At 74.0% G+C, this 55,598-nt stretch carries 54 protein-coding genes and 1 riboswitch; of the genes, 21 read left to right on the forward strand and 33 right to left on the reverse strand.

Annotation, left to right across the window (positions count from 1 at the left end; all coding sequences use genetic code 11):
* Positions 1-85: 85 nt before the first annotated feature.
* The 5 genes from DEI81_RS00480 to DEI81_RS00500 all read right to left on the reverse strand — a co-directional run bounded on the left by DEI81_RS00480 (position 86) and on the right by DEI81_RS00500 (position 6,398).
* Positions 86-340, reverse strand: coding sequence for a hypothetical protein (locus DEI81_RS00480; RefSeq protein WP_111008555.1), 255 nt, complete (start codon positions 338-340; stop codon positions 86-88).
* A 19-nt stretch (positions 341-359) separates the two neighbouring features.
* Entirely contained in the window at positions 360-1,328 is a 969-nt protein-coding gene (locus tag DEI81_RS00485; protein WP_111008556.1) for an NAD(P)-dependent oxidoreductase, read from the reverse strand.
* Positions 1,325-4,294: an alpha/beta fold hydrolase gene (locus DEI81_RS00490; RefSeq protein ID WP_258368384.1), complete on the reverse strand. Its 2,970-nt coding sequence runs from the start codon at positions 4,292-4,294 to the stop codon at positions 1,325-1,327. The genes DEI81_RS00485 and DEI81_RS00490 overlap by 4 nt, the downstream gene beginning before the upstream one ends.
* Positions 4,291-5,280 carry a 3-oxoacyl-ACP synthase III gene (locus tag DEI81_RS00495; RefSeq protein WP_258368452.1) on the reverse strand — a complete coding sequence of 330 codons (990 nt, stop codon included), beginning with the start codon at positions 5,278-5,280 and terminating at the stop codon, positions 4,291-4,293. Before DEI81_RS00495 ends, DEI81_RS00490 begins: the two co-directional genes overlap by 4 nt.
* Before the next feature lie 149 nt (positions 5,281-5,429).
* A complete protein-coding gene (locus tag DEI81_RS00500; RefSeq protein WP_111008557.1) occupies positions 5,430-6,398 on the reverse strand; it encodes a TIGR03557 family F420-dependent LLM class oxidoreductase in 969 nt (322 codons plus the stop codon).
* Positions 6,399-6,576: 178 nt separating this feature from the next.
* Between DEI81_RS00500 and DEI81_RS00505 the strand changes: the two genes are divergently transcribed.
* The 3 genes from DEI81_RS00505 (at position 6,577) to DEI81_RS00515 (ending at position 10,400) form a co-directional block, all read left to right on the forward strand.
* A complete protein-coding gene (locus DEI81_RS00505) occupies positions 6,577-9,114 on the forward strand; it encodes a carboxylate--amine ligase/circularly permuted type 2 ATP-grasp protein (RefSeq protein WP_111008558.1) in 2,538 nt (845 codons plus the stop codon).
* A 1-nt stretch (position 9,115) separates the two neighbouring features.
* Positions 9,116-9,304, forward strand: coding sequence for a hypothetical protein (locus tag DEI81_RS00510; RefSeq protein WP_111008559.1), 189 nt, complete (start codon positions 9,116-9,118; stop codon positions 9,302-9,304).
* Between the two features lie 112 nt (positions 9,305-9,416).
* Positions 9,417-10,400 (forward strand): XdhC family protein, encoded by a 984-nt coding sequence (locus DEI81_RS00515; RefSeq protein ID WP_258368386.1) that lies wholly within the window; start codon positions 9,417-9,419, stop codon positions 10,398-10,400.
* An 11-nt stretch (positions 10,401-10,411) separates the two neighbouring features.
* Here DEI81_RS00515 and DEI81_RS00520 read toward each other — a convergent pair whose 3' ends face one another.
* From DEI81_RS00520 to DEI81_RS00530, 3 genes are read right to left on the reverse strand one after another with little or no spacing between them, the layout of a single operon-like run.
* Positions 10,412-12,505, reverse strand: coding sequence for a xanthine dehydrogenase family protein molybdopterin-binding subunit (locus DEI81_RS00520; protein WP_111008560.1), 2,094 nt, complete (start codon positions 12,503-12,505; stop codon positions 10,412-10,414).
* The gene (locus DEI81_RS00525) at positions 12,502-13,542 is read right to left on the reverse strand and encodes a xanthine dehydrogenase family protein subunit M (protein WP_111008561.1); all 1,041 of its coding nucleotides are present in this window, start codon (positions 13,540-13,542) and stop codon (positions 12,502-12,504) included. The genes DEI81_RS00520 and DEI81_RS00525 overlap by 4 nt, the downstream gene beginning before the upstream one ends.
* On the reverse strand, positions 13,539-14,153 hold the full coding sequence (locus DEI81_RS00530; RefSeq protein ID WP_111008562.1) for a 2Fe-2S iron-sulfur cluster-binding protein: 615 nt from the start codon (positions 14,151-14,153) through the stop codon (positions 13,539-13,541). Before DEI81_RS00530 ends, DEI81_RS00525 begins: the two co-directional genes overlap by 4 nt.
* A gap of 92 nt (positions 14,154-14,245) precedes the next feature.
* On the opposite strand from DEI81_RS00530, the gene DEI81_RS00535 reads away from it, so the two are divergent.
* The 3 genes from DEI81_RS00535 (at position 14,246) to DEI81_RS00545 (ending at position 16,561) form a co-directional block, all read left to right on the forward strand.
* Positions 14,246-15,382: an acyl-CoA dehydrogenase family protein gene (locus tag DEI81_RS00535; protein ID WP_111008563.1), complete on the forward strand. Its 1,137-nt coding sequence runs from the start codon at positions 14,246-14,248 to the stop codon at positions 15,380-15,382.
* Between the two features lie 143 nt (positions 15,383-15,525).
* A complete protein-coding gene (locus DEI81_RS00540) occupies positions 15,526-15,954 on the forward strand; it encodes a hypothetical protein (protein ID WP_111008564.1) in 429 nt (142 codons plus the stop codon).
* Between the two features lie 94 nt (positions 15,955-16,048).
* Positions 16,049-16,561, forward strand: coding sequence for a DUF427 domain-containing protein (locus DEI81_RS00545; RefSeq protein ID WP_111008565.1), 513 nt, complete (start codon positions 16,049-16,051; stop codon positions 16,559-16,561).
* 10 nt (positions 16,562-16,571) lie between these two features.
* Here DEI81_RS00545 and DEI81_RS00550 read toward each other — a convergent pair whose 3' ends face one another.
* Positions 16,572-17,180, reverse strand: a complete 609-nt coding sequence (locus DEI81_RS00550) for a hypothetical protein (protein ID WP_146243973.1) — start codon at positions 17,178-17,180, stop codon at positions 16,572-16,574.
* Between the two features lie 388 nt (positions 17,181-17,568).
* Here DEI81_RS00550 and DEI81_RS00555 point away from each other — a divergent pair, with 388 nt between their 5' ends.
* The 4 genes from DEI81_RS00555 (at position 17,569) to DEI81_RS00570 (ending at position 22,751) form a co-directional block, all read left to right on the forward strand.
* Complete coding sequence (locus DEI81_RS00555) at positions 17,569-18,507, forward strand: ADP-ribosylglycohydrolase family protein (RefSeq protein ID WP_111008567.1); 939 nt, start codon at positions 17,569-17,571, stop codon at positions 18,505-18,507.
* Between the two features lie 293 nt (positions 18,508-18,800).
* Complete coding sequence (locus DEI81_RS00560) at positions 18,801-21,611, forward strand: non-ribosomal peptide synthetase (protein ID WP_181435282.1); 2,811 nt, start codon at positions 18,801-18,803, stop codon at positions 21,609-21,611.
* Positions 21,612-21,653: 42 nt separating this feature from the next.
* On the forward strand, positions 21,654-22,073 hold the full coding sequence (locus tag DEI81_RS00565) for a DUF6892 domain-containing protein (RefSeq protein WP_111008569.1): 420 nt from the start codon (positions 21,654-21,656) through the stop codon (positions 22,071-22,073).
* Positions 22,074-22,109: 36 nt separating this feature from the next.
* Entirely contained in the window at positions 22,110-22,751 is a 642-nt protein-coding gene (locus tag DEI81_RS00570; protein ID WP_111008570.1) for a hypothetical protein, read from the forward strand.
* A gap of 11 nt (positions 22,752-22,762) precedes the next feature.
* On the opposite strand, the gene DEI81_RS00575 is transcribed toward DEI81_RS00570, so the two are convergent.
* Complete coding sequence (locus tag DEI81_RS00575) at positions 22,763-23,401, reverse strand: uracil-DNA glycosylase (RefSeq protein ID WP_111008571.1); 639 nt, start codon at positions 23,399-23,401, stop codon at positions 22,763-22,765.
* 150 nt (positions 23,402-23,551) lie between these two features.
* Here DEI81_RS00575 and DEI81_RS00580 point away from each other — a divergent pair, with 150 nt between their 5' ends.
* Complete coding sequence (locus tag DEI81_RS00580) at positions 23,552-24,043, forward strand: SRPBCC domain-containing protein (protein ID WP_111008572.1); 492 nt, start codon at positions 23,552-23,554, stop codon at positions 24,041-24,043.
* A 16-nt stretch (positions 24,044-24,059) separates the two neighbouring features.
* On the opposite strand, the gene DEI81_RS00585 is transcribed toward DEI81_RS00580, so the two are convergent.
* Together DEI81_RS00585 and DEI81_RS00590 are read right to left on the reverse strand one after the other, a co-directional pair.
* Positions 24,060-25,091, reverse strand: a complete 1,032-nt coding sequence (locus DEI81_RS00585; RefSeq protein WP_309146657.1) for a DUF1524 domain-containing protein — start codon at positions 25,089-25,091, stop codon at positions 24,060-24,062.
* A gap of 5 nt (positions 25,092-25,096) precedes the next feature.
* A complete protein-coding gene (locus DEI81_RS00590) occupies positions 25,097-26,338 on the reverse strand; it encodes a glycosyltransferase (RefSeq protein ID WP_258368388.1) in 1,242 nt (413 codons plus the stop codon).
* A gap of 189 nt (positions 26,339-26,527) precedes the next feature.
* On the opposite strand from DEI81_RS00590, the gene DEI81_RS00595 reads away from it, so the two are divergent.
* Positions 26,528-27,157: a G5 domain-containing protein gene (locus DEI81_RS00595; protein WP_258368389.1), complete on the forward strand. Its 630-nt coding sequence runs from the start codon at positions 26,528-26,530 to the stop codon at positions 27,155-27,157.
* Between the two features lie 194 nt (positions 27,158-27,351).
* Here the strand turns inward: DEI81_RS00595 and DEI81_RS00600 are convergent, their stop codons facing one another.
* Both DEI81_RS00600 and DEI81_RS00605 read right to left on the reverse strand, forming a co-directional pair.
* On the reverse strand, positions 27,352-28,056 hold the full coding sequence (locus DEI81_RS00600; RefSeq protein WP_111008574.1) for a hypothetical protein: 705 nt from the start codon (positions 28,054-28,056) through the stop codon (positions 27,352-27,354).
* Positions 28,053-28,232, reverse strand: a complete 180-nt coding sequence (locus DEI81_RS00605) for a CopG family transcriptional regulator (protein ID WP_111008575.1) — start codon at positions 28,230-28,232, stop codon at positions 28,053-28,055. The genes DEI81_RS00600 and DEI81_RS00605 overlap by 4 nt, the downstream gene beginning before the upstream one ends.
* Positions 28,233-28,425: 193 nt before the next feature.
* On the opposite strand from DEI81_RS00605, the gene ligD reads away from it, so the two are divergent.
* The gene (ligD, locus tag DEI81_RS00610; RefSeq protein WP_111008576.1) at positions 28,426-29,451 is read left to right on the forward strand and encodes a non-homologous end-joining DNA ligase; all 1,026 of its coding nucleotides are present in this window, start codon (positions 28,426-28,428) and stop codon (positions 29,449-29,451) included.
* 119 nt (positions 29,452-29,570) lie between these two features.
* On the opposite strand, the gene DEI81_RS16110 is transcribed toward ligD, so the two are convergent.
* From DEI81_RS16110 to DEI81_RS00630, 6 genes are all read right to left on the reverse strand, one after another.
* Positions 29,571-29,720 (reverse strand): hypothetical protein, encoded by a 150-nt coding sequence (locus DEI81_RS16110; RefSeq protein WP_181435283.1) that lies wholly within the window; start codon positions 29,718-29,720, stop codon positions 29,571-29,573.
* Entirely contained in the window at positions 29,717-29,983 is a 267-nt protein-coding gene (locus DEI81_RS00615; RefSeq protein WP_111008577.1) for a hypothetical protein, read from the reverse strand. Before DEI81_RS00615 ends, DEI81_RS16110 begins: the two co-directional genes overlap by 4 nt.
* Complete coding sequence (locus DEI81_RS16115) at positions 29,980-30,147, reverse strand: hypothetical protein (RefSeq protein WP_181434666.1); 168 nt, start codon at positions 30,145-30,147, stop codon at positions 29,980-29,982. Before DEI81_RS16115 ends, DEI81_RS00615 begins: the two co-directional genes overlap by 4 nt.
* Before the next feature lie 275 nt (positions 30,148-30,422).
* On the reverse strand, positions 30,423-31,661 hold the full coding sequence (locus DEI81_RS00620) for a hypothetical protein (protein WP_111008578.1): 1,239 nt from the start codon (positions 31,659-31,661) through the stop codon (positions 30,423-30,425).
* A gap of 4 nt (positions 31,662-31,665) precedes the next feature.
* Positions 31,666-32,721: an ATP-dependent DNA ligase gene (locus DEI81_RS00625; protein WP_111008579.1), complete on the reverse strand. Its 1,056-nt coding sequence runs from the start codon at positions 32,719-32,721 to the stop codon at positions 31,666-31,668.
* A gap of 101 nt (positions 32,722-32,822) precedes the next feature.
* Entirely contained in the window at positions 32,823-34,508 is a 1,686-nt protein-coding gene (locus DEI81_RS00630) for an AMP-binding protein (protein WP_111008580.1), read from the reverse strand.
* Positions 34,509-34,661: 153 nt separating this feature from the next.
* Positions 34,662-34,759: riboswitch (TPP riboswitch) on the forward strand.
* Here DEI81_RS00630 and thiM point away from each other — a divergent pair.
* The 4 genes from thiM to DEI81_RS00650 all read left to right on the forward strand — a co-directional run bounded on the left by thiM (position 34,751) and on the right by DEI81_RS00650 (position 37,657).
* Positions 34,751-35,560: a hydroxyethylthiazole kinase gene (gene thiM / locus DEI81_RS00635; RefSeq protein WP_111008581.1), complete on the forward strand. Its 810-nt coding sequence runs from the start codon at positions 34,751-34,753 to the stop codon at positions 35,558-35,560. Its footprint overlaps the riboswitch before it by 9 nt.
* Complete coding sequence (gene thiE / locus DEI81_RS00640) at positions 35,557-36,207, forward strand: thiamine phosphate synthase (protein ID WP_111008582.1); 651 nt, start codon at positions 35,557-35,559, stop codon at positions 36,205-36,207. The genes thiM and thiE overlap by 4 nt, the downstream gene beginning before the upstream one ends.
* On the forward strand, positions 36,204-37,013 hold the full coding sequence (thiD, locus tag DEI81_RS00645; RefSeq protein ID WP_111008583.1) for a bifunctional hydroxymethylpyrimidine kinase/phosphomethylpyrimidine kinase: 810 nt from the start codon (positions 36,204-36,206) through the stop codon (positions 37,011-37,013). The genes thiE and thiD overlap by 4 nt, the downstream gene beginning before the upstream one ends.
* The gene (locus DEI81_RS00650; RefSeq protein ID WP_111008584.1) at positions 37,010-37,657 is read left to right on the forward strand and encodes a TenA family protein; all 648 of its coding nucleotides are present in this window, start codon (positions 37,010-37,012) and stop codon (positions 37,655-37,657) included. Before thiD ends, DEI81_RS00650 begins: the two co-directional genes overlap by 4 nt.
* A gap of 81 nt (positions 37,658-37,738) precedes the next feature.
* On the opposite strand, the gene DEI81_RS00655 is transcribed toward DEI81_RS00650, so the two are convergent.
* The 4 genes from DEI81_RS00655 to DEI81_RS00670 are packed head-to-tail and all read right to left on the reverse strand — an operon-like array spanning position 37,739 to position 41,413.
* Positions 37,739-38,809: a phosphotransferase family protein gene (locus DEI81_RS00655; RefSeq protein ID WP_111008585.1), complete on the reverse strand. Its 1,071-nt coding sequence runs from the start codon at positions 38,807-38,809 to the stop codon at positions 37,739-37,741.
* Positions 38,806-39,753 (reverse strand): hypothetical protein, encoded by a 948-nt coding sequence (locus DEI81_RS00660; protein ID WP_111008586.1) that lies wholly within the window; start codon positions 39,751-39,753, stop codon positions 38,806-38,808. The genes DEI81_RS00655 and DEI81_RS00660 overlap by 4 nt, the downstream gene beginning before the upstream one ends.
* Positions 39,750-40,610 (reverse strand): enoyl-CoA hydratase/isomerase family protein, encoded by an 861-nt coding sequence (locus DEI81_RS00665; protein WP_111008587.1) that lies wholly within the window; start codon positions 40,608-40,610, stop codon positions 39,750-39,752. Before DEI81_RS00665 ends, DEI81_RS00660 begins: the two co-directional genes overlap by 4 nt.
* On the reverse strand, positions 40,607-41,413 hold the full coding sequence (locus DEI81_RS00670; protein WP_111008588.1) for an enoyl-CoA hydratase/isomerase family protein: 807 nt from the start codon (positions 41,411-41,413) through the stop codon (positions 40,607-40,609). Before DEI81_RS00670 ends, DEI81_RS00665 begins: the two co-directional genes overlap by 4 nt.
* A 77-nt stretch (positions 41,414-41,490) precedes the next feature.
* On the opposite strand from DEI81_RS00670, the gene DEI81_RS00675 reads away from it, so the two are divergent.
* Positions 41,491-42,153 (forward strand): hypothetical protein, encoded by a 663-nt coding sequence (locus DEI81_RS00675; protein WP_111008589.1) that lies wholly within the window; start codon positions 41,491-41,493, stop codon positions 42,151-42,153.
* Positions 42,154-42,195: 42 nt separating this feature from the next.
* Here the strand turns inward: DEI81_RS00675 and DEI81_RS00680 are convergent, their stop codons facing one another.
* Genes DEI81_RS00680 through DEI81_RS00690 form a run of 3 tightly spaced genes read right to left on the reverse strand, consistent with a single transcriptional unit; the run spans position 42,196 to position 44,574 of the window.
* Positions 42,196-43,218: an MBL fold metallo-hydrolase gene (locus tag DEI81_RS00680; RefSeq protein ID WP_111008590.1), complete on the reverse strand. Its 1,023-nt coding sequence runs from the start codon at positions 43,216-43,218 to the stop codon at positions 42,196-42,198.
* Positions 43,219-43,259: 41 nt separating this feature from the next.
* The gene (locus DEI81_RS00685) at positions 43,260-43,901 is read right to left on the reverse strand and encodes an FMN-dependent NADH-azoreductase (protein ID WP_111008919.1); all 642 of its coding nucleotides are present in this window, start codon (positions 43,899-43,901) and stop codon (positions 43,260-43,262) included.
* Between the two features lie 10 nt (positions 43,902-43,911).
* On the reverse strand, positions 43,912-44,574 hold the full coding sequence (locus tag DEI81_RS00690) for a QsdR family transcriptional regulator (RefSeq protein ID WP_181435303.1): 663 nt from the start codon (positions 44,572-44,574) through the stop codon (positions 43,912-43,914).
* 63 nt (positions 44,575-44,637) lie between these two features.
* Between DEI81_RS00690 and DEI81_RS00695 the strand changes: the two genes are divergently transcribed.
* Positions 44,638-45,867, forward strand: coding sequence for an acyl-CoA dehydrogenase family protein (locus tag DEI81_RS00695; protein ID WP_111008921.1), 1,230 nt, complete (start codon positions 44,638-44,640; stop codon positions 45,865-45,867).
* A gap of 19 nt (positions 45,868-45,886) precedes the next feature.
* On the opposite strand, the gene DEI81_RS00700 is transcribed toward DEI81_RS00695, so the two are convergent.
* On the reverse strand, positions 45,887-48,016 hold the full coding sequence (locus DEI81_RS00700; RefSeq protein ID WP_111008591.1) for a prolyl oligopeptidase family serine peptidase: 2,130 nt from the start codon (positions 48,014-48,016) through the stop codon (positions 45,887-45,889).
* 75 nt (positions 48,017-48,091) lie between these two features.
* Positions 48,092-48,973 (reverse strand): patatin-like phospholipase family protein, encoded by an 882-nt coding sequence (locus tag DEI81_RS00705; RefSeq protein WP_258368393.1) that lies wholly within the window; start codon positions 48,971-48,973, stop codon positions 48,092-48,094.
* 130 nt (positions 48,974-49,103) lie between these two features.
* On the opposite strand from DEI81_RS00705, the gene DEI81_RS00710 reads away from it, so the two are divergent.
* Complete coding sequence (locus DEI81_RS00710) at positions 49,104-49,694, forward strand: DoxX family protein (protein ID WP_111008592.1); 591 nt, start codon at positions 49,104-49,106, stop codon at positions 49,692-49,694.
* 12 nt (positions 49,695-49,706) lie between these two features.
* Here the strand turns inward: DEI81_RS00710 and DEI81_RS00715 are convergent, their stop codons facing one another.
* The 3 genes from DEI81_RS00715 to DEI81_RS00725 form a co-directional block, all read right to left on the reverse strand.
* The gene (locus tag DEI81_RS00715; RefSeq protein WP_111008593.1) at positions 49,707-50,735 is read right to left on the reverse strand and encodes an NADPH:quinone reductase; all 1,029 of its coding nucleotides are present in this window, start codon (positions 50,733-50,735) and stop codon (positions 49,707-49,709) included.
* A gap of 56 nt (positions 50,736-50,791) precedes the next feature.
* A complete protein-coding gene (locus DEI81_RS00720) occupies positions 50,792-51,172 on the reverse strand; it encodes a helix-turn-helix domain-containing protein (protein ID WP_111008594.1) in 381 nt (126 codons plus the stop codon).
* 141 nt (positions 51,173-51,313) lie between these two features.
* Positions 51,314-52,645 carry an MFS transporter gene (locus DEI81_RS00725; protein WP_111008595.1) on the reverse strand — a complete coding sequence of 444 codons (1,332 nt, stop codon included), beginning with the start codon at positions 52,643-52,645 and terminating at the stop codon, positions 51,314-51,316.
* Between the two features lie 138 nt (positions 52,646-52,783).
* Between DEI81_RS00725 and DEI81_RS00730 the strand changes: the two genes are divergently transcribed.
* Positions 52,784-53,641: a LysR family transcriptional regulator gene (locus DEI81_RS00730; RefSeq protein ID WP_111008596.1), complete on the forward strand. Its 858-nt coding sequence runs from the start codon at positions 52,784-52,786 to the stop codon at positions 53,639-53,641.
* A 36-nt stretch (positions 53,642-53,677) separates the two neighbouring features.
* Here DEI81_RS00730 and DEI81_RS15905 read toward each other — a convergent pair whose 3' ends face one another.
* Positions 53,678-54,871, reverse strand: coding sequence for a hypothetical protein (locus DEI81_RS15905; protein WP_146243974.1), 1,194 nt, complete (start codon positions 54,869-54,871; stop codon positions 53,678-53,680).
* Positions 54,872-55,598: the final 727 nt, after the last annotated feature.

Raw genomic sequence — 55,598 nt, forward strand, 5'->3', positions numbered from 1 at the left:
TCCATCGCGGGCGTTGAGCCGCAGTACGGACGACGAGCCGCGCCGATGCGCGGCGGGATGTCCGGAACCCGGTTCGGTCGCGGCGTCAGCGCCGCCGGAGCGCCCGCACCGCTGCGACGACGAGGCAGACCACCGCCGCGAGGACGAGCAGGAGCGCCAGGGTCGCCAGCGCGTTGTCGACCTGGACCGCATCGACGAGGGGCGGGCGGCTGGTGTACCGGACGGCACCGCCCTCGCGCGACGCATGGACGCGCAGGACGAGGACCGCGGTGCCCGCGAGGACCAGGAGCACCGCCGCCGCCGCGAGGAGACGGGCCAGCGGGCGTCGACGTCGGGACACCCGACGAGTCAACCAGAGGTCAACGCCCGGGCACGGCCGCGAGCCGCCGGAACCCCTCGTCGAGCGACACCGCGGGCGTCCACCCGAGGTCGGCCCGGGTCCGCCGCTGGTCGAACCAGTGCGAGGTCGACAGCTGCTCGGCCAGGAACCGCGTCATCGGCGGCTCGTCGCGCCCGGGCCGGACGCGCCACAGCGCCTCGACGGCGGACCCCGCGACCCGGGCGAGCCCCGCCGGCACGTGCAGCGTCGGGGCCGGCACGCCCGACGCCCGACAGATCCCCGCCAGGAGTTCCGCCACCGGGCGTGGCTCGCCGTTCGTGACGACGTACGCGTTGCCGTGGACGTCCTCGGCCCGGTCGAGTGCGGCCACCATGGCGCTCGCCGCGTTGTCGACGTACGTCGTGTCGATCAGGGCCGCCCCGGCGTCGAGCAGCGGCAGCCGCCCCGTCCGGGCGCGCTCGACGATCCGGCCGACGAGCTGGGTGTCGCCCGGACCCCACACCAGGTGCGGGCGCACCGCGACGACGGCGAACCCGGGAGCGTCGGCCGCCAGCGCAGCGAGCTCGGCCTGCGCCTTCGTGCGGGCGTAGTCCCCACGTGCGCGGAACGGATCGGCGGGCGCGGCGTCGTCCCCGACGATCGAGGCGCCGGCGTGCGCCACCGAGGGCGAGGACACGAACACGAACCGGGACGCCCCCGCCGAGCGGGCCGCGGCGAGCACCGTCCGCGTCCCCTCGACGTTGACGCGCGCGAAGTCCGCGGGGTCGCCCGCGAGCGACACCTTCGCCGCGAGGTGCACGACCGCGTCGGTGTCGGCGACGGCCGCCTCGACGTCGGCGGCCGACGTCAGGGAGCCGAGCCGGTCCTCCAGGCCGAGGACGCCGGACGGGCGCCGCTGGAAGGTGTGCACCGTGTGACCGGCGTCGCGGACCGCGGCGGCCACGGCGCGGCCGAGGAACCCGCTCGCGCCCGTCACGAGCACCCTCACGGTCGCACCATCCGGCCCCCCGCGAGCACGCCGGTGGCCCAGCGCGCCACGCGCGTGCGGTCGATCTTCGAGTTGTGTCGGATGTCGGTCGGGAGGCGCGGCACGACCAGCACCGCCGCCACCGGCACGCCGACGGTCGCCCGGACCCGCTCCGCGAGCGCGGGGTCGGCCAGGTGCGGCCGTCGCGCCGCCGGGGTGGTCTCGACGACGGCCACGACCTGCTGCGTCCCGGCGGGGCCGACGCCGACGACGGCCGCGCGGTCGACCTCCGGCACGGACTCGATGCGCTGCTCCGGTCCGACGGGGGTGACGACGCCCGACGCGGTGGCGACGACGTGGGGGAGCCGCCCCTCGACCCAGAGGCGTCCGTCGGCGTCGAGGTGTCCGACGTCGCCGGTGCGGTGCCAGCGACGGTCCGTGCTCACCTGTCGCCGCGCCGCGAGGTCGGTCAGCCACAGCCGGTCGTAGTGGTCCTTGCCGTGCGGCGCAGCGAGGACGATCTCGCCGGTGACCTCCGGTGTGGTGCCGAGGGGACCCGCCGCCGCGCCGAGGTCGTCGAGGGGTGCGATGCGCACGGCGACACCCGCGGCGGGCCTCCCGACGCACACGCCCCCGCCGGTCCCGGCCCCGGCCCCGGTCCCCCTTCCGCGAGATCGCAGTCCTTGCCGTTCTGACCCCTGCGACACCGGCGACAACTGCGATCTCGCCGGGGTGTGGGCGGGGCCCACCGCGGCGGCTCGGATGCCCGCGAGGTCGATGTCCGTCATGAGCAGCCCCTCGGTCATGCCGTACGGCGTGTGGGCGCTCGCGGCGGGCATGAGTCGAGCGGCCTCGGCGAGGAGCGGTTCGGGCACGGGAGCGCCCGCGGACAGGAACAGCCGCACGCGTCCGAGTGCGGCGTGGTCCTCGGCGGTCAGCGCATCGGCGGTGGCGACGACGTTGGCGAGCGCGGCGGGCGACAGGAACACGACGACGCCCTCGCCGCTGGGCTCGGTCCGGCCGGTCCCTTCGGTCCCCCCGGTTCCTTCCGCCGAGATCGCAGTCGTTGCCGCTCCCGACCCGGTCTGAGCGGCAACGACTGCGATCTCGCGGAGGGGAGAGCCGGCGGCGGCGGCGGCGGCGGCAGCCGCAGCGGCGACCGCGCGAGCCGTCAGGGTCCGGGGCGCCGTGACGTCCATGTCGGGCGTCACCGAACGGGCGCCGAGCGCGGGTCCGAGCAGGGCGAACGGCGCGAACCCCGCCACGAGCCCGGTGCCGACGCCGACGCCGTACTGCGTCGCGAGGGCGTCCCGGACGGCGGCGAGCTGCGCGTGCGTGTAGACGACGCCCTTCGCGGGTCCGGTCGATCCCGAGGTGAACAGCACCGCGGCCGTGTCCGTCGGCACGGGTGCCGCGGGCAGCGCGACACCGGCACGGAGCCGCGCCGCGCCGCGCCTGGCGAGCTCCCCCAGGGTGTGCTCCACGCCGAGGGCGACACGGGCCGCCGGGGGGACCGAGGGCGTGGCGATGCGTCGACCCGGCCAGCCGAGCGCGCGGGCGGCGGTGAGCCCGGGGAGCGCGCCGACGAGCCAGTCGGGTCGGGCGCCACGCACGGCCCGCGTGAGCCCGCGGACTCCGAGGCCGGCGTCGGCGACGACGACGACCGCCCCGATGCGGACGCAGGCGTAGAGCACGGCGGTCAGGTCGGCGCCCGGCGTCACGAGGAGCGACACGCGGTCGCCGCGCTGCACCCCGGCGTCGGCCAGGCCGGCGGCGATCTCGCGGACGCGACGGCTCAGGAGCCGCCAGCTGACGGAGCGCGGGGGACGGCCGCCGCCGGGCGCCATCTCGACGAGGGCGACGTCGTCGGCGTCGGCGAGTTCGTCGAGGGCCGCCCACACCGGTCGGCTCGCGTCGGCGTCGGCGTCGGCGTCGGTGTCGGCATCGGGCGGGAGGCCCCCACCCGCCCCGGCGGCCTCCTGCCCGTCCGGCAGACGGTCGCCGAGCCACGCGAGGACGGCCCCGGCGACGTCGACGTCCTCCGGCAGCAGGTGTCCGGCGCCCTCGAAGCGGTGCACGTCGGCGCGCGGCATCCGCGTCGCCAGGTCGTCGAGGTAGCGCTCGAGGAACACCGGGTCGCGCGGGCCCCACAGCACGAGGGCGGGGACGCCGAGCGCGCGGACGCCCTCGGCGATGCGGTCGAGTTCGACGGCGCTCGGGTGGCGGTCGTCGACGGGGATGTCCGCCACGAACCCGCCGATGCCGCCCCGTCGGTCGGCGCCGCGGTACGGCGAACGGTAGGCGTCGCGCACGGGAGCGGGGAGCGGCGGGTGGGCGATCGCGAGCGTCGTCTCGAGGAACCCGGGTGTCAGGACCGTCGCGCGCCCGAGCACGGACGGCCGCAGGGCGAGCCGGAGCGGCGCGGGGATCGGGGCGTCGGCGGGCTGGTGCACGGCGGTGTTGCACACGACGACGCCGGCGAGCAGCTCCGGGTGGTCCACGGCCCAGCCGAGGGACACGACGCCGCCCCAGTCGTGCCCGAGGGTGACGACGGGACCGGTGAGGCCGAGTTCGTCGGTGAGGGCGCCGAGGTCCGCGACGCGCTGCGCGAGTCCGCGGGGCACACCGCTCCGCTCCGAGTACCCCATGTCGAGCTGGTCGACGGCGACCACGCGCCAGGCCGGACCGCCGGCCCGGGCGGTCTCGGTCGCGGCGGTGAGCACGCTGCGCCAGAGGTACGACCAGGTCGGGTTCCCGTGGACGCAGAGGACGGTGCCGACGGGCTCGACCCTGAGCTCGGCGAGCTGTCCCGCGTTGTCGAGCAGGTGCCAGGTGCGCGTGGCGGGCGACGGGCCTCCCGCCGCGTGCTCGGGCCCGACCGCGGCGGTCGCGACGAGGCGCGACCAGGCGGGGTCGAGTCCGGGGAGGTGCGGGGGGAGCGCGGCGGGCGCGGTCGCCGCGGCGGCGCGCGGCAGGCCGGACCTCACCAGTCGATCTCCATCATGGCGGTGTTGAGGCCGGAGCCGACGCCGCCGAGCAGGACGCGGTCGCCGCGCCGCACGTTGCCGGCCTGGACCTCTTCGGCCAAGGTGATCGGGATCGAGGCCGGACCGACGTTGCCGTACCGCGAGTAGGTCACGGGGACGCGGTCGCGGTCGATGTCGATGGCCTCGACGATCGCCTTCATGTGGATGTCCGACACCTGGTGGAAGATGTAGCGGTCCATGCCGCCCCAACTCCAGTCGCGCTTGGCCTCGTTCCAGGCGGACACGACGAGCTCGACGCCGCCGCGGAGCAGGGCCTTGGCGTCGGTGAACATGCCGTCCACGCTGCCGACGCAGAGGTCGTACCACTGGGTCGCGGCTCGGGTGACGCCGCCGTGGATGCGGTGCCCCTCCGGGTGGACGTCCATCGGGCCGAGCACGGCGGCCGCGGCACCGGAACCGAGGGTGAGGCTCGCGAACTCGCTCATGAAGTCCTTGCGGTTCCGACCGCCCTCGCTCAGGCGCGCGATCGTGTTGAGCTGGACCTGGTCGGCGTCCTCGCCGTCGATGACGACCGCGTACTGGATCTGACCGGAGTCGATCATGCCCGCGGCGACGCTCATCGCGTTGACGAACCCGAGGCACGCGTTCGCGATGTCGAAGTTGATCGCCGACGTCGGCAGCCCGAGCCCGTGGTGCAGGCGGACCGCGACGCTCGGCTCGAGGTGCGGGCGGGTCACCGACGTGTTGATGAGCAGCCCGACCTGGTCCGGACGGATCCCGGCCTCGGCGAGCGCCCGGCGGGCGGCGTCGATCGCGGCCTCGTCGAAGCTCTGCTCGGGGCCCCAGTTCCGACGCTCCTTGACGCCCGCGACCCGCTCGAGCAGGCCCTTCGGGAGGCGGAGGCGTCGGAGCACGGGGTGGAGGCGCTCCTCGATGTCCGCGGACGTCGTGACGCGATCGGCGATCGTGGTCGCGACGGCGAGCAGACCGACGTTCTCGTGACGGGTGGTGGCGTTGCCGGGGGCGGGGAGGTCGGCCCGGCGCGTCTCTGGGGTGGCTGCGGGGCGGTCTGTGACGGTTGACACCTCATCAATGATGCACCCCTCCCGCTGGGCGGTGTGCGCGTCGACGGTCGTCACAGCGCGCGGAGCTTCTCCAGGAGGGGACCGGCGGCCTCGTCGAGGAACCGGTCCTGACCCTCGTCGCCGACCTGGACGATCGCGATGTCGGTGAAACCGGCGTCGAGGAACGGCCGCACGCTCTCGGCGAGTCGGTCGAGGTCGGGGCCGCACGCGATCGACTCCGCGACGTCCTCGGGACGCACGAACTGGCTGGCGCTGTCGAACGACGCGGGGGTGGGCAGGTCCGCGTTGACGTGCCAGCCGCCGGCGAACCAGCGGAACAGGTCGTGTGCCCGCACGACCGCGGCGTCCTCGTCGGGGTCCCAGCAGATCGGGATCTGGCCGATCTTGCGTGACGGGGCGCCCTGGTGGTGCTCGTCCCACCCCTGCACGAGCTCGGGCACGGGATCGGTGGTGATCATGTGGTCGCCGAGGGGTGCGAACCGCTCGATGCCCTTCGCGCCGGACACCGCGACGCCGATCGGGACCCCGCCGTCCGGGACGTCCCAGAGCTTCGCCTGGTCGACGCGGAAGTGCGTGCCCTCCCACGTCACGACGTCACCGGACTCGAGCGCGCGGATGATGTGGATGGCCTCCTCGAGCATGTCCTGTCGTTCGCCGACCGCGGGCCAGCGTTCCCCGACGATGTGCTCGTTGAGGTTCTCGCCGGCACCGAGCCCGAGCGTGAACCGGCCCTCGGACAGGATCTGGAGCGTCGCGGCCTTCTGTGCGACCACGGCCGGGTGGTACCGGATCGTCGGGCAGGTCACGTAGGTCATGAGCTCGACCGTGCTCGTCACCTGCGCCACGGCGCCGAGGACGGTCCAGGCGTAGGGGGCGTGCCCCATGCTCTCGAGCCAGGGGAAGGCGTGGTCGCTCGACACCTCGAAGTCGTATCCGACGTCCTCGGCCTTCTGCGCGTACCGGACGAGCTCGCGGGGGCCGCTCTGCTCGGTCATCAGGGTGTAGCCGAAGTTCGTCATCAGGGTGCTCCTCGTCAACGGTGTCCGGATTCCTCGTCTACGCCTCGACGGCCACGAGCGCGCATCCTGCCGCCCCGGATCGGGTGCCACGGGTGCTCCGCGGCGGCCCGGGATCGGGGAAACACCGCCGACACGGCCCGGACACCCCGCCGACACGCCGCCCGCGTAGCGTGCAGGGATGAGTGCAGAGCTGACGCTGGGCGCCGAGGAAGAGCTCCACCTCATCGACCTGCGGACAGGGCGGTTGTCCGCCAAGGCCCCCCAGCTCCTCCCGGGCCTGCCGCCCGACCGGTACGGCGCCGAGCTGCAGCGGACGACGATCGAGACGAACGTGCCGGTGGTGCGGGACCTCGCGGACCTCCGGACCGAGATCGTCCGCCTCCGGACGGACCTGACGGCGGCGATCGCCCCGCACGGGCTCGCGATCGGGAGCGTCGGGACGGCGCCGCGCTCGGAGTTCGCCGACTTCGAGCTGACGTCGACCGGCCGATACGGGCGCATGCAGGAGCAGTACCGGATGCTCGTCGACGAGCAGCTCATCTGCGGGCTGCAGATCCACGTCGGCGTGAGCGACCGCGACCTGGCGGTGCAGATCGCCCAGCGGGTCGCCCCCGCGCTGCCGGTGCTGCTCGCCCTGAGCGCGAGCAGCCCGTACTGGAACGGCCAGGACACCGGGTACGCGAGCATCCGCAGCATCATCTGGCAGCGCTGGCCCACCGCGGGTTCGTTCGGCCGGATGACGAGCGCGGCCGAGTACGACCGGATGCTGCAGGACCTCATCGCGAGCGGGGTGATCGCCGACTCCAAGATGGCGTACTTCGACGTCCGGCCGTCCTCGCACGCCCCGACGCTCGAGCTGCGGGTGTGCGACGCGACGCCGATCGTCGACGATGCCGTGCTCATCGCGGGCCTGTTCCGCGCCGCGGTCCGCCGCGCGGAGCAGGACATCGAGCGCGGTGACGAGTGGCGCCCCCGCCGGGAGCCCCTGCACCGGGCGGCGATGTGGCAGGCGGCCCGTGGCGGCCTCTCGGGCGAGCTCGTCGGGCTCGGCGAACACCCCGAGCGGCTCCCGGCCCACGTGGCGGTGCGGCAGCTCGTCGACCGCCTCCGTCCGCAGCTCGAGGAGCTCGGGGACTGGGGCATGGTCGGGGCGCTCGTCGAGGAGACGCTGGCCCGCGGCAACTCGGCGGACCGGCAGCGCACGGCGTACGCCGAGCGGGGGGAGCTCGACGACGTCGTCGACCTGGTGGTCCGCGAGTCCCGGAGCGATCCCGACGTCGGCGCCGACGAGCGCGCGGTCGCCATCCCCGGGTACCACGTGCGCGCGGGCGACGAGGCGGTCGGGCCGGGTGCCTCCCCGCGCCCGGTCTTCCGTGACCTCGCCGGGTACCTCCGTGGGTGGGACGGCGACGAGGCGCTCGCCCGGTGCGCCGCCCGCGACGCGTGGACGGAGCGGGAGCAGCTCGGGTTCGTCATCGGTGGTGCCCGTCAGCCGTTCCACTGCGACCTCGTCCCGCGCATCGTCAACCCGTACGAGTGGGGCCAGCTGCAGCGCGGGCTGACGCAACGGGCACGCGCGATCGAGGCGTTCCTCCAGGACGCGTACGGCGATCGGCGGATCGTCGCCGACGGTGTGCTGCGTGAGTCCGACGTCGTCGGCGCGGCCGGGTGGCGCGATGAGGCCACGCGGCTGCCGGCGGGCACGGTCCGGGCCGCGGTGCAGGGGTTCGACGTCGTCCGCAACGAGTTCGGCGGATGGCGGGTCCTCGAGGACAACGTCCGCTCACCGAGCGGCGTGGCGTACGCGCTCGCGGTGCGGCGGCTCATCGACGACGTCCTGCCGGACGCGCCTCGCCCGACGGGGCTCCGGGACCCGCGGAGCGTCCTGCCGCTGTTGCGCGCGACCCTGGCCGCCCCGGCACGCGCCCGCGGCGTCGCGGAGCCGACGCTCGCGGTGCTGACGAGCGGTCCGTCGAGCGAGGCCTGGTACGAGCACCACACCTTGGCGGACGAGGCGGGCATGCTGCTGCTCACCCCCGACGACGTCGCCGTCCGGGAGGCCCGGGTCGTCGAGCGATCGACCGGTCGCGTCGTCGACGCCCTTCTGATCCGCATCGACGGCGAGGTGGTCGACATGGCGAACGACGCCGACCCGGACCTCGGCGAGCACGTCCTCGCGGTCGCCGCCGCGGGGGACGTGTTCCTCGCGAACGGCCCGGGCAACGGTCTGGCCGACGACAAGTCGATGTACGTCTCGGTGCAGGACCTCATCTGGTACTACCTCGACGAGCGACCGTTGCTCGAGTCCGTGCCGACGTACCGGACGCGGGACGAGTCGGAGCGTCTCACCGTCCTCGAGCGCGTCGGCGAGCTCGTGACGAAGCCCGTCGACGGCGAGGGCGGCCGCGGTGTGCTCATCGGACCGAGCGCCACCGCGGAGGAGGTCGCCGACCGGCGGACCGCCATCGCCGCCGCTCCCGAGGCGTGGGTGGCGCAGGAGGTCGTCCAGCTGTCCTCGCACCCGACGCTCACGCCCGCCGGGCTCGAACCCCGGCACGTCGACCTCCGCGCGTTCGTGTACCTCACGGGGACCGGAGCGGACGAGGCGCGACTCGCCGACGTCGCGCTGACCCGGGTCGCGCCCGAGGGCAGCATGGTCGTCAACTCGTCCCGGGGCGGCGGAGCGAAGGACACGTGGATCGTGGGAGGGGACTGACATGTGCGGACTCGCGGGGGAGCTCCGCTCCGACGGCCGTCCCGCCGAGGTCGGCGTGCCGATGCGTGTCACTCACGCGGGACCGCATCCGGTTCGCGTCCACGCTGCCGGCGCGGACACCGACACGTCGCGACGGACGCTCGTGGCGACGATGGTCCGGTTCCTGGCCGACGTGCTCGGCGCCGGCTGACGCTGTGGCCGACCGCCGCCACCGGTGGTTGGCTGTGAGGGTCGGGTCGGGAGGCCCGGACCGCCGCACCCGGAGCGGGTGCGGCCGACACGACGACCGGGAGGACCAGCACGTGTTCGAGATCGCCGACCGGATCCTCGCCCGACTCGACGCAGGCGAGGCCGTCGCCGTCGCGACGGCCGTGGGCGTGGACGGGAGCGCGCCCCGCGGCGCCGGGACCTCGATGGCCGTCACCGTCGACGGCACCGTGATCGGGAGCATCTCCGGGGGCTGTGTCGAGGGCGCCGTCTACGAGATGTGCGAGCGGGTCCTCGCGTCCGGCGTCGCGGAACTCGAGTCCTTCGGCCACGACGACCACCCGTTCGCGGTCGGCCTGGCCTGCGGTGGACGGGTCGAGGTCCTCGCGACCCGCCTCACGCGCGACGACCTGGTCGCCGTCGACGCCCTGCGCCGAGCCGCGGCCGGGCGTCCTGCCCGCGTGACGCGGGTCCTCGAGGGTCCCCGGCTCGGAGCGATCGTGGCCCGGCCGGACGAGTGCTCGGACGTCCGGAGCGCCACCGAGCGCAACGAGCCGGCACCGCGCATGGTCGTCGTCGGCGCGGTCGAGTTCGCGGTCGCACTCACCAACGCGGCGTCGACCCTCGGCTACCGGGTGACGGTCTGCGACCCCCGCCCGGTGTTCGCGACCCCGGAACGGTTCCCCGCCGCGGCCGAGGTGGTGGTCGCCTGGCCGCCGACGTGGCTCGCGTGCGCCGGGCTGGACGCCGACACCGCGGTCGTGGTCGTGAGCCACGACGACCGGTTCGACGCCGAGGTCGTCGCGCTCGCCCTCGAGCGGGGCGCCGGGTACGTCGGGGCCATGGGATCGCGGCGCACGCACGAGCGGCGGATGCAGGAACTCGCCGGGCTGGGCGTGACGGACGTCGCACGACTGCGGTCGCCGATCGGCCTGGACCTCGGTGCGGAGACCCCGGAGGAGGTCGCCGTGTCGATCCTCGCCGAGGTGCTCGCAACGAGGAACGCCACCAGTGCGCGGCCGCTCCGGGAGCGCTCAGGGAACATCCACCCGGCGCGGGCGGCGTCCACCGCGTCCTGACCCGGTCGGCGTCAGGCCCGCGAGGGCAGCGCCCCGACGAGCTTGTCCGGCTGCACGGGCAGCGAGCGGATGCGGACACCGGTCGCGTGCCACACGGCGTTGGTGACGGCGGCTGCGGCCCCGACGATCCCGATCTCGCCGATCCCCTTGCCGCCCATCGGCGCGAGGTGGTCGTCGCGTTCGTCGAGCCACTCGACGTGCAGGTCCTCGACGTCGGCGTTCGCCGCCACGTGGTAGGTCGCCAGGTCGTGGTTGCCGTAGTCCCCGAGCACGGGATCGAGCAGGCCGTGCTCGTGCAGGGCCATCGACAGGCCCATGGTCATGCCGCCGACGAACTGCGATCGAGCGGTGCGGGGGTTCATGATCCGTCCCGCCGCGAACACCCCGACCATGCGGGGGACCACGACCTCACCCGAGTCCAGGTCGACCCGCGCCTCGACGAACTGCGCGCCGAACGCCTGACGGACGTACGGGCCCATGGCGGCGACGTCCTCGGTGGTGTCGACCACCACCTCCAGGCCCTCGGGCGGCACCGGCTGACCCTCGTCGAGCAGCGCGGTGAGGTGGCGGCACGCCTTCGTGACGGCCCACCCCCAGGACGCCGTGCCGGACGAGCCGCCCGCGACGGACGCGACGGGCAGGTCGCTGTCCGCGATGCTGATGTCGATCGCCTCGACGGGGACGTCCAGCGCGTCGGCGGCGATCTGCGCCATCACCGTGCGCGCGCCGGTGCCGATGTCCGTCGCGTTGACACCGATCGCGTAGCGTCCGCCGGGCAGCGCCGTCGCCCGGGCACCGCTCTGCTGGGCCATCGCGGGGTACGACGACGCAGCCACACCGGTGCCGACGAGCCATCGGCCTTCGCGTCGAACGCCGGGCCGTGGGTCGCGGCCGTCCCACCCGAACAGCTCGGCGCCCCGGCGCAGGCAGGCGACGAGGTTCCGGCTGCTGAAGGGCTGCCCGGACTCCGGGTCGACCTCCGGGTCGTTGCGCACGCGGAGCTCGACGGGGTCGATCCCCGCGGCGATCGCGAGTTCGTCCATCGCGGACTCGAGTGCGTACATGCCGGGGCACTCGCCCGGGGCCCGCATCCACCGCGGCGTCGGGACGTCGAGGCCTGCGAGGCGGTGCGTGACGAGCATGTTCGGAGCCCCGTACATGTGCCGGGTGACCTCGCCGGTCTGCTCCGCGAACTCCTGGATGCTCGACGTGTGCGAGTACGCCTGGTGCGACACCGCCGTCAGGTGGCCGTCGGTGTCGAGCCCGAGCCGCATGCGCGAGATCGTCGGCGTGCGGTAGCCCGCGATCGCGAACATCATCTGCCGCGTGTAGGCGATCTTGACGGGTCGACCCGTGGCCATCGTCGCCATCACGGCGAGCGGGACGTTCGGCCGTGGGGATCCCTTCGACCCGAACCCGCCGCCGACGTGTTCGGCCCGGACGCGTACGGACGAGGGGTCGAGCCCGAACAGCGAGACGATCGTCGACTGGTCGGGGCTCGTGCCCTGCGACGCGTCGACCACGTCCAACCGGCCGTCGTGCCAGTGCGCGGTGGTCGCGTGGGGTTCCATCGGGTTGTTGAAGAGCGCGGGCGTCCGGTACGTCGCGTCGATGCTCGTGGCCGCCGTGGCGAGGGCGGCGTCGACGTCCCCCTCGCTCGAGTCGGTGGCGAACCCCGCGTTCACCTGCTCGGGCGCGTAGAGCTTCGGGTGGTCCTCGGTGAGGACGACGTCCATGCCCTCCTCGGCGTACTCGGGCACGAACCGGGCTGCCGCCTCGCGGGCGGTCTCGAGGGTCTCGGCCACGACGAGGGCGACCACCTGGCCCCGGTACGCGATCCGGTCGGACTGCAGCACGAGCAACTCGGCGTCGTCCGACTCCTGCAGGCGCGGCGCGTCCTCGTGGGTGAGCACCGTGACCACGCCGGGCATGGCGCGGACCTCGTCGGCGTTCGTGGCGACGATCCGACCCGTCACGACGGAGGCCTGCACCGGCCAGGCGTAGAGGACGTCGTCCTCCGGCCCCTGCTCGAAGGCGTACCGCGCGATGCCGGTGGTCTTCTCCCGCCCCTCGAGGCGGGCGAGGGGAGCCCCGATCGCGGTCACGCCGCGGCCGCGCCGGTGTCCGCGGCGCGACCATTCGTCGGGCCGGCGGCGTCGTCGACGCCCGTGAGTTCGGCGAGGACGCCGACGACGAGCCGCCGCAGCAGCGGGACCTTGAACGCGTTCTGGTCGGTCGGGGTCGCGGCGGCCAGCTCGGCGTCGGCAGCCGCGGCGAACGCCGACAGGGTCACGGGGCCGCCCCGCAACGCGTCCTCGGCGGCGGAGGCGCGCCACGGCTTGTGCGACGCGGCACCGAACGCGATCCGGACGTCGCGGACGACGTCGCCGTCGACGTCGATCGCGGCCGCGACGGAGGCGAGTGCGAAGGCGTAGGACCGGCGGTCGCGGGCCTTGCGGTACGTCGAGTGGGCGGCGAACGGCAGCGCGGGGATCGTCACGGCGGTGATGACCGCGCCGACCGGCAGGTTCGTGTCACGCTCCGGCTCGTCGCCGGGGAGCCGGTAGAAGTCGCCGATCCGGAGCGAGGACGGCCCCTCCGTGGTCGTGAAGTGCACGGTCGCGTCGAGTGCGGTGAGCGCCACGGCCATGTCGCCGGGGTGCGTCGCGATGCACGAGTGGGACGTGCCGAGCACGGCGAGTTCGCGCGACAGGCCCTCGATCGCCGGACAGCCGGTCCCGGGCTCCCGCTTGTTGCACGGCTTGCTCACGTCGTTGAAGTACACGCACCGGGTCCGCTGGAGGAGGTTGCCGGCGGTGGTCGCCCGGTTCCGGAGCTGTCCGGACGCCCCGGCGAGGAGTGCGCGGCTCAACACCGGGAAGCGCGTACGGACGGCCGGATGCGCGGCGAGGTCGGCGTTGAGCACGCCCGCGCCGATGGTGAGCGAGCCGTCGGGCTCCTCCACGACGTCCGTCAGACCGAGGTGGGACACGTCGACCAGGCGATCGGGCCGCTCGACGCCGAGCTTCATGAGGTCGACCAGGTTCGTGCCGCCGGCGAGGGGCTTGGCCGTCGGCTCCGCCGCGAGTCGCCGGACCGCGTCGTCGACGTCCGTCGCGCGCTCGTACTCGAACGTCTTCATCGTGCAGCCCCTGTCGTCTCGTCACGCCGCTGCGTGCCGTCGGTGTCGTCGGTCTCGGTGTGCACGTGGACCGCGTCGGCGGCGTCGGCGTCGTGGACCGCGGCCACGATGTTGACGTACGCACCGCAGCGGCAGATGTTGCCGCTCATCCGTTCCCTGATCTCGGCGTCATCGAGGACGATCTCGTCGGCCGCGAGGTCGGTGGTGACGTGGCTCGGCATCCCCGCACGAGCCTCGCGGAGCGCGCCGATGGTCGAGCAGATCTGGCCCGGCGTGCAGTACCCGCACTGGTACGCGTCGCGCTCGAGGAAGGCCACCTGCACCGGATGGAGATCGTCACCGTCCGCGAGTCCCTCGATGGTCGTCACGGCGCTGCCCTCCGCCGCGACCGCGAGCACGAGACAGCTGTTCACGCGGCGGCCGTCGAGGAGCACCGTGCACGCGCCGCACTGGCCGTGGTCGCAGCCCTTCTTCGAGCCGATGAGGTCGAGCCGCTCGCGGAGCACGTCGAGCAACGACGTACGGTTGTCCACCACCAGCGGGCGGTCCTCGCCGTTGATCCGCAGCGTCACCGCCGTCGTGGGTACTGCATCCCGCACCGAAGCGTCCATGGGTGGAACGTACCCATGGTCGGCTGGTGTGTCCGGAGGCAGGAGCGTTCCTGTGGACGGAGTACCGTCGGCTCGTCCCTGAGGAGGAGTCCATGCGCCTGACCGAGCAGCAGCGGTCGTACCTCGACGCAGTGCGTGCCGCGTGCGCCGAGCTCGTCCCGGACGAGGAGGCCCGCCGCCGCCTGTCCCGCGACGACACCGCGCTCAACGCACCCGAGGCCTTCGCGCTGTTCGCCGACCGGGGTCTGCTCGGGGTGTCGCTGCCCGTGGCCGACGGTGGCGGCGGACGGACGTTCACCGAGGAGTGCCTGCTCCTGGAGGAGACGGCGCGCGCGGGCGTGCCGCTCACGGCCTACTCGACGGCGTTGACCGCCGCGCAGAGCTACCTCAAGTGGGGCGACGCCGACCAGCGCCGGACCATCGTGACCTCGATCGTCTCCGGGCATGCCGAGTCGGTCACGTTCACCGAGCCCGAGGCGGGGTCGGACCTGGCCGCGGCGACGACCCGCGCCTCCCGGGACGGCGACGACTGGGTGCTCGACGGCCGCAAGACGTGGATCTCGTTCGCGCACCTGGCGCGCCACCTGCTCGTGCTCGCCCGGACGGACGACAGCGGTGTCCGGCACGACGGGCTGACGCTGTTCATGGTCCCCGCCGACGCCCCGGGTGTGACGGTGCGCCCGATCGAGACGATGGGCGCCCACATGGTGAACGACGTGTTCCTGTCGGGCGTGCGCGTGCCGTCGTCCGCGGTGGTGGGGACACGCGGTGAGGCGTGGCGACACATCGGCCGCGGCCTGGCGGTCGAGCGCGTCATCATCGCCGCCATGAGCGTCGGGGCGGCCCAGCGGGCGCTCGACCAGCTCATCGCGCACGTCACGACGCGCGAGCAGTTCGGGGCGCCGCTGTCGCGGAAGCAGGCGGTGCGGCACCGCATCGCCGACCTCGCGTCCGACGTCGCGGTGTGTCGCGCGTACGCGTACGAGATCGCCGACCGTGTCGACGCGGGCGAGGAGGACCGGCTCAACACCGAGGCGTCGATGGCGAAGCTGCGCGCCACCGAGACGTACAAGCACACGACGCTCGAGGCCGTGCAGCTCATGGGTGGATCCGGGTACGGCTCGGCCGCGGGCATGGAGCAGCAGCTGCGGACCGCGGTCGCCACGACGATCTACGGCGGCGCGAACGAGGTGCAGCGCGAGATCATCGGGCGCGGGCTTGGGCTCTGACCCGCGTCTCCGCGGCCGGCACGGGCCCTTGACCCGGGATCGGCGCTCGTCCTCGCCGTCCACAGGGCGGGCCTCGGTCGCGCGGTCCACAGGCCCGACCGGGAGGCCCGGAGCGGCTCCGCCACACGGCCAGGCTCGGTCCCATGACCGATCAGAACGCACTCGAAACGCTCCGTGACCGCCCCGTCCAGACCGACGCGGACGTGCTCGCCCTCGTCCGGGCGCTGCTCCTGCCCGTCGTCCGCCGACAGTGCTGGCTGTTGTTCCTGGGCGAGGACGCCGTGCCGGTGCAGGTGCTCGTGCCCATCGACGACCTCCCCGCCGCTCCCGAGCCCGACGGCGTGGCGCAGTTCGCGCAGGCCATGGGCGAGATCGTGCCCGACGTCGGCGCCACCCAGGTGATCGTGGCGTGGGAACGGCCCGGCTCATCCGCACCCCGCGATCGCGACCGGGCGTGGGCCGAGGCCGTCACGGTCGCCTTCGCTCGAGCCGCGGTGCCGCTGCGCGCGCAGGTGCTCGTGTCCGACGACGGCGTGGCGCTCCTCCCGGCACTCGGCGCGGTCGCGGCATGACACCCCCGGTGGCGGCAGGATCCCTGCGGCTGCAGGCTGCAGGCTGCCGGGTGGCGGGAGGCGCCTCCCGGGCGGCGCGAGTAGACGGGGGCACATGGCCAGCACCCGCCCGAAGGGCCTGGTCCCGGTGGTCCCGGGACCCGGTCAGGAGTCCGTCTGGGACTACCCGCGCCCACCGCGGGTCGAGTCGACCGCCGAACACGTCGTGGTCCGGCTCGGCGGCGTCGTCGTCGCCGACACGCGGGATGCCGTCCGCGTGCTCGAGACGAGCCATCCACCCGTGTACTACCTCCCGCTGTCCGGGTTCGCCCCCGGCGCCCTCACCCCGGCGGAGGGCGTGAGCATGTGTGAGTTCAAGGGCCGGGCCGGATACCTCGACCTGCACGGGGGCGGCCGGACGGTGCCACGCGCGGCCTGGCGCTACCCGAGTCCCTGGGCCGGGTACGAGGTCCTCGCCGACCGGGTCGCCGTCTACCCGGGGGCCGTGGACGACTGCGAGGTCGACGGGGAACGGGTGGAGCCACAGCCGGGCGACTTCTACGGCGGCTGGGTGACGTCCCGCGTGGTGGGCCCGTTCAAGGGGGCCCCGGGCACGCTCGGGTGGTGACCGCCGTGGGCTACTGCGGCGCGACCTCGGGGACGTCCTCGCCGGTCAGGCGTTCGACGATCTGCACGGCCCCGGGCCAGTACCGGGCGTAGTGGTCCGGGTCGGCGTTCACCTGCACGGCGTGTGCGGCCTGGGTCGGGGTCATCGTCTTCCAGCCCGGGATGCTCACGAGCTTCCGGAAGAACATCGTCGCTGCCGTGTACGGGTCCATGCGCTGGGCGTACGTCCCCCACGCGCCGTTGTCCCGCTGCTGGAACAGGCCCCTGCTGTCCGGACCGGCCGCGTCCCCGTGGTCGAGGTCCACGAGCCCGGACTCGCCCATCGCCGTCATCACCCCGACGGCCTGGGTGTGCGGGCCGATGCCGAGCGACTGAGCGGCCTCGATGACGTACGCGGCGTTGACGAGGCGGTCCTGACAGTAGCCCGCGACCGGACCCCGGGGGACCACCATGCCGCCGACGGTCTTCGCGGGGACCGCGGGGCACGTGATCGCCGTCGCCGTGGTCCCGGCACCGACGAGCCCGTGCAGGGAGTTCACCGCGATGACGACGAGCACCACGACCCCGATCGCCGCCGCGACGACGCCGGCGCCGAAGACCGAGACGACCCCGACGGCCACGCGACGTCCGAACCGGCCCGGGGCAGCGCTGGTGCGCCGCGGTCGTCGGCGCGCCCGGGTCGAGCGGCCCGTGGTCCGGCGACCGCCGGTCGCACCGGCGCGAGCCGTGCTGCCCTGTCCCGTGCTGCGCTGTCCCGTGCTGCGCTGTCCCGTGCTGCGCTGTCCTGTGCGGTCGAGCACGGCGTCGCGGACGGGGCTGGGCGCGGTCGGGATCACGGGGCGTGCGGACCTTCCGGGAGCGGACGCGACGGGGTTCGGTCGCGGGCGGACGGGCATGACAGTAAGTGATCCTCCCGTGCGTCACCCGAAGCGACATGCCCCCGTCCGGGGCGACGTCACGATCGACGGCGGGGCCCACGCGCCCGGTAGCGTTGCCCCGGGAGGCTCGATGGACGACGACGTGCGTGATCGCGCGCTGGGGTCGGTGCTCGCCGCCGCATGCGGTGACGCCCTCGGCGCCGGCTACGAGTTCGGACCGCCGCTCGCCCAGGACGCGCCCGTGCGCATGCGGGGTGGCGGACCCACGGGTACCGCGCCGGGGGAATGGACCGACGACACCGCGATGGGGATCCCCGTGCTCGAGGCCCTCGCGCGCGGCGATCGCCTCGACGACGCCCGGACGCTCGGACGCATCGTGGCGGAGTGGGCCGACTGGGCGCAGGACGCCCCCGACGCCGGTGTCCAGACCCGCGCGGTGTTCGCCGAGCTCGACGCCAACACCGAGGCCGCTGCCCGCGCCGCCGCACTCGCGGTGCACCAGGCGAACGGCCGGTCCGCTGGCAACGGGTCGCTCATGCGGACCGGGCCCGTCGCGCTCGCGTACCTCGGAGACGGCACGAAGCGGGGACTCGCCGCGGCGGCCCGACGGGTCTCGGAACTGACGCACCACGAGGACGACGCCGGTGACGCCTGCGTGCTCTGGACGGCCGCGATCCGCCGCGCGGTCCGGAAGGGCCACGTCGACGTCCGGACGGGGATCCCGCTCCTGCCGCGGGCACGCCGCGCCCGGTGGCTCGCGCTCCTCGATGAGGCCGAGCAGTCGAACCCGGCGGACTTCGCCGACCGGAACGGCTGGGTCGTGGCGGCGCTCCAGGGGGCCGTCTCCGCCGTCACCCGCGGCAGCGACCTCGTCGACGTCCTCGAGCGCGCGGTCCGGGGCGGGAACGACACCGACACCGTCGCGGCGATCGCGGGCAGCCTCGCCGGCGCCCGGTACGGGGCGGGCGCCCTGCCCGATGAGTGGCTCGCGGTGGTGCACGGCTGGCCCGGCAAGCGCATCGACTGGCTCCGGACCCTGACCGCGCGGGCGCTCGCGACCACGCACTGACCGGCTCCCGGGGGACTCGGTGGACCGGTTCCGGTCGTCGTCCGGTGCCCGCTGCCGGGCCCTGCGACGGTGCCGGCGCGCGGGGTACGGGTCTCGTCCGCCGATCGTCCGACCACTGCCGGAACCCCACGCGCTATGGACGAGCTGTGAGCGGCAGGGTAGGGTCGCACCACCCGAACACGACCCCCGACCCGAAACGGGAGGTTCTGCCCATGCACGACGCCCACCCAGGCGCCGCGATGGTTCCGGACCGCGCTGCCCCGACGCGCACCGGAACCGACGAGGACACCACCATGTCCGAGCGCAGAGCGACCACGCTGTCCTCGACGACCGCCGGCGGCGCGCCTCGATCGTCCGTCGGTGCCGCGCCCGACGACCGACACCCCGCCGTCGCGATCGCGCCGCCGGCCGAGTCCTCGCGGCAGGGCGAGCTCATGCCCGAGCATTCCCTGCTCGAACGCTGGGCCCGCACCGCAGCCAGGTGGCCGGACGAGATCGCGCTGTCCGACGAGCACACGACGGTGACCTACCGGCAGGCCGACGAGATCAGCCGCGCCCTCGGCGCACTCCTCGACGAGCGCCTCCGGCCGGACGACCACAGCGCGGCCGGCGTCGGCCCCGAGCCCGGTGACGGGCCGGTGCCGGTCGGGATCATGGCCAGCCAGACGAGCGGCGGTGTGCTCGGCGTCCTCGGTCTCGCGTTCGCCGGCCGGCTGCTCGTCGTCCTCGACGCCCATCTGCCAGAGGCACGGATCCGGCACGTCATCGCGCTCGCGGGCATCACCGAGATCGTCGCGGACGAGGCGCACCGCGCGCTCGCGGCGACGCTCGTGGCGGGTCCGGCCGCGGTCCTCCCGCTCGACCCGATGCTCGACGAGGCCCAGTCGATCGCCGCAGCGGGCGGGCCGATCCGGGTCGTGCCCGCCGCCCTCGAGCGCGGCGGCACGGACGGCTTCAACATCGTGTTCACGTCGGGCTCGACGGGCGCGCCGAAGGGCGTCGTGACGAGCCACCGAGCGATGCTCGCGGACGTCACCGGCTACCGCGAGCGCCTCGGGCTCGCTCCCGGCGAGCGCTCCGCCGTCGTGCTGCCCGTCGGCTTCGCCGCGGGGTTCGCCATGGCGTTCGGCACGATCCACTCGGGTGCCGAGGCGCACCTGCTCGACGCGCGTGACGCCGGGGTGCTCGGACTCGTCGACCGCATCGCGGAGCGCGGCATCACCGTGTTGCAGACCACCCCGCACCTCGCCCGGACGATCGCCGACGCGCTCGGACCCGACGACGACCGGCTCCGCGGGCTCCGGGTGTTCGCCACCGTCGGTGAGGCCGTGACGGGGACCGACGTCGCGGCGGTGCGACCGCTGTTCGGCCCGACGACGTCGTTCTTCAACTTCACCGGGTCGAGCGAGACCGCGTCGCTCGCCTTCAACGAGATCGCGCCGGGCGATCCGGTGCCCGAGGGGAGCATCCCGGCGGGCGAGCCGGCGTTCGACAAGGAGATCCGGATCCTCCGCGAGGACGGCACCACCGCGGCGGTCGGCGAGACCGGCCAGTTGCTGTGCGTGTCCGACGCGGTGACCCCGGGCTACTGGGGCGCGTACGAGCAGACGGCGCTCCGTGCCGGGATCGCCGAGGACGGCCGGGCCACCTGGAAGCAGGGCGACCTCGCGCGGATCGACGAGGACGGCAAACTCACGCTCCTCGGTCGGGCCGACGACGCGGTCAAGGTCCGCGGGTACCTCGTCGAGCCGAGCGAGATCGAGGCCGCCATCCGCCGCATCGACACGGTCCAGGAGGCCGTGGTCACCGCGATCGTGCAACCCGGGGCATCCACGCGCCTCGTCGCCTACGTCGTCGGTCGAGCCGGGCGGCGCACGGCGTCGCCCGCTGCGATCCGACGTGCCCTGCGTGCCGAACTCCCCGCCTACATGGTGCCCGGGACGATCGTGCCGATGGTGGCGCTGCCGCGGAACGAGCGCGGCAAGGTCGACCGCGCCGAGCTCCCGCCGCCCCCGGCCGCCGGGACCGGAGACGACGCCGGTGGGGGCGACGGCGCGGTCGCCACGATGGACGAGACCACCCACGACCAGTGGGAACTCGCCGTCGGGCAGATCTGGGCCGAGGTCCTCGGGCTGCCCGCCGTCGCGCCGGAGGACGACTTCGCGTCGCTCGGCGGGGACTCCCTGGCCGCGGAGGAGATGCTCGCCGCCGTGTCCGACCGGATCGGAGTCGAGGTGCGGTCCGCCGAGATCCTCGAGCATCCGACCCTGGCGGACTTCGCGCGGCGGGTCCGTGCCGGGACCCGAGCCGTGCCGAGCCACCCCGACGTCGTCAAGCTGACGAGTGGCGGCGGCGCGCCCGTGTTCTGCTTCCCCGGTGCCGGCGCCCTCGGCCTGACGTTCGTGCCCCTGGCCCGGCACCTGGCCGACCACGACGTGTACGTGTTCCAGCAGCACGGCCTCGAGCGGCGCAGTCTGCCGGACTGGAGCGTCCCCGCGGCGGCGCGTCGGTTCATCGAACTCATGCGCGTGGTCCAGCCGCACGGCCCGTACCGGCTCATCGGGCACTCGCTCGGCGGCCTGATCGCCCTCGAGATCGCGACGACCCTCGCCGAGAACGGGGAGACCGTCGAGCACGTCGTGCTCCTGGACACCTACCTGCCGCGGAGCACGGCGGAGCAGGGCGCGCTCGAGTTCGCCCGACTGCCGGAGCGCGAGCACGGGTCGCGGGTGCTCAACGCGGTGCGCCGCGGCGCGGAACAACAGCTCCGCAGGGTCCTGCCGGGTGGACTCCCGCAGGTCAAGCGGGTGTCCCGCCGGCTCCGCGCCTACACGGCGGGGGTCGTCCGGTACCGGGGACAGGACCACTTCGACGCGTTCTTCGACCAGGCCTCGGTGATGGTCCGCCGGCACCGGGTGCGCCCGTACGACGGCACGGTCACGTTCGTGTTCGCCGACGGCAACCCGGACGGGCCGGACTCGTGGCGCCCCTACCTGCGCGGCGAGATGCGGTTCCCCCGGCTCGCGAGCGAACACAGTTCCCTGCTCCGCGAACCCCACGTGACCGAACTCGCGGCGATGCTCCACGACGTCACGGGGATCTGACCGCACGGCCACGGCACCGACGGCGGGGATACGATCCCGGGCATGGAAACGCCCGAGGAGCCGTACGACTTCGCCGACCAGAACGCCAAGCTCATCGTCCTCGAGGCGCTGTGCTACGACCTCGACGTCCTCGAACCGTACGCGGGTGCGGCGCACGAGGACGCCGAGGACGAGGACGAGGTCGTCGAGGGCTCCGGGCAGCTCGCCCGCGAGTACTACGAGGACCTCGAGGTCCTGCCCTCGCAGCTCGCGCTGGTGACGCAGCTGACCGTCGACGGGGACCTCCAGATCTACGGCGACGTCGATCCCGACTGGAGCGGGGACGACGACCGGCACGACCCGCTGACGTGGAGCGACATCGTGGAGTTGCCGGCGCTCGAGACCGTGTGGACGTCCGCGCCGTTGCCCGCGCACGTCGACGCCGAGCTCCGTGCCAAGGGCGTGACGATCGAGACCACGTAGGGCGGCGGTGTCGGGGGTGTCCGGCAGGGTGTCGGCATGAGCGGCATCGACACGTGGATCCAGGTCGTCGGGACCGTCGTCGCGCTGCTCGGCGTGGTCGTGTCGTGGGTGTACACCGCGCGGCAGCAGCAGCGTGACGCCCGGACCGCCGAGCGCGCCCGTCGAGCTGCCGAGCAGGACCGGCTCGCCGCCGCCGCGAGCGCCGAACGGGCCGAGCGCACCTCGGCGCTGTCCATCGACACCCTCGAGCGCATCGCCGGCGCGCTCGAACGCCTGGCACGACCAGGCGGGGGTCCGCCGTCCACGCCCGCTCCGTCGGACGCCGGCCGGGAGGCCCGTGCCGCGTCGGTCCCTCCGGCTCCGTCCGTCTCGTGGCGGATCGCGTCGGCGCCGGACGGCGCTGCCGTCCTCCGGAACACCGGCACGGCGAGCGCGTTCGACGTGCGTCTGACGGCGGACCCGACCATGCCGGTCGTCGTGTCCGAGCCGCCGGCGGACCTCGCCGCGGGGGAGTCCCTCGCGTTCCGGGCCGTCCCCGACGCCGCGACGCGGGACCGGACCCTGACGGTGACGTGGCGGGCGACACCGGACGGGCCGACGTCCCGATGGCGGTACCCGTTCCTCCCGGCCGACGGTGCGAGCGGAGGCGACGTGTCCGCGAGCCGTCCCGCGCCCTGATCCGCGCCGGCTCAGCGGACGGCTGCGGAGAACGCGGCGAGCTGGTCCGTGAACTGTCGTGCGCCGCCCTGGGCGGGGTGGCGGACGGCGACCGCGTCGATGCCGGCGGTGGCGAGCGCTCCCTGGGCCTTCCGCCCCACGGCGACGACGTGCTCGATGCGCAGCGCCTCGAGCAGCGCGAGCGTCGCGGGAGCGCCGGCTCGGACCTCGGCCGGTCGGGGCGTCCGGTTCGTGCGTCGGTCGGGCGCGGTGAACGGGTGGTGCGGGTACACCGGCCACGCGACGGGCAGCGGCCCCGCCCAGTCCCGGAGCGCGGCCCAGACCACCCGCGAGGATGCCTCCCACGGCGCGGTCGGCGCCGGCGGTCGCGCGAAGCCGTCACCCTCGGCGGCCCCGGTCACGATCCCCGGGCGCGCGTCGAGTTCCCGCACGCTGACGAACGGCAGGCCCGTGTTCGTCATGCCCCGCCAGCCGGGGGCCTCGGCGACGAGCAGCACGGTCGATCCGGCGTCGGCGAGCAGCCGCAGGTACCGGTCGAGGTTGCCGCGTCGGAGCGTGCCCTCCGCCGACGCGTCGTACAACGCCTCGGCGTCGTCGGGCACCGGGACCGCGTCGAGCGCCGACCAGAACGCGGCGAGGTCGAGGGGCATGTCCCCATCCTGCCGCTCGCACCATCGGCCGAGCACGACCGTCGCGGTCCTTGACGTCCGACCGCGAGCCCGAATACGGTGCTGCCGCGCGCTGACACGAGCACGACGAACCCGGCCGCACCGCCGCGGCCGAATCCGGAAGGACCCCCGATGCCTCAGGACGACCCCCGCGGCCCGGCCGAGACGGAGCACACCCGCGTCGGCGACCAGAGCGTTCGGCACCGTCGTGAGTTCGACGCTCCAGCGAGCGCCGTGCAACGCGCCCACACCGATCCCGAGCGCTTCGTCCGGTGGATGGGGCCCCACGGCACCACCGTCCGGCTCGACCGGTTCGACGCGGTGACCGGCGGTGCGTTCCGCTACGTCGTCGAGGCGGCGAACGGCGACGGCTGGGCCTTCCGTGGCTCGTACCACGAGGTCGTACCGGGTCGCATCGTCCACACGTGGGAGTACGAGGGCGAGAGCGGGGTGACGCTCGAGACCCTGCGGTTCGTGGACCTCGAGGGCGGGCGATCCGCGCTCGAGATCACCTCGACCCACGCCTCGAAGGAGGCCTGCGACGCCGTCCTCGCGAGCGGGATCGACGCCGGGATGGACGAGGACTTCGAGCGGATCGACGAGCTCCTCGCCGGTCAGGGGTAGCACGGGCCGTCCGCGGTCAGTCCTCGCAGGCCGCGCCGTCGCCGTCGCGGTCGAGCTGGCGCGAGTACCCCGGGTCGCCGACGTGGAGCGGTGCCGCACCGGCTGCCCGGACCGCCGCACAGTTCGCGAAGCTCGGTGCCGGGGTCGGACCGGCAGGTGTCGCAGCCGGCGCTCCGGGAGCCGCAGGAGTCGCCGGAGCCGGGACGACGGCGGCGCCGCCCGACCCGCTTCCGGCGGCCGTGCCTCCCGGTCGGGCCGAGAACGCCGTGCGGACCGCGGGCTGCATCGGGCAGGTCGCCAGGATCCGGGCGACCGCGTCGTGTTCGGCTGGGGTGACCCAGAGTCCGTACGCGGCCTTCACCGCGACCTGCCGGGCCACGTAGGAGCACCGGAACGCGACGACGTGCGGCAGCCATGTGGCGGCATCACCGGACCCCTTCTGCTCGTTCGACGGCCCGTCGACCGCCAGGAGGTTGCCCGGGTCGTTCGCCAGGTCCTCCCGAGCCTCCTGGTCGAGCTGCTGCGCCCCCGTCTGCCAGGCGTCCTCGAGCGCCACGACGTGGTCGATCTGCACGGCGGCCGAGGTCGTCGCGCCGCGCGTGAACCGGATCGCCGCTCCCGTGTAGGGCGACACGAGGGTGCCGGACAGCACCCGGCAGCCTCCCGGGCGCTCGACGTCCGTGAGATCGCGCGCCAGGACGTCGTCGCGGGTGTCACATCCGTCGTGGTCGCGGTCGAGCCAGGCGGTGCCGAAGTCGCCGACGCGGTCGTACCCGGTCGCCGCGGCGCGACCCTTGACGGGCAGCGTCGCCAGCAGGGCGACGGCGGTGCCCGTCGCCGTGGAGGGGGTGTCGGCGGCACCCGGAGCGGTCCCCGCGCTCGCGGCAGCGCTCACGCTCACCGCGCCGGGGCCGGCAGCAGCGGTGCCCGCCCCGCCGATGCCGCCGGTGCCGGAGCCGGGAGGCACGCTGCCGCTCACCGCCGAGCACCCGGTCAGCAGGCACAGGGTCCCGGTGACGAGCGCCGCCCGGACGACTCGCCGGAGCACGCCGCTCACGCGGACGCGGAGCGCCGGCGCTCCTCGACGCGCGCGATCACCGACCGGTAGGTCTCGACGAGTCCCTCGGCGGACCGCTCCCAGCTGAGCCGCTCCGCGCGCTCCCGCCCCGCCGCGGCGAGCTGGTCCGCGAGCGCCGGATCGGTCAGGACGGTCGCGATGACGCCCGCCCAGACGTCCGGGTCGCGCGACTCCACGACGACGCCGGTCTCACCGTCCACGACCGCCTCGCGCAGGCCACCCGCGGCGGCGGCGACCACCGGCACGCCGGACGCGGAGCCCTCGAGCGCGACGAGACCGTACGTCTCGGAGTGCGACGGCACGAGCACGAGTCCCGCGTTGCGGAACAGCATCGCCAGGTCCGGGCGCGACTGCGGACCGACGAACCGGACCCGGTCCCCGATGCCGAGTCGATCCGCGAGCCCGCGGAGCTCCTCGACGTATCCGGTCGCCTCGCTCGACGCATCGCCCGCGATCACCAGGTCCGGCCGAACGGCCTCGGGAACGGCGGCGACCGCGGCGATCGCCAGGTCGAGGCCCTTGAGGGGCTGTACGCGCGCGGCCGCGACGACGTAGCGGGGGCGGTCGTGGGCGGCGGCGCGGGTCGCGGCGCTCGCCGGACGGAACACCGAGCCGTCGACACCGGGTGGCACGATGACCACCCGCTTCGCTGCGGCGCCGAGCCGGGAGCGGACGGTGTCGGCCTCGGCCTCGCTGATCGCGACGACGGCGTCCGACTCGCGCGCCAGGAACGCCTCGCCCTCCATCCGGCCCGCCGACTCGGGGCGCTCGCCCTCGGACAGCGGAGTCGCTGCGTCGGCGGCGATCGAGTGGAAGGACTGCACGTGGGGGACCCCGCGCTCCCGAGCCACCGGCAGCGCGGCCATGCCCGAGAACCAGTGGTGGGCGTGGAACACGTCGTACGGACCGAGCTCCGCCAGTCCCGCCCGGAACGGCTCGATGAAGGCGTCGTGTTCGCCCTTCGGGACCGGCTGTGCGGGCCCGGCCGACAGGAATCGGAGGCACACGCCCGCGACGATCTCGACGGAGTCCGGCTGCGTCGGTGACGACCGGCGGGTGACGATCTCGACCCGATGCCCGAGGTCCGCGAGCGCCTCGGCCTGGTGTCGCACGACGACGTTCATCCCACCGACCTCGCCGGAACCGGGCTCGTCCCCGGGGGAGGTGTGCAGCGACACGAGCGCGATCCGGAGCGGGGTGGCGGGGGTGTCGGTCACCGAGTCAGCCTACTGGCGAGCGGGTCGCGCCCGGCCCCGCTTCCCATCTCATCGAGATCGCAGTCGTTGCCGCTTCGATCCCCATTAAAGCGACACCGGCTGCGATCTCGTGACCCTCGTACGGGGGGTGGTTGTCCCCCTTTCGTGGGACGACACTTGTCCCGCGCGATGACGAGCATGGGGGTGGCGATGTCCTGGAAGACGATGTCCCGACGGGTGAGGGCGACCGTCGCGACGGCCGGAGCAGCGGTCCTGCTGGTGGTCGGTGCGGGGTGTGCTGCAGCGACGTCCGAGCCGCACGCCGTCGCATCCTCGACAGCGTCCACCGTGCAGCACGAGCACGAGCACGAGCACGAGCGCGAACACCGGGTCGCTTCCTCGAGCCCGACGCCGACTCCGATCGTCACGACGAAGCTCGTCACCACGACCGCGGCGATCCCGTTCGCTTCGACGACGCTCGACGACGCGACTCGGGCCAAGGGCACCTCGGTGATCACGACCACGGGCGTCAACGGAGTCCGGACCACGACCTACCGCGTCACGTACACGGACGGCGTCGAGACCGGGCGCGCAGCGGTCAGCCAGGTCGTGACGACACCGCCCGTGACGCAGGTGACCTCCGTGGGCACGTACGTCGCACCGGCACCGGCACCGGCACCGGCGCCCGCCCCGGCGCAGAGCGCGGTCATCACTCCGGGTGCCTACTGCTCGTCGAGTCAGGTCGGTCAGGTCGCTCAGTCGGCCTCCGGGACGTCGTACCGGTGCGGCGGCCACGGTGCGGACGCTCGAGGTGACTACCACTGGAACACCATCCCCTGACGCCGCCCAGTCAACGGGGCCGGACTGCCAGACAGGCGGTCGGGCCGCTCCGGAGCCACCCGCCTCCGGAGCCCACGGAGGTCGCGGTCGTTGCCGCTTCGACCGGACCCGGAGCGACACCTTCTGCGATCTCGCGGGAGGACCGAGCGGACGCGGGGCAGGGCGAGCGGGCCGCGGTCGGCCTGGGGCTGGGCTCAGTCCTGACGCGAGTACCCGTGGAGGTCCTCCTGGGCTCCGTTGACCCACAGTCGCCAGCCGTCGGGCGTGGTCACGAGGACGGTCCGGTTGTACGCCTCGTCGACCACGTCCGCCTCGTACCCGCCGGCGCGGAGACGTGCGGCGAGTGCGTCGAGGTCGCCGTGGTGCTCGAACGACAGCTCGGTGCGGCCGTCCTCCCCGAGGTGCAGGGCCGCGAGGCCGCCGTCGTCCGCGGTGAAGTCCGCCCATCCGCCGCCGTCGGCCGCGATCCGGGGTCGGAGGCCCACCGCACGGAACACGCGTGCGGCGTCCGCGACCGACGACGCGTACCGGATGGGCATGACGCTGCTCGCACCGCCGGCGGCTGCACGGTCCGCGGTGGTGATGGTGACGGGAGCACCGGCGACGTCGACGGCGAGCATCTCGCCGCCGTCGGCGAGCGTGGTGGTCCGGACCGCGACTCCGGTGCCCTCGAGCGAGCGCCGCACTGCCGGGAGGTCCGCCACCAGCACCTGCAGATCGACCCGTCCGTCGTCGACCGCTCCGGCATCGACGCCGCGGATGGCGAGGACCCCGTCGCCGTCGAACTCCGTCCAGTCGTCGTCGGCAGGGGCATCGTGCCGTCGGAGCCCGAGCGCCGTCGCGAGGTCGTGCCACGCGGCGGGGTGGGCGGTGTCCAGGATGCTGCGGATGGTGGTCATGGCCGTTCCCCCTCCGTCGGGGCGGCCTCAGCACCCGACAGGTACGTGGACATCACGTGTTCGACGAGCGACGAGAGCGAGACCCCCTCGTCGATGGCGCGGTGCTTGAGCTCGCGGACGAGTTCGGCCGGCAGGTACACGTTGAACTGCACCTTGCTGCCGTTACTGGCTACCATGCTAGCAATCTAGACCGAGACGACCCGGGTGTCCATGGTGGTGTCCATGGTGCCGGTCGGGCGACGGCGACCGAGGCCCGCCGGGCGCCGGCCCCCCCGACTCGATGGAAGCGGTCTGGACGGGCGGGACCGGACCGACGCCGGTGTGCGGGGCGGTGCCGCGCCTCCCGGTCGGCCGGCGTAGGTTGCACGGATGGCGAGCAACGCGACGATGCTGACGGTGCCCGGACCGGACGGCGACCGCGAGGTCCGGATCTCGAGCCCCGACCGCGTGCTGTGGCCGCAGCTCGGGCTGACGAAGCTCGACCTCGCGCACTATCTCGTCGCCGTGGGGGACGCGTTCGTGCGCGCGAACGGGGACCGGCCGGTGTCGCTCCAGCGGTTCCCCGAGGGCGTCGACGGCGAGCAGTTCTTCTCGAAGAACCCGCCGAAGGGCGCGCCCGACTACGTGCGCGCCGTGACCGTGACCTACCCGAGCGCCCGCGCACACCCGCAGATGATCATCGACGAGCCCGCCGCGGCGGTGTGGGCGGCGCAGATGAACACCGTCGTGTTCCACCCCTGGGCGTCACGGGCCGAGCGGAGCGACCACCCGGACCAGCTGCGGATCGACCTCGACCCGCAACCGGGCACCGACTTCCACGACGCCGTCCCCGCCGCGCTCGAGCTGCGGAAGGTCCTCGACGAAGCGGGGTTGACCGCGTGGATCAAGACCTCGGGGAACCGCGGCCTGCACGTGTACGCGCCGATCGAGCCCGAATGGGAGTTCCTCGACGTGCGGCACGCGGTGATCGCCGCCGCCCGCGAACTCGAACGTCGGATGCCGGAGCAGGTGACGACCGCGTGGTGGAAGGAAGAGCGCGGCGAGCGGATCTTCGTCGACTTCAACCAGGCGAACCGGGATCGGACGATCGCCGGTGCCTACAGCCCCCGAGCACTCCCGCACGCGTCCGTCTCGACCCCGCTCCGATGGGAGGAACTGTCGGAGACCGACCCGCGGACACACACGGTGCGTACGATCCCGGAGCGACTCCGCGCCGTCGGTGACCCGTGGGAGGACATGCACGCGCAGCCCGCCCGCATCGACGCGTTGCTGGCATGGTGGGAGCGGGACCTCGCTGCCGGTCTGGGCGAGATGCCGTTCCCGCCCGACTACCCGAAGATGCCGGGGGAGCCGCCCCGCGTCCAGCCGTCGCGGGCGCGCAAGCAGCAGGCCTGACGCGCCCCGGCCGAGATCGCAGAACGCGCCGCGTCTCCGCGCCGAGAATGCAGAACGCGCCGCTGCACCCGGAGGTGAGCGGCGCGATGTGCGATCTGGGCTGCGGTGCCGATCGGTTCCTACAGGCCGAGCGTTGCCTCGTCGCGGGCGGTGCGCCCGTCCTCGGTGCGCTTGGTCTGCGTCGGGAGGCCCGCGCTCGCCGTGTGGAGGCGGGTCAAGCGCGACCACGTCCCGCGGTGCGCGTCGCTGATGCCGTCGATGCCGTTCATGCTGCCATTCCTTCCGTGCCGAAGAGCGTGGTCATGTGCTCGATGAGGTGCTGCTTCGCGAGGTCGAGCGTCGAGAAGTCCCCGACGTAGCGCCCGAAGGTGTCCATCGCGTAGTGGTGCGCGCCGTGCTGGTCGATGGTGCCGCCGAAGTACCCGGCGTGCGTCGCGACCCAGAGACCCTCGTCCGCGAGGGCCCAGGTGGTCGTCGGTGCCGGAGCGGCGGCGCGCTCGATGAGCGGCGTGACGATGGCGGGGGCGTTCACGCGCCGAGCCCGAGGGTGACGAGCGCGAGGCTCGCGACGGTGACGCTGACGATGCCGGTCACGGTCGCGCTGGCGACGAGTGCGCGCTGGTGCCGCGCCTCCCGGATCTCCGTGAACGGGCTGCGCTGCGCCGTGTGACGGACGGGGAGGAGATGCGTGCTCATGGTGGTCCTGTTCTCGAAGGGCAGTGCCCAGGAACTCGTTCGGTTCGGAGACTATCTCCGACCTGGAACAACTGTGGCACGGAGTTACTAGTTCGCCTAACTATGGAGGAGAACTGTGCGGAATTCGGACAGTCGGTTTGTTTCCCCGGCGCCGGGCGACACGGAAGGCACTGATCGGCGTCCTCGACCCGCTGATCGTCGCATCGCTGGGTGAACCGTGCCCCTCCTCGGGGGGACGGCCGCGTGAACGGGACAGTCCGATCGGGAACCGCGGGTCAGGGTGGCCAGGCGACCCAGAGCGCCCAGATCGCGATCGGCTGGAACGCGATGCCGACGACCAACGTCGCCGTCGCGCGACGCGGTGAGGCGGACAGCGCAGGGGTCCCGAGCACCGGGGACAGCGGCAGCAACATGCGGAAGGTGCTCTGCTGCGGCAGGAACACCGCGACGAGGTACGCGACGTACGCGACGACGAACGCCCCGATCCCGACGCCGAGTGCACGACTCCGGAACGCCAGACACCAGCCGACGGCGACGAGGAGCAGTGCGACGATCGGCACGCCCCAGCCGCCGACGAGCCGTTCCGCGAACAGGAACCACGGCGTCAGCGGGCGGAACACCGCGGCGGCGTCCCCGATGTAGTCCCGCCACCAGGCGGTCTCCGTGGCCACGTAGCCGTCGCCGCGGCCGGTGACGAGCGTCACGACGACCGGCCACGCGAGTCCTGCCGCCGCGGTCACGAGACCGGACGCGACCACCGCGAGGTGCGTCCGGAGCGGCAGCGGCCGTCGACGCACGAGTGACGCCACCCACACCGCCGCGAGGGCGGCCGGCACCGCGAGGGCACCGGGGTGCGTGAACGCCGCGGCCACCCCGAACGGCATCGCCACGAGCGGCCGGCCCCGGAGCACCGCCAGGAGTGCGGCGAACACGAGCGCGAGGAACAGGGACTCGGCGTACGCGACCTGGAACAGGAACCCGAGCGGTCCGAACGCGAAGAACAGCGCGCCCCACATCGCCGGACGGCTGCCGAACCGCTCCGCGAGCAGCCGGTGCAGGACGACCGTGGCCGCGCCGCCCGCCACCACCGACACGGTCACCGCGGCCGGTGCGTATCCGAGCGAGGTCATCGACATGAGCGCGCGCACCACGGCCGGGTACGCCGGGAGGAACGCCCACACGCTCTTCTGCACCGCACCGCCCGTCACGGGCAGGTCCGACGGGTAGCCGTGCAGGGCGATCCGCCGGTACCAGGCGCCGTCCCAGGCCGTGAGGAACCCGCCGAACCCGCCTGGAGCCCGGAGGGTCGCGTGTGCGTCGTGGACGCCGCCGCTCACGATCCAGGCGGTGAGCAGCAGGCCGGTCGCGAGCACCCGCGACACCGCGTAGCCGCCGAGCACGACGAGGGTCGCCGCGCCCGGACGCGGGATCGTGAGCCGTCCGGGCGCGCGGTCGGACCAGAGGCCGTCGCGGCCACGCGGTCGTCCCCGCTCGACGAGGTCCCAGGCACCCACGGGATCAGCGCAGCACGCTGCTGAGGTCGTAGGCGATCGGCTGCTCGAGCTGCTCGAAGGTGCAGGAGCGCGCGTTCCGGTCGGGCCGCCACCGGTCGAACTGCACCGTGTGGCGGAACCGGTCGCCCTCCATCTGGTCGTACCGCACCTCGACGACGCGCTCCGGCTCGAGCTCGACGAACGAGGTGTCGCGACCCGAGGCGAACCGGCTGCGTTCGGTGGCGCCGGTGACGGGCCTCCCGTCCGCGTCCCGCCGGACCAGTGGGTCCAGCTCGGTGACGAGTTCCCGCCGTCGGGCGTCCGAGAAGGCGGAGACGCCGCCGACCATGCGCAGCTCGCCGCCCGCGTCGTACAGGCCGAGCAGCAGGGACCCCACGCCCTCGCCCGACTTGTGGACGCGGTAGCCGACCACGACGACGTCGGCGGTGCGGTGGTGCTTCGCCTTGAGCATCGTGCGCTTGTTCGGCGCGTACGGCCCGGCGAGGGGCTTCGCGACGACACCGTCGAGTCCCGCCCCCTCGAACTCGACCAGCCAGCGGCGGGCTTCCTCGATGTCGAGCGTGCGCTGGGACACGAACAGCGGGTCCTCGAACGCGCGACCGAGCTCCTCGAGTGCGACGCGGCGCTCGGCGAACGGCAGGTCCCGCAGGTCCCGGTCCTCGAACGCGAGCAGGTCGAACGCCACGAAGGCAGCGGGGGTCTCGACCGAGAGCTTCCGGATCCGGGACGCGGCGGGGTGGATCCGCTGCGTCAGGGCGTCCCAGTCCAGCCGCTCCGCGCCCGGTTCGCCGGTCCGCACGACGATCTCGCCGTCGAGCACGCACGGCCCCGGCAGCTGGTCGCGGAACACCGCCACGAGCTCCGGGAAGTACCGGGTGAGCGTCTTCGACCCGCGGCTGCCGATCTCGACGTCCGTGCCGTCGTGGTAGACGATCCCGCGGAAGCCGTCCCACTTCGGCTCGTAGCTGAGGCCCCCGGGCACGGCGTCCGCGGCGGGGACGTCCGGGACGGCCTTGGCGAGCATCGGGGCGACGGGGTCCGCGGCGGTGGGGAGGGCCATCGACCCATCCAACGCCCCGCGGCCGGGAGGCTGCCGTCAGCGTCGACGGGCGTCGACGGGGCTGACGGCCGTCGACGGCGCTGACGGCCGCGGCGGCGCCGTCAGTCCTGGGAGGACGTCACACCGCGCTGCTCCTCGGCGAGCATGGACGCGACCCGGTCGCGCAGCACGTTCTTGCGGACCTTGCCGACCGGGGTCATCGGGAGCTCGTCGATCACCACGAGGCGCTCCGGCAGCTTCTGCACGGCGATCTGCTTGCTCCGGAGGAAGTCGGTCAGGTCGGACAACGAGGGCTCGTCGTGACCGGGGGCGACCACCACGAAGGCGCACGAGCGCTCGCCGAGCCGTGGGTCCGGCATCGCGACGACGGCGACGGTGCGGACCGCGGGGTGCTCGCCGAGCAGGTCCTCGACCTCGCGCGACGAGATGTTGATGCCGCCGCGGATGATGATGTCCTTGATGCGGCCGCTCACCCGCACGAAGCCGTCCGCGTCCATCACGCCGAGATCGCCCGAGCGCGAGAACCCGTCGGGCGTGAACAGCGCGGCGGTCTGCTCCGGATCGCGGTAGTACCCGAGCATGTGGGACGGGCCCTGGTACGCGATGTCGCCGCTCGTGCCGGCGGGGACCTCGACGCCGTCCTCGTCGACCACCTTCACGACGGAGTCCGCGAGGGCCCGGCCGTCCGAGAGCACGGACTTCTCGGGGGCGTCCTCGGGCGCGCACAACGCGGTCGTCATGTTCTCGCTCCGCCCGTAGAGGCTGAGGATCTGGCACGACGGGAACATCGCGCGCGCGGACTGCACGACGGCACCCGGGATCGGCGCGCCGGCGCACACCCAGTACCGCATCGAGCTGAGGTCGTGGCGCTCCGGGTCGAACGCCTCCATCACGGTCGTCAGGAACGTCGTCGACGTCACGGTGATCGTGCAGCCGTACTCGCGGATGCGCTCGATGCCCTCGTCCGGTGCCCAGACGGGCATGAAGTGGGTGCCGCCCCCCACCATGAGCGGCATGAGGAGGCCCGTGATGAGCCCGGTGGAGTGGCTCACGGGCGACGGGTTGAACATCACGTCGCCCTCGTCGACGTGCAGGCGCTCGTTGAGCAGGCGTGCGGCCGCGTGGATGGTGTTGAAGGTGTGGAAGCAGCCCTTCGGGCGGCTCGTGGTGCCCGAGGTGTAGACGACGAGGCAGCCATCGTCGGGGCCCGCGGTGTCACCGAGCGACGCGTCGAGCTCGTCGAGGTCGCCCTCGGCCGCCAGCGACGCGAGGTCGATCGCGCCGTCGAGCGCGTCCGGGTACTCGGCCCGGGCGACGACGACGTGGTCGAGGGTCGGGATCCGGTCCTTGAGCGCGGTGAACATGGCGAGGTGGTCGAAGCGGTGGAACACGTGCGGGCCGATCACGACCTTCGCCTCGGAGTGCTCGAGGACGTAGCCGACCTCGTCGTGCCGGAAGATCGGCATCGTGGGGACGAGGATCGCGCCGAGCCGCGAGAGCGCGACGACGATCGTGGCGAACTCCGCCCAGTTCGGCATCTGCACGACGACGCGGTCGCCCCGTTCCACGCCGAGGCCGCGCAGGCCGACGGCGAGGCGGATGGCGTCCTCGCGGAGCTGCCCGTACGTCAGCGTGAGCGTGCCGTCGGTGACGAACGTCCGCTCCGGGTGGGCGTCGGCACGGTCGCGGACGATGTCGATGAGGACCCCGTCCTGCCAGTCGCCGTTCGCGTAGTACCGCTCGACCTGCTCCGCCGTGTAGTTCCCGAGGGCGCTGCTCGCTGACATCGTGCTCCTGTTCCAACGTGGTGCCGCTGCTGGTTCGGAGACGGGTCGGGTCCGGATCGGGTTCGCACGGGACGCTCGGTCGTGGTCCGGCTCATCTTCGGCCGCTCGTCAGGCTAACAGCAGGGTGCGCCAATGTCCGACGGCCCTAGACTCGCCTGCGACGCGGGGTGCCTCCATCGAGCGAGGCTGAGAACAGACCCGTCGAACCTGATCTGGTTAGTACTAGCGAAGGGACGTCATCCGTGGCATCTCCATCTGTCCCACTCGACCCGTCGGCGCTCGCAGCGGCGTTGGACGGTCTCCGCCACCGCCCACCACTCGTGCAGTGCCTGACGAACATCGTCGTCGCACAGTGGACGGCGAACGTGCTGCTCGCGGTCGGCGCCGCGCCCGCCATGGTCGACAACCCGCACGAGGCCGGGCCGTTCGCCGGGGCCGCGGGCGGCGTGCTCGTGAACCTCGGCACCCCGCAGGAGCCGACCGTCGAGGCGATGACGGCGGCGGTGCTCAGCGCCGCGGAGCACGGGACGCCGTGGGTCCTCGACCCGGTCGCCGCGGGCGGGCTCGGATGGCGCACGGGCGTCGCCATGGACCTGCTCGAGCACCGGCCCTCCATCGTGCGCGGGAACGCATCGGAGATCATGGCGCTCGCGGGCGGCGCGGGCGGCAAGGGCGTGGACGCGACCGACAGCCCGGAGGCGGCGCTCGGGTCGGCGGAGGAGGTCGCCCGCCGCTTCCACACGGTCGTCGCGGTGAGCGGACCCACCGACCACCTCACGGACGGCGACCGGACCGTCCGACTCCGCAACGGGCACCCCTGGATGACGCAGGTCACCGGGGTCGGCTGCGCACTGGGGGCGCTGATGGCCGCGTTCGCGGCGACGGGATCCGAACCGCTGCTCGCCGCGTCCGCGGCGACGGCGGTGCTCACCGTGGCCGCGGAGCAGGCCGCCCCGCTCAGCCGCGGGCCGGGCACCTTCGCGGTGCAGTTGCTCGACCAGCTCGCCTCGATCACGTCGGCCGAGGTCGCGGACCGGGTCCGGCTCGTATGAGCGCCTCCCGGTCGTCCGACCTGTCCCTCTACCTCGTGACCGACACGCGGATGTGCGGGGCGAGGGGTGTCGCCGACACCGTCCAGGAGGCCGTGGGTGCCGGCGTCACGGCCGTGCAACTCCGAGACCACGATGCATCCGACGACGAGTTCGTCGCGATGGGCCGCGCGGTCGTCGCCGCCGTCGGCGGGCGGGTCCCCGTGCTCGTCGATGACCGGGTCGCACTCGTGCGCGCCATCGGAGCCGACGGCGCGCACGTGGGGCAGTCCGACCTGCACCCGGTGCTGGCACGACGTCTGCTCGGACCGAGCGCACTCATCGGGCTCTCCGCCCTGACCGTCGCCCACGTGCACGCGGCGGAGGCGATGGGGCCGGGCGTCATCGACTACCTCGGCGTCGGTCCGGTGTGGCCGCAGAGCACCAAGCCGGACGCCGCCGAGCCCTGCGGACTCGACGGATTGCGTGCCGTGGTCGATGCCAGCCCCTGGCCGTGCGTCGCCATCGGCGGTGTCGACGTCGCCCGTGCGCCGTCGGTCCGGGCCAGCGGTGCCTCGGGGATGGCCGTGGTCAGTGCGATCTGCGGTCGCCCCGACGTCGCGGCAGCCACGTCCGCGCTCAGAGCTGCTTGGGGGAGTGGTGCCCGATGAGGCCACCGGTCGCCCTGAGCATCGCCGGCAGTGACCCGTCCGGCGGGGCGGGGATCCAGGCGGACCTGAAGACCTTCAGCGCGCTCGGCGCGTACGGAACGACCGTTCTGACCGCCTTGACCGCGCAGAGCACCACCGGCGTGTACGGCGTGCACGAGGTGCCCTCGTCCTTCGTCGCCGAGCAGCTGCGTGTGCTCATCGACGACGTCCGCGTCGACGCGGTGAAGATCGGCATGCTCGCCACCGCCGGGACCATCGACGTGGTCGCCGCGTTCCTCCGGGTGCCACCGTGCGACGTCGTCGTGCTCGACCCGGTGATGGTCGCCACGAGCGGTGACCTCCTGCTCCGTCCCGACGCGGTCCACGCCATGACGGAGCTCCTGCCGCTCGTCTCGCTCGTCACGCCGAACATCGCGGAGGCCGCGGCGCTGCTCGCGACGGCGCCCGCCACGTCCGTCGACGCGATGTGCGACCAGGCACGCGAACTCGTGCGCCGCGGTGCTCGTCGCGTGCTCCTCAAGGGCGGACACCTCGACACCGGAGACGAGGTCGTCGACGTCCTCGCCGATGCGTCGGGGGTCGAGTGCCTCCGGAGCCCGAGGATCCCGACGGAGAACACCCACGGCACGGGGTGCAGCCTGTCCTCGGCGGTCGCGGCACTGCGGCCGCGACGGGGTTCGTGGGCGGAGGCGGTCCGTGACGGCCGGTCCTGGCTGCAGGACGCGCTCGCGGGCGCCGACGTGCTCGACGTCGGACAGGGCCACGGCCCTGTCCACCACTTCGTGCACCTGTGGGACGAGCGATGAGCTTCACGGACGAGGTCTGGGAGACCGTGGCGCCGATCCGCGACGCGGTGGACGCGCTCCCGTTCCTCGTGGCGCTCGAGCGCGGTTCCCTCCCGAGGGCGACGTTCCTCCACTACCTCGAGCAGGACGCGGCGTACCTGGGGGTGTACGCGAGGGTCCTGGCCGCCGCGGCGACTCGAGCCGACGACGCCGCTGACCTCGCCTTCTGGAGCAACGCCGCCGCGAACGCGGTCGCCGTCGAGCGGCAGCTGCACGCCTCGCACGGTGTGGACGGCTCCTCGGTGGCCCCGTCACCGACCTGCGTCGCGTACACGTCGTACCTGCTGTCGCTCACGGCGTCGTCGTCGTACCCGGTGATCGTCGCGGGCCTGCTGCCGTGCTTCTGGCTCTACGACGACGTCGGACGCCGGTTGCGGCACCGCGTGGGCGACCTCGACGGCCATCCGTACGGGGACTGGATCGGGACCTACGGGGATCCGGGCTTCGCCGCGGTCACCGCCGAGGCCCGCGACGTGGTCGACCGTGCCGCGGATGCAGCCTCCGCCCACCAGGTCGAGCAGATGCGACAGGCGTTCACCACGGCGTCGCGCTACGAGTGGATGTTCTGGGACGCCGCGTGGCGGCACGAGGTGTGGCCGGTGTGACGGGCGTCGCGGCGGATGGCTGCAGCAGCCCGGCACCGACGGGGGGCGACTCGTGCGGCGCGGCCGCTCGCGCGCGCCGCGTCAGGTCAACGGCTCGGTGCGCGCGGCGTCCGCGGCCCTGAGGAAGGTACTGACCTTGCCCGTACCCGCGTAGTACGGGTCGCCGTCCCCGCGCTCGTGGCGGCGGCGGCTGTACTCGTAGAGCACCGCGAGTTTCCAGTTCGCGAGCACGACGTACCACCGGAGGTGGTCGAGGGGAGCGCCGGTCGCATCGGCGTACCGCGCCACGAGCGTGCGAGCGTCGGGGAACCCGGGGGCACTGCTCGCCGCGCCGAGTTCCTGCACGGGCGTCGACGGGCCCCCGGGCCCGGACCAGGACGCGACGAGGTACCCGAGGTCCACGAGGGGATCACCGACGGCGGCGAGCTCCCAGTCGAGCACGGCCGCGACCCGCGGGGCGTCCGGCGCGAGCAGCAGGTTCCCGAGTCGGTAGTCGTTGTGCACCAACGCGGCCCCCGACTCGGCCGGCGCGTGCTCGACCAACCACGCGTCGACGTCGGCGAAGGCGTCGGGCGGGGAACCGTCGGGCTCGGCGACGAGTCGTGCGAGGCGGTCCCGCTGCCGGAGGTTCGCGCCGTCGGGTCGGCCGCGGAGTCCGAGCGTGTCCCACGGCAGGCGGTGCAGCGCGGCCAGCCGGTCCACGAGGTCGTCGGCGAGTGCGGCGCGGGCGGCGGGCGTCGACAGCCCCTCGGGCAGGTCCGTCGTGACCACCGGACCCGCCACGTACGACATGGCGAAGCACGGCACGTCGAGCACCGTGCCGGCGTCGGCCGTCGCGAGCACGCGTGGCACGGGTACCGATCCGCCGGCGTGGCTGCCCACCGCCGCGATCACGCGGGCCTCGCGGAGGACGTCGTTCGCGCCGGGGGGCGTCGGCGGTGGGGGTGGGCGTCGGACCACGACGCGCTGCCCGGCGTCGTCCTCGACGAGCCAGGTGACGTTGGCGTGGCCGTCGCCGATCGGCCGCACCGACACCCGCGAGTCGGTCAACCCGGCGTCGGCGAGCCACCGCCCGAGGGCCGCGGTCGTCGTCGCGTCGACGGCGGTCCCGGTTCCCGCGCCGGTGGTCCCGGCGGTCGCACCGTCGCTCACGCGTCGTCCCCGCGCAGGTGGGCGAAGTAGTCCGTCGGCCACTCGACCTCGAACTGCCCAGCGCCCCGCTCGCCGTCGATGCGCGCCACGCACCCACCCTCGAGCACGGTCGTCCCGGTCCGCTCGTCGGGCAGGTGCAGCACGCCGAAGACGTCGAGGTCGAGCGTCGTCGTGCCGCCCTCGACGTCGTGCAGGACCGCGTGGAGTCGGCGTTGCTCGTACCCGGCGCCGTAGGTCGTGTCGTCCTCGATGCGCGACACGGGCACCGGCCGGCCGTCCCGCAGGACGTACCCGGCGAACCCCCACCGCCCGGCGGCGATCCACGTCCACCCGTTCACCGCGCGCCCGGAGGGCGTGTACGCCACGAGCCACTTCCAGTGCTGGGGCGCACGCCAGTCCCGCAGACCCCACGAGTGGTCGCGGTGCCCGATCGGCCCGAGCTCGAACGCGTGGTCGTCCGCGCGCACGTGACCACGGACGGCACCGGTCTGCTCGATGCGGTCCTCCGCGAACCAGGACGGCAGGCCGTCGGGGGCGTCGCGGAAGCTGAAGGCCTCGTGCAGGGCCGTGAACGTCAGGTCGAGCTCGATGCGGTCCGTCCGCACGACGACGTCAGCCGTGCGCAGCGGATCCCGGTGCCGGACCGTGAGACCGCCGACGGTGAAGTCGTCGAGGTCCATGGCCTCGGCCACGCGCCCGCCGCCGAACTCGCGCACGGTCGGCGCGGCGTCGCCCCACACCGCCACGTTGTAACCCGCCGCCCCCGTGCCCGTGACGAACAGGTACACCTGCACCGCCAGTCGTTCCTCGGGCAGCACCGTCTGGTAGAAGACGCTGTCCCGCATGCGCGCCCCGGGTGCCGGTCGGTGCCGCAGGTCATCCGTCGGCAGCAACGCTCGGGAGGCCCGGAGCACGTCCGCCCCGCCGCTCGCCGCAGCGCTCACGCCCGGTCCCCGAACGCCTGCCGGACCGCGACCTCGTACGACGGGGTCTCCCCGGCCCTCCCGAGCGATCGCTTGCCGATGCGCGTGCCACGGCGGTCGGGGGCCGCGTACGCCGTGGCGAGTGCGACGGCCTCGGCCTGCAACGCGCCCACGGCGTCGTCGGCGGTGGTGTCGACGATCCGGTCGAGCAGCCCGATCGCCAGGGCTTCGTCCGAACGGACGACCCGACCGGTGAACGCCAGCTCGGCGGCCATGCCGGGGCCGACGACGCGGGGGAGCATCCACGACGTCCCGAGTTCGCCGATCGAGAAGCCGACCTTGACGAACGCCGCGTTGAAGGAGGCACGCCGCACACCGAGCCGCACGTCGGCCGCGAGCGCCAGGGACAGGCCACCACCGGACGCAGCGCCGTTCACCGCGGCGACGACCGGGAACGGCAGGTCGTGGAGCGCCTGGACGGCCTCGCTCGCGGTGTCCTCGATGTCGAGGAACGCCGGGACCGTCGTCGCGCGCAGGGCCGGGAGCGCGGCGAGGTCGTACCCGGCGCAGAACGCGCGGTCGCCGGCGCCCGTGAGCACGAGCGCGCGCGTGCCGTCGCGCCGCAGGTGCCGCGCGGCCTCCCCGATCTCGCGGAAGACGTCGGCGTCCACGGCGTTCATCCGCGTGGGGTTGTCGATGACCAGGCGGCTGACACCGGCGTCGAGGTGCTCGAGACGGATGCCCTGCCAGGGGTGCGCGTGTCCGGAGCCGGTCGCGCCGCTGCCGGGCGTGCCGTTTCCGTCCGGGACCGTCGGCAGGCCCGTGCTGTCACCAGCGACGGTGCTGCCGGTCGTGCGTTCGGTGGAGTTCGGCGTCATCGGTTCGAGAACGACGCCTGGCGCTTCTCGAGGAACGCCTCGAGCGCTTCCGCCATGTCGGACGTCCGGGTGAGCAGGGTCTGGCCGCGGTTCTCGAGCTCGAGCGCCGCGTCGTACGACGGGACCTCGAGGTTGGCCTGCATCGCGCGCTTCGACAGTCGGACGCCCGCGGGGGAGTTCGCGGCGATCGTCCGCGCCAGCTCGAGCGCGGCGGCGTCGACGTCCGGCACGACCCGGTTCACGAGACGCAGGGCGGCGGCCTCGTCGGCGTCGACCGCGCGGGCGGTGAACGCGAGGTCCGCCGCGACCGCGGGGCCCACCAGTCGGGGGAGCAGCCACGACACGCCGTACTCGCCGGTGGAGGTGCCGAGTGCGGTGAACGACGCCTGGAACACCGCGTCGGGTCCGGCGAGCCGGATGTCGGCGACGAGCGCGAGTGCCAGGCCCGTCCCGGCGGCCGGTCCGCCCACGGCGGCGACCACGGGCACGCGGAGGGCGCGGATCGCCGCGAGTGCGTCGGCGGTGCGCTCCTGTCGGTCGAGGTCGTCCGGGACGGTCGCGTCCGTGCGGTCCGCGGACTCGGCGACGTCGTGGCCCAGGCTGAACGCGGATCCCGAGGCGCCGATCACCAGGACCCGGACGTCGACGTCGGCACGGACCGCGTCCGCCAGGTCCTCGAGCGCCTGGACCATCGCGACGTCCAGCGCGTTGCCGGCGTCGGGTCGGTCGAGTGTGGCGACGACGACGCCCGGCGCGGGGCGCTCGACGCGGACGGGCGCGGGATCGGATCCAGGGCTGCTCACGGGTCGAGACTAGCCCGGCCACGGGAGGCCCGAACGGGGGCGCGGCGCCCCTGTGGACGGCGGCCTAGGGTGTCCACATGCGCAGGCGTCGGGGTGGCATCGTCGGGATCGTGCTCGTGGTGGCGTACGCGGCGCTCCGCTTCGGGTTCCTCGCGTACCGGGAGCACGAGGACGGCATGTCGACCGTCGGGATCGTCGAGAGCCTGCTCGTCATCGCGCTCGGGGTGTTCGTCCTCATCGAGGTGATCCTCGCCGTGCAGCACGCCCGCACCCGCGCCCGTGAGCGGGTGCTCGCCGAGCGGCACCCCGGTGCGTTCACGGCCCCCGTCCTCGTCAAGCGCGGCACCGCGGCCGAGGTCGACCGCGCTGCGGGCCTCCTCGACGTGCGACCCGAGCGGCGGGCGCCGCGGAGCGCGGCGGGGACGCTCGTCGCCGACCAGCACGGGATCGGCCTGTACGTCGGTGGCGGGACGCCGACGCTCCTCCTCGGGGTCCCGCGCGCCGCGGTCGGTCAGGTGGGCACGGGGACCACGTCCTCCGCCAACCGCTACGGCGTCGGCACGGTCGAGGCGCTCCGGGTCGTGGTCGACAGCGGCGGACGCTGGACGACCGTGGACCTCCCGGTGTACCGGCGGGTGGTCGGGTTCTCGGTGGCGCTCCACGACGACGCACTGCGCGAGGTCGTCCGCTCGGTCGCGGCGGCGGCGCAGGTGCCGCTCGACGCCCAGGTGCGCGGCTGACCCGTCCTCGAGCCCAGCGTCGAGGCCCGTGTCGCGGCGGCGTCAGGCCGGTCGGATCTCGTCCGACCGCCCGAGCAACCGTGCGTGGAACGCGGTCTGGGCGAGCGCGGACGCGAGCAGGTACCCGGCCATCGACGCGATGCCCCCACGGAACGGCACGTGCGCGGCGACCTCGAACAGCGTGGGACGGTCGAGCGTGTCGAGTGCCGCGGCGACGTGCTCGCCCCGTTCCCGCCGGTGGTCGGCGAGCGTCGCGGCCCGGGCCCGCACGTCGCGGAACCGGTACTCGTGTCCGGGACACACCTCGAGCTCCGCGAGGTCGGCGAGTCGGTCGAGCGACGCCAGGTAGTCCTCGAGCGGGTTCGTGTCCGTCCGACCCCCGAGCCCCAGCCCGGAGTTGATCCGCGGGAGCACGTGGTCGCCGGTGAACAGGAGTCCGTCCGGCGCATCGACGAAGCACAGGTGTCCGGTCGTGTGGCCCGGCGTCCACAGGGCCCGGAGTTCGCGCCCCGCGACCGGCAGGACGTCCCCGTCCTCCACGAGCAGGTCCGCCTCGACGTCCGGGAGGCGCCGCCCCGTTCCCCAGGCCCGCACCAGGCCGGCGCGCAGCGGCCCCGGCACGCCCCAGCGTGCGATGTCCTCGTCGTCCCGCCGACGGTCCTCGTCCTGGTGGCGGATCGCTCGCGCCTCCGCCGGGTGCATCGCGACCCGCGCGCCGGAGGCGTTCCGGACGGCCGCCGCCGCGCCGAGGTGGTCGACGTGCAGGTGCGTCACGGCGACGAGTCCGACGTCGTCGAGGGTCCGACCGATCGTGGCGAGGCCGTCCCGGAGCACCGCGAGCGTCGGCTCGGTGCCCCAGCCCGGGTCCACGACGACGAGCGACCCGTCGGCGGCCTCGAGCACGTACGTGAGCGTGGAGTCGGGGATGCCCGCGGCGAACGGGATAGCGAGGGTCCAGACGCCGTCCCGGACCTGCTCGACGGGCGGCAGGGTGCCCGCGGCGAACGCCTCGGCCTGCAGGGTGCTGACGGGGGTGGGCGGACTGGTCGGCGCCGGGGTCGTCACGACGGCAGCCTAACGGCGCGTCCTCGGCGCGACCGCGGGTCTCAGCCCAGCGAGCCCCCGAGCCGCGCCAGTTCGCGCTCGGCCTCGGCGAACTCCGCTCGGGCACGCTCCCGGTACGGCGCGAGCGCGGAGACGGTCTCGGCGAGGGTCGTGCTCGCGGTCACGGTGTGGACGTCCATGCCGAGTGCGGTCCCGAGGATCAGCTCGAGCACGGGCGTTCCGTGGTCCCAGCCCTCGGTCGGGGTCCCCGCGTCGTAGGCGCCACCGCGGGTGACGACCACCACCGCGGGACGCCCGGCGAGCGGGCCGGTCGACCCGGCGTCCGGCACGAGCACCCCGGGCAGGTGCACCCGGTCGATCCAGGTCTTCAGGGTCGACGGCAGCGAGTAGTTGTACAGCGGCGCCCCGACGAGCAGGACGTCCGCGGCGAGCAGCTCGTCGACGACGGACTGCAGGAGCTCCTGCGATCCGGCGGGGACGTCCGCGCCGGGCCGGCGTTCCGCGGCCGGCCAGTGCAACGCCGATGCCTCGAGGTGGGGGAGCGGGTGCACGTGCAGGTCCCGGTACGTGACGGTGTGGTCGGCACCACGAGCCCGCCAGGCGTCCGCGAACACCGCGGTGAGGGCACGGGACCGCGACGCGGCGAGGTCGGCGGACGAGTCGAGGTGCAGGAGCGTGGGCATGGTCGCCACGCTATCCGGCGGTCGGGTCGGACGGGGGCGGGGTGGCCGGCACGGACGGACGGAGGACGTACTCGAAGGCGGCGCGAGCCCGGTCGGCGTCCGGCGGCTCGCCCGAGATGAGGTCGGCGTACGAGAACGACTCCGAGATCCGGACGAGCAGCGATGCCACCTCGCGTGCCGACAGTGGCGCGGGATCGAAGCGCGCCGCGGACGATTCCTCGTCGATCAGGGTGGTGACGACCGCGACGAGCCGGCGCTGCACGTCACTGTCCGTGGTCGTGAGCAGTCGCAGCGCGCGCGAGGGCTCCCGCGTCAGGAACACGCGGAAGTACGGCGCCTCGATGAGGTCGGCCGTGAACCGGGTCAGCACGCCGACGATCCGGGCGGCACCGGTGGTGGTCACGGCGCGGTCGGCCGCGTCGAGCGTCGGCACGGCCAGGGACCACAGCACCTCGGACAGCAGCTGGTCCCGGTTGCCGACCCAGCGGAACAGGCTCGTGCGGTCGACGCCGAGCTCGGCGGCCAGGCGGCCCATGTCGATCCGCTCGCCGTCCACGAACCGGTGTCGCGCGGAACGGAACGCGCGGAGGGCGTCGGGATGGGCCTCCAGACGCGCGGAGAGGGTGCTCGGGACGAGCGCCGTGCCGTGCTGGCCGAGCCGCGCCTCCCGCATACCGTCCACCACCGGAGCCTACGCGTGTTGCAACGTTCCGCAGAACGATGCACGATGGGGGTCATGTCAACGACGACCCCCGCCGCCGCTGCACCGCTCGACACGACCGAGCGCGTGCAGCGGGCCCACCTCGAGGCCGACTTCTACCGCTTCCAGGACGACCTCACGGACGTCGAGCGCGAACGCGTCCTGGCGCTCCGCGCGTTCATGGAGGACCGGGTCGCGCCGATCGCCGACCGCACGTGGGCGGACGCGGAGTTCCCGACGCACCTCATCCGGCCGCTCGCCGAGACCGGGGTACTCGGATCCGGGATCCCGTTCGTCGCCCGGTTCGAGAACTCGGCGGTGTACCGGGGGTGGGCGGCGCTCGAGATGGGCCGGGTCGACGCGGGCATGGCGACCTTCGTCGGCGTGCAGTCCGGCCTCGCCATGAACGCCATCGCCGTCGCGGGCAGCGAGGACCAGCAGCGCGCATGGCTGCCGCGCATGGCCACCGGCGAACTCGTCGGTGCGTTCGGCCTGACGGAACCGCGCTCGGGGTCGGACTCGGCCCGCGGTCTCCGCACCACGGCCCGACGCGAGGGCGACACCTGGGTCCTCGACGGCGAGAAGCGCTGGATCGGCAACGCGACGTTCGCCGACGTCGTCGTGATCTGGGCCAAGGACGTGGCCGACGGGCAGGTCAAGGGCTTCCTCGTGACCACGGACTCGCCGGGGTTCACCGCCACGAAGATCGAGGACAAGATCTCGCTCCGGACGGTGCAGAACGCCGACATCGTGCTCCGCGACGTGCGTGTCCCCGAGGAGCGGCGGCTGCAGCGTGTCCGGTCGTTCCGCGACACCGCGGCGGTGCTCCGGCTCACCCGGTGCGAGGTCGCGTGGCAGGCGATCGGCATCGCCGTCGGTGCGTACGAGGCCGCCCTCCGGTACGCGCGGGAGCGCGAGCAGTTCGGCAAGCCGATCGCGCGGCACCAGCTGGTGCAGGACCTCCTGGTCCGCTCGGTCGGCAACATCACCGCCTCGATCGCGCTGTGTACCCAGGCGTCGGCGCTGCAGGACCGCGGCGATCACCGCGACGAGTTCTCCGCGCTGGCCAAGGCGTTCGCGACGGCGCGGATGCGCGAGACCGTCGGCTGGTGTCGCGAGGTGCTCGGCGGCAACGGCATCGTCCTGGGCGCGGGCGTCGCGCGGTCCTTCGCCGACGCCGAGGCGATCTACTCGTACGAGGGCACCCGTGAGATGAACACGCTCATCGTGGGACGTGCGATCACGGGGCACGCCGCGTTCGTGTGACCGCTGCCGCCCGGCGTCCTCATCCGAGCAGTTCCGGCCGCTCCCAGGCCTCGCCGAGCACGTGCTGGGCGAGGAACGCGAACACCGTCTCGTACCAGACCTTCGCGTGCTGCGGCGTGAGGATCCAGTGGTTCTCGTTCGGGAAGTACAGGAACCGGTGCGGCATGGTGCCGTCGGGGTCGGCGTGGTGCTCGGCCAGCTCCGACCAGAGCCGCAGCCCCTCGCCGATCGGCACGCGGTAGTCCTTGTCGCCGTGGATCACGAGCATCGGTGTCGTGATCGCTTCCACGGACCGGTGCGGGTCGTTCTCGGCCATGCCCTCGGCCGTGAAGATGGACTGCCAGTAGTACGACGCGTCGGTGGTGCCGGCGAACTGGTCGAGCGCCCAGAGGCTCGCGTGCGTGACGATCGCGTCGAAGCGGTCGGTGTGCCCGGCGACCCAGTTCGCCATGTAGCCGCCGAAGGAGCCACCCATGGCCGCGGTGCGGGTCTCGTCGACGTCGGGCCGCGCCACGACGGCGTCGGTGATGGCGAGGAGGTCGGTGTAGGGCGCCTGCCCCCAGGCGTTCCAGCCGCGCGCGATGAACTCGAGGCCGTACCCCGTGGACAGCGCCGGGTCCGGCAGCAGGACCGCGTAGCCCCGCGCCGCGGCGACCATGGCACTCCACCGCCAGCTCCAGGCGTTCCAGCTGCTGAGCGGTCCACCGTGGATCCACAGCAGGAACGGCGCGGGCGCGTCGGCCGACGCGCCCGGCGGCAGGACGAGCCAGCCGCGCACGCGCGTGCCGTCCGCGGTCGTCGTCTCGACCTCCTCGACGCGGCCCGGCACCGCGGGCAGCGGCGCGGGGGTCGGCAGGGCGGTCACGGTGCCGTCGGGGTCGATCCGGACCGGGTGCAGCGGCGCCGCCCAGGAGGACCGGAGCGCGACGACGACGCCGGTCGCCCGGTCGACCGCCACCCCGGTGTACGCGTGCTCGTCCGTGGTGCGCTGTTCGACGGCGCTCCCGTCGAGCGGGATCCGGAACACCGGCGCGCGGCCGTCCTGGTCCGCGGTGGCGATGAGGGCGCGGTCGTCGGCGTCGAACACGAACTCGTTCGCCCAGCGGTCCCACTCCGTCGCGATGCGTCGGGCGTGGCCGCCGTCGAGGTCGGCCACCCAGATCTCACGGTCGGCGGGCCCGGCCGGGGTGTCCCGCGGGGCGCGCACCCAAGCGATCGTCGTGCCGTCGTGGCTGACGGCCGGCATCTCGTGGAACACGTCCGGCTCGTCGAACAGCGTGGTGCGCTCGCCGGTCTCGGTGTCGATCGCGACGAGCACGGCCCGGACACCGCGCTGCTCGTGCACCGTGAGGGCCGCCACGAGCGTGCGGCCGTCCGGTGTCAGCGCCTGCCCGGCCGTGTCGGCGGAGCGCCCGGGGAACGGCGTGAGGTCGCGCGGGCGCGGGAGGTCCGCGGGGTACTCGGCGGTGACGGCGACCGGTGCGTCGGCCACCGCGACCTCGTCCGGGGCTGCGGTGCCCGGTGCGACGGGAGCGTCGAGGGTCTCGTGCAGGTCGCCGAGGTCGAGCGCCAACAGGTGCGGCTCGTCGGGTCCGAGGTCGTGGTCCCAGAAGCGGACCGGGTGGGTCTCGTGCAGGATCGCCGCGACGGCGTGCTCCTTCCGGGCCGCGCGGAGTTCGGCGTCGCGTTCGAGCAGGCGCCCCTCGGCGTCGTTCGCACCCGGGAGCAGCCCCGCGCTGATGACCACGGTGTCGGCCTCCCGCGCGGTCGCCGCGATGCCCGCACCACCGGCGAGTCGCGTGACCGCCCGGGCCTCGCCGCCGGCGGCGGGCAGGAGCCACACCTGACCGGCCTCGGTGTCCTTCGCGGCGTCGGCGTCCGGACGGGCGGAGACGAACAGGACGTCGCCGTTCCGGGTGAACGCGACGCCGCTCTCGCCCTTCGCCGAGCGGGTGAGCCGCACCGGCACGCCCTCGCCCGACGTCGGCACGGACCAGATCGAGCGGGTGTACCCGGTCCGGTCGTGGTCGAGCGTGCTCACCGTGAGCGCCACGCGCGTGCCGTCCGGCGACAGCGCGATGCCGTCGACACGGGGGAGCGCCACGAAGGCGTCGAGGTCGGAGAACGGTGTGGCGTCGTCGTTCGGCATCCACCCACGCTATCGGAGGGCGGCGACACGGCCTCGGAGTCGGCCGATCGGACCGAGCGCCAGCGGACCGATCGCTCAGCCGACCCAGAAGTCGCGGACGCGCGCGGCCACGGCGGCCGCCTGCGCCCGACCGGCGTGCGCGGCGGGGGCCCGGGTCGACAGCGCCAGGACGTTCGTGCCGTAGGCGGCCTGGCTCGTGGCGTCCGCGACGACCACCTCGACGGCCGAACCGTCGTGCCGCAGACCGGCCACCGCGCGGTCGAGCCACGGACCGGTCGGGCTCGGGTCCTCCGCGCGGCAGGCGATGACGAGCACGCGCTCGTACCCCACCGCGGCGTCCGCGTTCGTCCCCGAGCGGGCGCCGCCGTCGACGTACGGGCGGCCGTCGACGGTCACCGGGGACCACACGAGGGGCACGGAGCAGCTCGCCGCGATGGCGCGGGTCAACGGGACGCCGTCGGCGGCGGTGAGCACCCGGAACGACCCGTCGGTCGCGTCGACGGTGGTGATGCCGAGGGGCGCGTCCGGCCACGTGTCGGCGGGGAACGTCGCGCGGAACGAGGCGATGCGTTCCTCCTGGCTCTGTCCCGACGTCACGGTGCGCGCGAGGCGACCGATGCGGGCGCGAGCGTCCTGGTCGCCCGTGGCGCCCTGGAGCGCGGCCACGAACTGCGCGCCGATCGCGGCCCAGTCGGGCGAGGCCGGTTCCTCGTAGTCCCACGGCACGTCATCGACCTGCTGACCGTAGGCGTCCGCGACGCCACCCGTCCGGAGCAGGGTGCCCACGACGCTGCCGGCGCTCGTCCCGACCACGAGATCGGCGTCGGCGAGCGGGATCCCGGCCTCGAGCAGCCCGCTCAGGAGCCCGAGCTCCCACGCGATGCCGGCGACGCCACCTCCGCCCAGGACGATCGCGGTGTGCTGTGGGCGGTCGGTCAGGTCCGGCAGGTCGGTCACCCCTCTTGCCTACCGCATCGTCCTCGGGGAGTCCGGAGCGTCGACCGGCGGGCGCGTGCCGGAGAGCGTGAGTACGTTCGGCGACACCGGCCCGCGTGGTGCGGGCCCGTCGACACCAGGGAGGAACTCCATGCGTCATCCGGGAACCACGGCGGCGACCACCGCAACGACCCTGCTCCGCGTCGCCCTCGGGGCGGTGCTCGTCGCGCACGGTTCGCAGAAGCTCTTCGGGGCGTTCGGCGGTGGTGGCATCGAGGGCACCGCGCAGGGCATGCACGCGATGGGCTTCCGGCCGGCGAAACCGCACGCCGTGCTCGCGGGACTCGGTGAGGCGGGGTCGGGAGCGGCGCTCGTGCTGGGGCTCGGGACCCCCGTGGCCGGTGCCGGCGCGGCGACGACCATGGGCACGGCGGCGAGCATCCACGTGCCGAACGGGTTCTTCAACGCCGACGGCGGGTTCGAGTTCCCCGCGTTCCTGGGATTCGCCGCGTCGATGTTCGCGCTCGGTGGGCCGGGAGCGGTCTCCCTCGACCACGCGACCGGGCACGTGTTCGACCGCCCGTGGATGCGCGGCCTGGCCCTGGCGGCCGTCCCGGTCGCGATCGCCGTGCAGGTCACGCGCCGGAAGCGGGCGCTCGCGGCGGACCAGACCGAGCCTCCGGCGGAGAGCACGGCCGAGACGCCGGAGGCGGCGGGGTCCTCGGACCCCGAGGAGGGCTGACCGCGCCCCGCCTCACTCGGGCTGGACGTCGACGAGCACCTTGCCGACCGCGTCGTGCTCGACGGCGTCGTGCGCGTCGGCCGTCCGCTCGAGCGGGAACCGCGTGATCGGGAGGCCGTGCTCCTCGCCGACGGGCAGTGCCCCGTCGCGCAGGGCCGCGGTGACGTCCTCGACCGCCGCGCGGAGCGCCACCTCGCCCATCGTGTAGAGCAGGACGAACTGGTACCGCGCGTTCAGGGCCATGTTCGGCCGGACCTGCAGCGTGGCCTCGTCGCCCCCGTTGTTCGCGTACATCGCGATGACACCGCGGGTGGCGAGCACCTGCGCGTCGAGGTCGGCGTTCTGCGGGATGGCCACCTCCACCACGACGTCGACGCCGTCCGGCGCGAACGCCCGGACCTGGTCCGCGGCGTCGTCGTCGTGGTAGTCGACGGTCGCGTGGGCGCCGGCCGCGGTCGCGAGTGCTGCCTTCGCGGGGCTGCTGATCGTCGAGACGACACGGGCACCGGACCAGGCGGCGAGCTGGATGGCGGCGTGCCCGACGGCACCCGCGCCACCGGCGACGAGCACGGTCCGTCCCGCGAGCGCCCCGGGACCGAGACGTGTCGGCCCGTCCTCGTGCACGGTGAGCGCGCGGTGCGCGGTCAGTGCGGGGACCCCGAGCGACGCGGCCACGTCCCAGTCGACGCCGTCGGGCAACGCCGCGACACGCTCCAGTGGCAGGACGGTGTACTCCTGCGCGGTGCCCGTCGGACGCTGCTGCGCGGAGAGGAAGGTCCAGACACGGTCACCGACCACCAGGCCGTCGACACCGTCGCCGAGGGCGTCGACCACGCCCGCGCCGTCCTGGTTGGGGGTGACCTCGGGGAACGGCAACCGAGACCCGTCCGTGCCGCCGCGCCGCGACTTCCAGTCGGTCGGGTTCACGCCGGAACGGACCACCCGGACGCGGACCTCGCCCGGGCCGGGCTCGGGGACGTCCCGCTCGACGAGTTCGAGGACGGAGGGGTCACCGGTGTGGGTGTAGACGATCGATCGCATACCGGCAGGCAACCACGCGGACGCGCCCGGTGTTCCGGTGGACCCCGGGTCGACCGTCAGCGTTCGTCGTACGCCGCGCGGGCCGCGAGGACGTCGTCCATGTGGCCGGTCGCCCAGTCCTCGAGCCCGGCGAGCACGGTCCGGAGCGACCACCCGGCATCGGTCAGGGCGTACTCGACGTGCGGCGGGATCTCCGGGAACACCGTGCGCGTGACGAGGCCGTCCCGCTCGAGCGCCCGCAGCGTCTGCGTCAGCATCTTCTGTGACACGCCGTCGACCCGCCCCGCGATCGCGGAGTACCGCCGTGGCCCGTCGACGAGCGCCCCGAGCGTGAGGACGGTCCACCGGTCACCGATGCGGTCGAGCAGTTGCCGGGTGGGGCAGTCCCGCGCGTACGGGCTGTACGCCTCGTGCCGTGGTGCGTCCGTCGTGGTCATCGTCCCCGCTCCTCGCCGTGCACCCGCGAGGTGCCCGCTTCCCCGAAGAGAGTAACGCCCTGATGGTGCGGTTCCAGACGGGTACACGACGGACGGGAGGGACGGGGCGGCTCCGCCCCGTCCCTCCCGTCCGTCGGCCCCCTAGTGCTGGCCGACGATGGCCGGGAGCGGCAGGTGGTGCCGCAGGCGGACCTCCAGGTGCAGGCCGCCCCGTCGAGCGAGCACGACCGCGATGACCGCGGCGGCGATCGCGGGCACCCCACCCGCGACGACCATGCCGACGTGCGCACCGAAGCGGTCGACGATCTGCCCCATGACCGGCCCGCCGATCGCCTGGCCGCCGAGCAGCACGAGCACGTACAGCGACATCACACGGCCGCGGATCCCGATGTTCGACGACATCTGGACGAGTGAGTTCGACGCCGTCTGGAACAGCAGCTGCGCCATCCCGACCGCGACGAGGATGAGCGCGAACGGCGCGATCATCGGCGCGGCGCCGGCGAGGACGAGGAGCAGCCCCGTGATGCCGACGCCGCCGACGATGGTCCGCAGTCGTACCACCGCACGCCGCGTCGACAGGAGCGCGCCGGTCAGCGCGCCGATCGCGACCATCGAGTTGAACACGCCGTAGCCGCCGGCCCCGACGTGGTAGACGTCCGAGGCGAACGCGGACAGGAGGACCGGCATGGTCAGCGCGAACACCGAGAAGAACGCGACGAGCACCACGGGCACGATGATCGTCGGCTTCCGGATGGCGTAGCGGAGGCCCTCCTGCAGCTGCCCCTTCGACGGCGGCACGGCCGGCATCCGGTGGAGTTCGGAGACGCGGAGGAACCCGAGGGTCACCACGACCGCCGCGCAGGCGATGCCGTTGATGCCGAACGACCAGCCGGCCCCGACCGCGACGAGCAGGATGCCGGAGAGCGCCGGGCCGATCATGCCGCCGAGCTGGAACACCGACGAGTTGACGCTGATCGCGTTCCGGAGGTGCTCCTGTCCGACGATCTCGGTGACGAACACCTGCCGCGCCGGATTGTCGATCACGGTGACGAGCCCGACGACGAACGCGATCACCCAGATGTGCCAGGCCTGCACGACCCCCGCGAGCGTCAGCGCCGCCAGCACGCCGCTGAGCAGCGCGAACGACGCCTGCGTGAGCATCATCAGCGCGCGCTTCGAGTAGCGGTCCACGATGACGCCGCCGAACAGGCCGAACAGGAGCATCGGGGCGAACTGCATCGCGACGGTGATCCCGACGTCCGCCACGGAGTGCGTGAGCTGGAGCACGAGCCAGTCCTGCGCGACGCGCTGCATCCACCCGGCGGTCATCGCGACCAGGTTCGTCGCCGTGAAGAGCCGGAAGTTCGGTACCGACAGGGCGATGAGGGTGTGTCGCCACGGCGGGCGGGTCGCCAGGACGGGGAGCGGCTCGGTCGGCGGGTAGAGGGTGGACGAGGACGAGGGGGCGCTCACGGTTCTGGGGCTCCGGCGATCGGTGGCGAATGCTGTTCATCTTCGAAACTAATCGCCGGGACCCATTGCCGAGGGCTATCGTCCCTATCAATCCATTGCGTTCCGTGATGACCACCGCCGCGACCACCGGGGGAACTGTTGCTCGATCCGATCCTGCTCCGCACGTTCTTGACGGTCGCGGAGACCCTGAGCTTCACGCAGGCCGCGGGCCGACTCGGCATCAGCCAACCCACGGTCAGCCAGCACGTCCGGAAGCTCGAGACCGCGGTGTCCCGGACCCTCCTCGTCCGGGACACGCGAGGCGTGGCGCTCACGGACAACGGCGACGCCATGGCCGGTTTCGCGCGCACGATCCTCGCCGCACACGGGCAGGCCGACGCGTACTTCTCGGGCCAGGCGAACCGCGGGCGTCTGCGCTTCGGGGCGGCCGACGACCTCGCGATCACCCAGCTGCCCCGCATCCTCCGCGACTTCCGGCGGCTCCACCCGCACATCAACCTCGAGCTCACGGTCAACCAGTCGGGTCCGCTGCTCCGGCGGCTCAAGGCCGGTCAGCTCGACCTCGTGTTCATCAAGCAGACCGCCGGGCAGCCCGCCGAGGGCACGCGCGTCGCGAGCGACCAGATGGTGTGGATGGCCCAGGACGGCATCGCGCTCGAGCCGAACGAACCCGTGCCGCTCATCGCCTACCAGGCGCCGAGCATCAGTCGCCAGATGGCCATCGACGCGCTCGAGGCCGTCGGCCGCACGTGGCGGATCACGTGCAACACGCGCGACGTCAACGGCGTGCTCGCGGCGGTCCGAGCGGGCATCGGGGTGGCGGTGTTCCCGCACTCCCTCATCCCGGCCGACCTCGTCAAGGTGTCCCAGCGGCTGGTGTTGCCGGACCTCCCGGCCGTCGACTACGTCCTCATGGCGAACCCGGCCGCCGGTCGCGGGCCGGTCGACGCGTTGACGAACGCGATCCTCAGCCGCGGCGTGATCCGCGCGGTCTGACCCGCGCGATCCGGTCGTCCGGTCGGATCCGCGGCGTCACCAGGTGACGGACGTCGCGCTGCCGGTCCCGGTCATCGTGCCGAGGTCCGGCAGGTGCAGCCCGAGGGTCGGCGCGAGCGCGCTCGCGAGGCCGACGAGCAGCACGGCGCTGCCAGCGATGCCGAACACGAGTCCGACGAGCGAGAGCAGACGGGTCCACGACGCAGCTGCCCGTGCCCGCAGCACCATCACGGCCAGACCGATCGCGAGGCCGCCGAGCACGAGGGCCACGACGTGCACCTGACCCGCGGCGAGCAGGAACCAGGCACCGACCGCGAGCGTCGCGAGGCCGGCGACCACCGCGAGCGCGGCGGCGGTGCCGGGGCTGACGGCCGGGCGTCCGTCCGGCCCGTCGGTCCGGGAGGCTCGTGCCGCGTCGGTCCGGGAGGCCCGTGCCGCGTCGGTCCGGGCCCCGGCCCGGCGGGGCACGCCGGCGTCGGATCCGTGCGGTTCTCGGCTCCCGACGGGGGCTGCGCGGTGGAGGCCGTGCGCTCGCTCGGTCCGGGCACCGCGGCGACCGGACCGACCACGTCGACCGGCGAGGGACACGGCCGAGGCGGCGGAGCGAGCGAACACGACGGGCTCGTCGATGCCCTCGCTGCCCCGGTGGTCGGGCGTCTGCGCGGCCGTCGCCGCGGGCTGGTCGGCGGTACCGACGGCCGGAGCAGGCTGCTCCGGGGCGGTGCGTGCGGCGGCCGTCTGCTTCTGGGCGGCGCGCTCTGCCGTCGCGGTCTGCTTCTGGGCGGCGCGCTCTGCGGCGGCGGTCTGCTTCTGCGCTGCCCGTTCCGCTGCCGCGGCCTGCTTCTCGGCAGCGGCGGCACGACGCCGGTCCCGCGCGGTCGGGGCCGGGGGTGCCGGAGCCGGGAACGGCGACGCCGGAGCGGCGGGGTCGACGGTGTCGGGCGTCACGAGGCTCGTCGTCCCGGGCGGGATCGGTGCGGCCTGCGGTGCGGGAGCGCCCGTCGGAGTCGCCCACGCCGGTGCGACCGGCGTCCCCGGGACGGGCCTGGGGGCCCCGACGGGTCGGGGCAGGTCCTCGTCGACGGGGCCTCCGACCACGAGGTACTCGAGCCCGGGCACCGAGAACCGCGGCTGACCCGGCCGGGGTTCGACCGGCCCTTCGGCGGCGTCGGTCGTCCGTCGCTCCGTCGGCTGCGGCGTGACGGGGCGCGGCCCACCCGGGGTCGCCACGATCGGCGACCCGGACGTGGCGGGGCGGACGGCACCCGCGACGCCGACGCCGGGCCTCCCGGGATCCGGGACCGGGACCTGGCCCGGGCCGCGACCCGATGCGGTCCGGCCGGTGGGACCGGCGTGCTGCTCGCCGGTGGGGAGCGGGGACGTGACGTGAGCGTCCGCATCCGATGCGGTCGCGGAGCCGTGCCCGGCAACGGTCGCGGTGAGGGATGCCGCGAGGTCGGGTACGGGCGGCGCGGTCGGGTCGGAGGTGCCCGGACGGACGGTCGCCGCGATCCGCGACGCCGTGCCGGACGCCGCGTGACGGCGGGCCGCCTCGATCGCGCCGGTGTCGACCGTGGGGGAGAGCGGCGCGGGGGGCAGGGGGGCTCGCGCGGTCCGCGGACGACGAAGCGGATCAGCAGGAACCGTGCGTGCGGCGGGAACGGGCGTCGTCGCACCCTCCGTCACGGGGCGTCCGGTCGCCACGGCGGGGCGATCAGCCGCGGCGACGGGCCGTGTGACGCCCGGTTCGGCGGGCGCGGCGGTCTGCGGAGCCGGGACGGGTGCCACGGGCGTCGGTGGTGCGGTCACCCACGCGGGGAGGCCACGCGTCCCGGTCACTGGCGGAGGGGTCGGCACGTCCGGCGTCGACGCCTGGTCCGGCGTCGCGCCCGGCATGCGGTGCTGGCCCACGCGTGCTCCCTCTCGATGGTCCGTCCTACTGTTCTAGTGCGCGGCG

The organism is Curtobacterium sp. MCBD17_013 (assembly GCF_003234565.1).
Taxonomy (GTDB): Bacteria; Actinomycetota; Actinomycetes; order Actinomycetales; family Microbacteriaceae; genus Curtobacterium.

Excerpts from the sequence above, each read along its gene's own strand:
- DEI81_RS00580 (WP_111008572.1), top strand. The coding sequence starts at position 23,552 with ATGCCTCAGGACGACCCCCGCGGCCCGGCCGAGACGGAGCACACCCGC.
- DEI81_RS00690 (WP_181435303.1), bottom strand. The coding sequence starts at position 44,574 with ATGCGGGAGGCGCGGCTCGGCCAGCACGGCACGGCGCTCGTCCCGAGC.
- DEI81_RS00565 (WP_111008569.1), top strand. The coding sequence starts at position 21,654 with ATGGAAACGCCCGAGGAGCCGTACGACTTCGCCGACCAGAACGCCAAG.
- thiD (WP_111008583.1), top strand. The coding sequence starts at position 36,204 with ATGAGGCCACCGGTCGCCCTGAGCATCGCCGGCAGTGACCCGTCCGGC.
- DEI81_RS00650 (WP_111008584.1), top strand. The coding sequence starts at position 37,010 with ATGAGCTTCACGGACGAGGTCTGGGAGACCGTGGCGCCGATCCGCGAC.
- DEI81_RS00710 (WP_111008592.1), top strand. The coding sequence starts at position 49,104 with ATGCGTCATCCGGGAACCACGGCGGCGACCACCGCAACGACCCTGCTC.
- DEI81_RS00715 (WP_111008593.1), bottom strand. The coding sequence starts at position 50,735 with ATGCGATCGATCGTCTACACCCACACCGGTGACCCCTCCGTCCTCGAA.
- DEI81_RS00695 (WP_111008921.1), top strand. The coding sequence starts at position 44,638 with ATGTCAACGACGACCCCCGCCGCCGCTGCACCGCTCGACACGACCGAG.
- DEI81_RS00505 (WP_111008558.1), top strand. The coding sequence starts at position 6,577 with ATGAGTGCAGAGCTGACGCTGGGCGCCGAGGAAGAGCTCCACCTCATC.
- DEI81_RS00675 (WP_111008589.1), top strand. The coding sequence starts at position 41,491 with ATGCGCAGGCGTCGGGGTGGCATCGTCGGGATCGTGCTCGTGGTGGCG.
- DEI81_RS00595 (WP_258368389.1), top strand. The coding sequence starts at position 26,528 with ATGTCCTGGAAGACGATGTCCCGACGGGTGAGGGCGACCGTCGCGACG.
- DEI81_RS00555 (WP_111008567.1), top strand. The coding sequence starts at position 17,569 with ATGGACGACGACGTGCGTGATCGCGCGCTGGGGTCGGTGCTCGCCGCC.
- DEI81_RS00510 (WP_111008559.1), top strand. The coding sequence starts at position 9,116 with ATGTGCGGACTCGCGGGGGAGCTCCGCTCCGACGGCCGTCCCGCCGAG.
- DEI81_RS16110 (WP_181435283.1), bottom strand. The coding sequence starts at position 29,720 with ATGAACGGCATCGACGGCATCAGCGACGCGCACCGCGGGACGTGGTCG.
- DEI81_RS00685 (WP_111008919.1), bottom strand. The coding sequence starts at position 43,901 with ATGCCCACGCTCCTGCACCTCGACTCGTCCGCCGACCTCGCCGCGTCG.
- thiE (WP_111008582.1), top strand. The coding sequence starts at position 35,557 with ATGAGCGCCTCCCGGTCGTCCGACCTGTCCCTCTACCTCGTGACCGAC.
- DEI81_RS16115 (WP_181434666.1), bottom strand. The coding sequence starts at position 30,147 with ATGAGCACGCATCTCCTCCCCGTCCGTCACACGGCGCAGCGCAGCCCG.
- DEI81_RS00500 (WP_111008557.1), bottom strand. The coding sequence starts at position 6,398 with ATGACGAACTTCGGCTACACCCTGATGACCGAGCAGAGCGGCCCCCGC.
- DEI81_RS00625 (WP_111008579.1), bottom strand. The coding sequence starts at position 32,721 with ATGGCCCTCCCCACCGCCGCGGACCCCGTCGCCCCGATGCTCGCCAAG.
- DEI81_RS00560 (WP_181435282.1), top strand. The coding sequence starts at position 18,801 with ATGTCCGAGCGCAGAGCGACCACGCTGTCCTCGACGACCGCCGGCGGC.
- DEI81_RS00545 (WP_111008565.1), top strand. The coding sequence starts at position 16,049 with ATGGCCAGCACCCGCCCGAAGGGCCTGGTCCCGGTGGTCCCGGGACCC.
- DEI81_RS00525 (WP_111008561.1), bottom strand. The coding sequence starts at position 13,542 with ATGAAGACGTTCGAGTACGAGCGCGCGACGGACGTCGACGACGCGGTC.
- DEI81_RS00570 (WP_111008570.1), top strand. The coding sequence starts at position 22,110 with ATGAGCGGCATCGACACGTGGATCCAGGTCGTCGGGACCGTCGTCGCG.
- DEI81_RS00665 (WP_111008587.1), bottom strand. The coding sequence starts at position 40,610 with ATGACGCCGAACTCCACCGAACGCACGACCGGCAGCACCGTCGCTGGT.
- DEI81_RS00605 (WP_111008575.1), bottom strand. The coding sequence starts at position 28,232 with ATGGTAGCCAGTAACGGCAGCAAGGTGCAGTTCAACGTGTACCTGCCG.
- ligD (WP_111008576.1), top strand. The coding sequence starts at position 28,426 with ATGGCGAGCAACGCGACGATGCTGACGGTGCCCGGACCGGACGGCGAC.
- DEI81_RS00600 (WP_111008574.1), bottom strand. The coding sequence starts at position 28,056 with ATGACCACCATCCGCAGCATCCTGGACACCGCCCACCCCGCCGCGTGG.
- DEI81_RS00535 (WP_111008563.1), top strand. The coding sequence starts at position 14,246 with ATGCGCCTGACCGAGCAGCAGCGGTCGTACCTCGACGCAGTGCGTGCC.
- DEI81_RS00540 (WP_111008564.1), top strand. The coding sequence starts at position 15,526 with ATGACCGATCAGAACGCACTCGAAACGCTCCGTGACCGCCCCGTCCAG.
- DEI81_RS00720 (WP_111008594.1), bottom strand. The coding sequence starts at position 51,172 with ATGACCACGACGGACGCACCACGGCACGAGGCGTACAGCCCGTACGCG.
- DEI81_RS00630 (WP_111008580.1), bottom strand. The coding sequence starts at position 34,508 with ATGTCAGCGAGCAGCGCCCTCGGGAACTACACGGCGGAGCAGGTCGAG.
- DEI81_RS00530 (WP_111008562.1), bottom strand. The coding sequence starts at position 14,153 with ATGGACGCTTCGGTGCGGGATGCAGTACCCACGACGGCGGTGACGCTG.
- DEI81_RS00700 (WP_111008591.1), bottom strand. The coding sequence starts at position 48,016 with ATGCCGAACGACGACGCCACACCGTTCTCCGACCTCGACGCCTTCGTG.
- DEI81_RS00575 (WP_111008571.1), bottom strand. The coding sequence starts at position 23,401 with ATGCCCCTCGACCTCGCCGCGTTCTGGTCGGCGCTCGACGCGGTCCCG.